This window comes from Nocardia amamiensis (genome assembly GCF_015477605.1).
Classification (GTDB): Bacteria; Actinomycetota; Actinomycetes; order Mycobacteriales; family Mycobacteriaceae; genus Nocardia; species Nocardia amamiensis_A.
Genome location: NZ_JADLQX010000005.1, coordinates 229695 through 287365, shown reverse-complemented (window position 1 = coordinate 287365; position 57671 = coordinate 229695). Strand labels below are relative to the sequence as shown.

General features: G+C 68.1%; 45 protein-coding genes and 1 pseudogene (2 of these 46 cut by a window edge). 32 read left to right on the top strand and 14 right to left on the bottom strand.

The genetic code is table 11. The features are described from left to right. Both IU459_RS09305 and IU459_RS09300 read left to right on the top strand, forming a co-directional pair. Positions 1-4639 carry the 3' portion of a non-ribosomal peptide synthase/polyketide synthase gene (locus IU459_RS09305; protein WP_440446474.1) on the top strand. It extends 12083 nt beyond the left edge of the window, so the window shows 4639 of its 16722 coding nt (coding positions 12084-16722); the start codon falls outside the window, past its left edge; its stop codon occupies positions 4637-4639. Between the two features lie 238 nt (positions 4640-4877). Further along, positions 4878-5867, top strand: a complete 990-nt coding sequence (locus IU459_RS09300; RefSeq protein WP_195129104.1) for an alpha/beta hydrolase — start codon at positions 4878-4880, stop codon at positions 5865-5867. 139 nt (positions 5868-6006) lie between these two features. Here IU459_RS09300 and IU459_RS09295 read toward each other — a convergent pair whose 3' ends face one another. Both IU459_RS09295 and IU459_RS09290 read right to left on the bottom strand, forming a co-directional pair. Beyond that, positions 6007-7032 (bottom strand): SDR family oxidoreductase, encoded by a 1026-nt coding sequence (locus IU459_RS09295; RefSeq protein ID WP_195129061.1) that lies wholly within the window; start codon positions 7030-7032, stop codon positions 6007-6009. Between the two features lie 48 nt (positions 7033-7080). Beyond that, positions 7081-7902, bottom strand: a complete 822-nt coding sequence (locus tag IU459_RS09290; RefSeq protein WP_195129060.1) for an enoyl-CoA hydratase-related protein — start codon at positions 7900-7902, stop codon at positions 7081-7083. Positions 7903-8030: 128 nt separating this feature from the next. Here IU459_RS09290 and IU459_RS09285 point away from each other — a divergent pair, with 128 nt between their 5' ends. Continuing rightward, positions 8031-9269, top strand: coding sequence for a TetR/AcrR family transcriptional regulator (locus tag IU459_RS09285; protein WP_195129059.1), 1239 nt, complete (start codon positions 8031-8033; stop codon positions 9267-9269). Between the two features lie 9 nt (positions 9270-9278). Here IU459_RS09285 and IU459_RS09280 read toward each other — a convergent pair whose 3' ends face one another. Then, positions 9279-10802 (bottom strand): aldehyde dehydrogenase family protein, encoded by a 1524-nt coding sequence (locus IU459_RS09280; RefSeq protein ID WP_195129103.1) that lies wholly within the window; start codon positions 10800-10802, stop codon positions 9279-9281. Positions 10803-11289: 487 nt separating this feature from the next. Between IU459_RS09280 and IU459_RS09275 the strand changes: the two genes are divergently transcribed. From IU459_RS09275 to IU459_RS09265, 3 genes are read left to right on the top strand one after another with little or no spacing between them, the layout of a single operon-like run. Beyond that, positions 11290-12273: an ATP-binding cassette domain-containing protein gene (locus tag IU459_RS09275; RefSeq protein ID WP_195129058.1), complete on the top strand. Its 984-nt coding sequence runs from the start codon at positions 11290-11292 to the stop codon at positions 12271-12273. Next, positions 12270-13094, top strand: a complete 825-nt coding sequence (locus tag IU459_RS09270) for an ABC transporter permease (RefSeq protein WP_195129057.1) — start codon at positions 12270-12272, stop codon at positions 13092-13094. Before IU459_RS09275 ends, IU459_RS09270 begins: the two co-directional genes overlap by 4 nt. Further along, complete coding sequence (locus tag IU459_RS09265; protein ID WP_195129056.1) at positions 13091-13957, top strand: ABC transporter permease; 867 nt, start codon at positions 13091-13093, stop codon at positions 13955-13957. The genes IU459_RS09270 and IU459_RS09265 overlap by 4 nt, the downstream gene beginning before the upstream one ends. Here IU459_RS09265 and IU459_RS09260 read toward each other — a convergent pair. Then, a complete protein-coding gene (locus IU459_RS09260; RefSeq protein WP_195129055.1) occupies positions 13927-15117 on the bottom strand; it encodes a lycopene cyclase family protein in 1191 nt (396 codons plus the stop codon). The genes IU459_RS09265 and IU459_RS09260 overlap by 31 nt on opposite strands. 234 nt (positions 15118-15351) lie before the next feature. On the opposite strand from IU459_RS09260, the gene IU459_RS09255 reads away from it, so the two are divergent. Both IU459_RS09255 and IU459_RS09250 read left to right on the top strand, forming a co-directional pair. Continuing rightward, a complete protein-coding gene (locus tag IU459_RS09255) occupies positions 15352-16356 on the top strand; it encodes an alpha/beta hydrolase (RefSeq protein ID WP_195129054.1) in 1005 nt (334 codons plus the stop codon). Between the two features lie 16 nt (positions 16357-16372). Further along, a complete protein-coding gene (locus tag IU459_RS09250) occupies positions 16373-17308 on the top strand; it encodes an esterase/lipase family protein (protein ID WP_195129053.1) in 936 nt (311 codons plus the stop codon). 9 nt (positions 17309-17317) lie between these two features. Here IU459_RS09250 and IU459_RS09245 read toward each other — a convergent pair whose 3' ends face one another. Next, on the bottom strand, positions 17318-17794 hold the full coding sequence (locus IU459_RS09245) for a hotdog fold domain-containing protein (RefSeq protein WP_195129052.1): 477 nt from the start codon (positions 17792-17794) through the stop codon (positions 17318-17320). Positions 17795-18246: 452 nt separating this feature from the next. Here IU459_RS09245 and rpsJ point away from each other — a divergent pair, with 452 nt between their 5' ends. The 12 genes and pseudogenes from rpsJ (at position 18247) to IU459_RS40035 (ending at position 23806) form a co-directional block, all read left to right on the top strand. After that, entirely contained in the window at positions 18247-18552 is a 306-nt protein-coding gene (gene rpsJ, locus IU459_RS09240; protein ID WP_003938093.1) for a 30S ribosomal protein S10, read from the top strand. A gap of 14 nt (positions 18553-18566) precedes the next feature. Continuing rightward, a complete protein-coding gene (rplC, locus tag IU459_RS09235) occupies positions 18567-19232 on the top strand; it encodes a 50S ribosomal protein L3 (RefSeq protein WP_195129051.1) in 666 nt (221 codons plus the stop codon). Continuing rightward, positions 19229-19903 carry a 50S ribosomal protein L4 gene (gene rplD, locus IU459_RS09230; RefSeq protein WP_195129050.1) on the top strand — a complete coding sequence of 225 codons (675 nt, stop codon included), beginning with the start codon at positions 19229-19231 and terminating at the stop codon, positions 19901-19903. The genes rplC and rplD overlap by 4 nt, the downstream gene beginning before the upstream one ends. Then, positions 19900-20205 carry a 50S ribosomal protein L23 gene (gene rplW, locus IU459_RS09225; protein WP_011207266.1) on the top strand — a complete coding sequence of 102 codons (306 nt, stop codon included), beginning with the start codon at positions 19900-19902 and terminating at the stop codon, positions 20203-20205. Before rplD ends, rplW begins: the two co-directional genes overlap by 4 nt. A 33-nt stretch (positions 20206-20238) precedes the next feature. Then, positions 20239-21075, top strand: coding sequence for a 50S ribosomal protein L2 (gene rplB, locus IU459_RS09220; RefSeq protein WP_040864840.1), 837 nt, complete (start codon positions 20239-20241; stop codon positions 21073-21075). Positions 21076-21090: 15 nt separating this feature from the next. Beyond that, the gene (gene rpsS, locus IU459_RS09215; RefSeq protein ID WP_195129049.1) at positions 21091-21372 is read left to right on the top strand and encodes a 30S ribosomal protein S19; all 282 of its coding nucleotides are present in this window, start codon (positions 21091-21093) and stop codon (positions 21370-21372) included. Then, positions 21369-21770, top strand: a complete 402-nt coding sequence (gene rplV, locus IU459_RS09210) for a 50S ribosomal protein L22 (protein ID WP_040774082.1) — start codon at positions 21369-21371, stop codon at positions 21768-21770. Before rpsS ends, rplV begins: the two co-directional genes overlap by 4 nt. Further along, the gene (gene rpsC / locus IU459_RS09205) at positions 21770-22567 is read left to right on the top strand and encodes a 30S ribosomal protein S3 (RefSeq protein WP_195129048.1); all 798 of its coding nucleotides are present in this window, start codon (positions 21770-21772) and stop codon (positions 22565-22567) included. Before rplV ends, rpsC begins: the two co-directional genes overlap by 1 nt. Positions 22568-22570: 3 nt before the next feature. Then, positions 22571-22987 carry a 50S ribosomal protein L16 gene (gene rplP, locus IU459_RS09200; protein WP_067464324.1) on the top strand — a complete coding sequence of 139 codons (417 nt, stop codon included), beginning with the start codon at positions 22571-22573 and terminating at the stop codon, positions 22985-22987. After that, complete coding sequence (rpmC, locus tag IU459_RS09195; RefSeq protein ID WP_067464321.1) at positions 22987-23226, top strand: 50S ribosomal protein L29; 240 nt, start codon at positions 22987-22989, stop codon at positions 23224-23226. The genes rplP and rpmC overlap by 1 nt, the downstream gene beginning before the upstream one ends. A gap of 20 nt (positions 23227-23246) precedes the next feature. Beyond that, positions 23247-23495, top strand: a pseudogene (gene rpsQ, locus IU459_RS09190) (30S ribosomal protein S17); the annotation flags it as partial. 77 nt (positions 23496-23572) lie between these two features. Then, complete coding sequence (locus tag IU459_RS40035) at positions 23573-23806, top strand: ribbon-helix-helix protein, CopG family (protein WP_369123092.1); 234 nt, start codon at positions 23573-23575, stop codon at positions 23804-23806. Between the two features lie 606 nt (positions 23807-24412). Here IU459_RS40035 and IU459_RS09180 read toward each other — a convergent pair. After that, complete coding sequence (locus IU459_RS09180) at positions 24413-25330, bottom strand: NAD-dependent epimerase/dehydratase family protein (RefSeq protein ID WP_195129046.1); 918 nt, start codon at positions 25328-25330, stop codon at positions 24413-24415. 274 nt (positions 25331-25604) lie between these two features. Here IU459_RS09180 and IU459_RS09175 point away from each other — a divergent pair, with 274 nt between their 5' ends. Both IU459_RS09175 and IU459_RS09170 read left to right on the top strand, forming a co-directional pair. Continuing rightward, positions 25605-26084, top strand: a complete 480-nt coding sequence (locus tag IU459_RS09175; protein WP_195129045.1) for an EXLDI protein — start codon at positions 25605-25607, stop codon at positions 26082-26084. A gap of 43 nt (positions 26085-26127) precedes the next feature. Further along, positions 26128-28341, top strand: coding sequence for an MMPL family transporter (locus tag IU459_RS09170; protein WP_195129044.1), 2214 nt, complete (start codon positions 26128-26130; stop codon positions 28339-28341). 606 nt (positions 28342-28947) lie between these two features. On the opposite strand, the gene IU459_RS09165 is transcribed toward IU459_RS09170, so the two are convergent. Then, a complete protein-coding gene (locus IU459_RS09165) occupies positions 28948-31749 on the bottom strand; it encodes a hypothetical protein (RefSeq protein WP_195129043.1) in 2802 nt (933 codons plus the stop codon). A 553-nt stretch (positions 31750-32302) separates the two neighbouring features. Between IU459_RS09165 and IU459_RS09160 the strand changes: the two genes are divergently transcribed. After that, positions 32303-32467 carry a hypothetical protein gene (locus IU459_RS09160; protein WP_195129042.1) on the top strand — a complete coding sequence of 55 codons (165 nt, stop codon included), beginning with the start codon at positions 32303-32305 and terminating at the stop codon, positions 32465-32467. Between the two features lie 81 nt (positions 32468-32548). On the opposite strand, the gene IU459_RS09155 is transcribed toward IU459_RS09160, so the two are convergent. The 5 genes from IU459_RS09155 to IU459_RS09135 form a co-directional block, all read right to left on the bottom strand. Then, a complete protein-coding gene (locus IU459_RS09155; RefSeq protein WP_195129041.1) occupies positions 32549-33292 on the bottom strand; it encodes a CPBP family intramembrane glutamic endopeptidase in 744 nt (247 codons plus the stop codon). A 225-nt stretch (positions 33293-33517) separates the two neighbouring features. Next, entirely contained in the window at positions 33518-34447 is a 930-nt protein-coding gene (locus tag IU459_RS09150) for an RluA family pseudouridine synthase (protein ID WP_195129040.1), read from the bottom strand. Positions 34448-34517: 70 nt separating this feature from the next. Continuing rightward, the gene (locus IU459_RS09145; protein WP_195129039.1) at positions 34518-35099 is read right to left on the bottom strand and encodes a putative glycolipid-binding domain-containing protein; all 582 of its coding nucleotides are present in this window, start codon (positions 35097-35099) and stop codon (positions 34518-34520) included. Positions 35100-35104: 5 nt separating this feature from the next. Then, positions 35105-35554: a TIGR03667 family PPOX class F420-dependent oxidoreductase gene (locus IU459_RS09140; protein ID WP_195129038.1), complete on the bottom strand. Its 450-nt coding sequence runs from the start codon at positions 35552-35554 to the stop codon at positions 35105-35107. Positions 35555-35685: 131 nt separating this feature from the next. Further along, positions 35686-35880 carry a hypothetical protein gene (locus IU459_RS09135; protein WP_195129108.1) on the bottom strand — a complete coding sequence of 65 codons (195 nt, stop codon included), beginning with the start codon at positions 35878-35880 and terminating at the stop codon, positions 35686-35688. Positions 35881-36216: 336 nt separating this feature from the next. Between IU459_RS09135 and IU459_RS09130 the strand changes: the two genes are divergently transcribed. Beyond that, positions 36217-38070, top strand: a complete 1854-nt coding sequence (locus IU459_RS09130) for an ABC transporter ATP-binding protein (RefSeq protein ID WP_195129037.1) — start codon at positions 36217-36219, stop codon at positions 38068-38070. Beyond that, positions 38067-39800: an ABC transporter ATP-binding protein gene (locus IU459_RS09125; protein ID WP_195129036.1), complete on the top strand. Its 1734-nt coding sequence runs from the start codon at positions 38067-38069 to the stop codon at positions 39798-39800. The genes IU459_RS09130 and IU459_RS09125 overlap by 4 nt, the downstream gene beginning before the upstream one ends. 292 nt (positions 39801-40092) lie before the next feature. Here the strand turns inward: IU459_RS09125 and IU459_RS09120 are convergent, their stop codons facing one another. Both IU459_RS09120 and IU459_RS09115 read right to left on the bottom strand, forming a co-directional pair. Beyond that, positions 40093-40800 carry a siderophore-interacting protein gene (locus IU459_RS09120; protein WP_195129035.1) on the bottom strand — a complete coding sequence of 236 codons (708 nt, stop codon included), beginning with the start codon at positions 40798-40800 and terminating at the stop codon, positions 40093-40095. Between the two features lie 99 nt (positions 40801-40899). Continuing rightward, positions 40900-41370: a hypothetical protein gene (locus tag IU459_RS09115; RefSeq protein WP_195129034.1), complete on the bottom strand. Its 471-nt coding sequence runs from the start codon at positions 41368-41370 to the stop codon at positions 40900-40902. Positions 41371-41524: 154 nt separating this feature from the next. On the opposite strand from IU459_RS09115, the gene IU459_RS09110 reads away from it, so the two are divergent. The 7 genes from IU459_RS09110 to IU459_RS09080 form a co-directional block, all read left to right on the top strand. Further along, positions 41525-42835, top strand: coding sequence for a SidA/IucD/PvdA family monooxygenase (locus tag IU459_RS09110; RefSeq protein WP_324198802.1), 1311 nt, complete (start codon positions 41525-41527; stop codon positions 42833-42835). Between the two features lie 40 nt (positions 42836-42875). Continuing rightward, entirely contained in the window at positions 42876-43811 is a 936-nt protein-coding gene (locus IU459_RS09105) for a methionyl-tRNA formyltransferase (protein ID WP_195129032.1), read from the top strand. Positions 43812-43983: 172 nt separating this feature from the next. After that, positions 43984-44736 carry a thioesterase II family protein gene (locus tag IU459_RS09100; RefSeq protein ID WP_195129031.1) on the top strand — a complete coding sequence of 251 codons (753 nt, stop codon included), beginning with the start codon at positions 43984-43986 and terminating at the stop codon, positions 44734-44736. A gap of 19 nt (positions 44737-44755) precedes the next feature. Then, the gene (locus IU459_RS09095) at positions 44756-46072 is read left to right on the top strand and encodes a polyketide synthase (protein ID WP_195129030.1); all 1317 of its coding nucleotides are present in this window, start codon (positions 44756-44758) and stop codon (positions 46070-46072) included. Further along, positions 46065-49157, top strand: a complete 3093-nt coding sequence (gene nbtC, locus IU459_RS09090) for a nocobactin polyketide synthase NbtC (protein WP_195129029.1) — start codon at positions 46065-46067, stop codon at positions 49155-49157. Before IU459_RS09095 ends, nbtC begins: the two co-directional genes overlap by 8 nt. 18 nt (positions 49158-49175) lie before the next feature. Continuing rightward, positions 49176-54257: a non-ribosomal peptide synthetase gene (locus tag IU459_RS09085; protein ID WP_195129028.1), complete on the top strand. Its 5082-nt coding sequence runs from the start codon at positions 49176-49178 to the stop codon at positions 54255-54257. Next, positions 54254-57671, top strand: partial view of a non-ribosomal peptide synthetase gene (locus tag IU459_RS09080; protein ID WP_195129027.1) — the 5' portion only. The gene runs 1121 nt beyond the window's last position; 3418 of the gene's 4539 nt are visible here — the first part of the coding sequence; it begins with the start codon at positions 54254-54256; its stop codon lies off the right edge, out of view. Before IU459_RS09085 ends, IU459_RS09080 begins: the two co-directional genes overlap by 4 nt.

The following is a 57671-nucleotide window of genomic DNA, read 5'->3' as shown; positions in this document are numbered from 1 at the left end:
CGCCGCGGCCGAGGCCTATCACACCGGGGTGGCGGACATCCTGCTCACCGCGCTGGCCCTGGCGCTGCGCACCTCCGCGGGCGAGACCGTGACGCGCGCGATCGGTTCGGTCGTGCGTCTGCCCGCCGACGGCCGCGCGGCCACCCACGCCGACGCGGAGAGCATGGTGGGCGGCTTCGTCACCGAGTATCCGCTGCCATTGCGGCTGACCAGGATCGACATCGAAGACGCCCTGATCGGCGGCCCCGCCGCGGGCACCGCGATCGCGCAGATCAAGGAGCTCCGCCGGTCGGTGCCCGCACGTGGCGTCGGCTACGGTCTGCTGCGCTACCTCAACGCCGACACGGCCGCCGAGCTGCGCGGACTCGGCCGCGGCCGGTTCGCGCTGCGCTACCGGGATCTGCGCCCGGCCCGGGTGCACACCGATCTCCCGTCCGACGACCTGCTGCTCGTGCTGACCGTCGACGCCACCGACGACGGCCTGCTGGCCCGGTTCGATTTCGCCGCCGCGGCGTTCCGCGGCGAGGACGCGAAGGTCTTCGCCGAGCATTGGATTCGCGCGCTCGGCGGCCTCGCCGAGCATGGATTGCGCCCCGACGCGGGCGGATTCACGCCATCGGACTTCCCGCTGGTGCGGCTGAAGCAGCCCGACATCGACCGGTTCACCCGCGCCTACCCGGACCTGTCGGACGCCTGGCCGGTCACGCCGCTGCAATCGGGCATGCTGTTCCACGCCCTGCTCGCGGAGTCCTCGGTGGACGTCTACACCACCCAGTTCGTGCTCGAACTCAGCGGCGCGGTGGACGCCCGCCGGATGCACGCCGCCGCGCAAGCCGTGCTGGATCGGCACGACAACCTGCGCGTCGCCTTCGCCGACGACAGCGAGGGCAATCCCGTGCAGATCGTGCAGGGTTCGCTGGAGGTGCCGTGGCGGCTCATCGATCTGCGGCAGCTGGAACCCGCCGCGGCCACAGCTGAGCTGGAGCGGATCAAGGCGGCCGATCTGGCCGACCATTTCGACATGCGGACCGCGCCGCTGCTGCGGTTCGCGCTGATCCGTTCCGCCGCGGGCGCCTACCACCTGCTGGTGACCAGCCACCACATCCTGATCGACGGCTGGTCCATGCCGCTGTTGATGAAGGACCTGCTGACGCTGTACGCGCTGGGCGGCAACTCGCGGCACCTGCCGACGGTGCCGTCCTACCGCGACTACCTGGCCTGGCTGGTGGCGCAGGACGCGGAGGCGGCGCGCGCGGCATGGCGCACCGCCTTGGCCGGTATCACCGAGCCGACACCACTGGCGCCGGTGGACCCGGGACGTGAGATCTCCGCGGGTGTCGGCGAGGTCGGTTTCGAACTGTCCCAGGCCGATACCACCGCGCTGACCCGGCTCGCTTCGGGTCTCGGCGTCACGGTCAACACCGTGGTGCAAGCGGCGTGGGGTCTGCTGATCGGCCGCAGCGTCGATCGGGACGACGTGGTCTTCGGCGCCACCGTGTCCGGGCGTCCGCCGCAGCTGGACGGCGTCGAGGCGATGGTCGGCCTGTTCCTCAACGCGATCCCGGTACGGGTGCGACTGGGAGCGACCCTGACCCTCGGCGGATTGCTGCGTCAGTTGCAGGCCGAGCAAGCCGCGCTGCTGGACCACCACTACTTGGGCCTCAGCGATATCCAGGACGCGATCGGCGTGGAAGGGTTGTTCGACTCGCTCGTGGTGTTCGAATCCTTCCCCGTGGACCGGGAGGGACTGGACCGAGCCAGCGACATCGACGGCATGAGCGTCAGCGGCGTCGGCGCGGTCAACGGCACCCATTACCCGCTCACCGTGATGGTGGTGCTCGACAGTCAGCTGCGCGTCTCGGTGAAGTACCTGCGCGACCTGTTCGACGAACCCGCGGCACTGACTCTGGCGCAGCGGCTGTCGGCGCTGATCGGCCGCTTCGTGACCACGCCGCAGGCGCGGGTCGGCGAGATCGACGTGCTGCTCGACGACGAGCGCGCGGAGCTTGCGGCGCGCAACGCCACCGACGTGCCGCAACTGCTCGACGACGCGACGCTGCTGTCGCTGTTCGACGCACAGGTGGCCCGCACGCCGGACGCGCCCGCGGTGCGCTACGGCGATGTCACCCTCAGCTACGCCGAACTCGACTCGCGCGCACGGTCGCTGGCGGTCGAGCTGATGCGCTGGGGCGTCGGTCCGGAGACGCTGGTCGCTGTGGCCATGCGGCGCGGCATCGACCTGGTCGTCGCGATCTACGCGGTGCTGCGGACCGGTGGCGGCTACCTGCCGATCGATCCGGACCATCCGGCCGAGCGCAGCGAGTACGTGCTCGACAGCGCCGCTCCGATCTGCGCGCTGACCACCACCGCCGACGGGTTCGACACCGCGACCGGCATTCCGGTGGTCGCCGTCGACACCCTGTATCTGGCTCCCTACCAGGGACCTTGGCCGCAGGAGTACGTCCACCCGGACACCGTCGCCTACGTCATCCACACCTCGGGCTCCACCGGTCGCCCGAAGGGCGTCATGATCACGCACCGGCAGATGGTCAACCAGTTCCGCTGGGCCCAGCTGGCCTATCCGCACGCCGGCGGCGACGTGGTGCTGCACAAGACGCCGATCACCTTCGACATCTCCACGTGGGAGTTGTTCTGGCCCTTGCAGACCGGTGCCGCGATCGTCATCGCCGAGCCCGACGGTCACCGCGACCCGGCCTACCTGGCCCGGGTCATCAATGAGAACGCCGTCACCACAGTGCATTTCGTTCCCTCGATGCTGGAGGCCTTCCTCGACCCGGTGGCCAACCCGGCCATGGAGTACCCGTCGCTGCGGCGGGTGTTCGCCGCGGGCGAGGCGCTGTCCGGCGAGACAGCGGCGTCCTTCGCCGCCGCCGCACCCGGTGTGGCCCTGATCAATTGGTACGGCCCCGCCGAAGCCACCGTGGTCACGGATCATCCGGTGCGCGACACCGCCGTGGTGGCGATCCCGATCGGCGTGCCGGTGGCGAACACCCGCGTGCACGTGCTCGACCGGCAGTTGCGGCCGGTACCGCCGGGGGCGGCGGGCGAGCTGTATGTCGGGGGTGTGCAGCTGGCTCGTGGCTATCTCGGCGCCGCGGCCCTCACTGCCGAGCGTTTCGTCGCCCATACCGGCGGGACCCGGCTCTACCGCACCGGTGACATCGTGCGCTGGCGTGGCGGAGCTCTGGAGTATCTGGGTCGCAGTGATTTCCAGGTCAAACTGCGGGGCCAGCGGGTGGAGCTGGGCGAGATCGAGACCGTGCTGGTCGCCCACCCGGGGGTGCGGCACGCGGCGGTATCGCTGGTGCGCGGCGCGACCGGGGACCGGCTGGTCGCGTACGTGGTCCCGGTGCCGGGTGAGACCATCGACGAGGCGGCACTGCTGCTGCACGCGCGCGGCGCGCTGCCGTCCTACATGGTGCCCTCGGCGGTGGTCGCGCTCCATGAGCTCCCGCTGAACGCCAGCGGCAAACTCGACCGCAAGGCGCTGCCCGTGCCGCCGCCGGCGGCGCGTCCCTATCGCGCGCCGAGCACGCCGCTGGAGCGCACCGTGCTCGACGTGTTCGGCGAGGTGCTCGACCTCCGCGACGGACGCCGCGTCGGCATGGACGACGACTTCTTCGAGCTGGGCGGCAACTCGCTGGTCGCGACGCGCGCGGCCAGCAGGCTGCGCGCGCTCAGCGGCGCCGAGGTGCGGGTGCAGTGGTTCTTTACCGATTCGACCCCGGCGTCACTGGCCGCCCGCATCCTCGCGGCGCTGGCCGACGACCACGACTACGACCTGGATTCGAACGCCGCGCTCGAGGTGCTGCTGCCGATCCGGACGATGGTGCCGCACGACGTGGCCGCGGCCCAGCCGCTGTTCTGCCTGCACCCGATGTACGGATTGTCCTGGTGTTACGCGGGTCTGGCCCGCTACGTGCCCGCGAGCACGCCGATCTTCGGCCTGCAATCGCCCGCGCTGACCGAAGACGGCTACCTGCCTGCGTCGCTGACCGAGATGGCGCGCCGCTACGTGGCCGAGATCCGCGCGGTGCAGCCGCACGGGCCCTACCGGCTGCTCGGCTGGTCGCTCGGGGGTGTGCTGGCGCACGCCGTGGCGACCCAGTTGCAGGCCGCCGGCGAGGAGATCGGGCTGCTTACCATGCTGGACAGCCACCCGGACATCGACGTCACCGACTTCCGGGCGGCGATCCGCGAGGCGCTGGCCGAGCTCGGCATCGGCGCGGACGCCCTGCTGCCCGGCCACGGCGACATCCACGAACTGAGCGAGGACGCGCTGGCCGCTTTGCACGCCACGATCCCCCCGGACATGGCGGTGCTCACACCCGAGCGGGTGCGCCGGATCTACCGCAGCGCGGTGCGCTCGGCCGAGCTGATCGCCGAACACCGGCCGCAGGTCTTCCGTGGTCGCCTGCACTACTTCAGCGCGGCCGGGCACGACACCGCGGCGGCCGGCTGGCAACCGTACGTCGACGGTCCGGTCGACGATCATCCAGTCGGCGTCGCGCACGACCAGATGACTGCTCCGGAAGCTTTGGCGCAGATCGGCCCCCGATTGTCCGAACTACTTCATCCCCCAGGGTGGGAAACCCCACCGAACCTGGGCCGGTCATGATCGAATCGAATCGGTTCGGGCATGATGGGGCAACGGTGCGGTAACAATGTCCCCTGTTGTCACGACTACATAGGCCGTATGGTCGGCGTGGTGTTCCAGGGCTCCACCCCGGCGCGTGGGGCATGCAGAGCGAATCTCGAGACGAAGCGAAGGTGCGAAATTGATACGTCGACAGACCCGGCGCGGCGGCCTGCGTGCCGCGGCAGCGATCGCGGCAACGGCAGTGCTCGCGGGAGTGATGACCGGTCTCGGCGCGTCCAGTGCGACAGCTGATCCGATCATCGATTCGAAAACCCTGCTGGGCAACCCGGTCGCCCCGGACGGTTCGCGTATCACCAAGGCCGAGTACAAGGACTCGCGCAGCATCCGGCTGTACGTCTACTCGGCGGCCATGGACGAGAAGATCATCATCGATGTCCAGCGCCCGGCCGACGCGTCCGTGCCGCGCCCGACGCTGTACCTGCTCAACGGCGCGGGCGGCGGCGAGGACGACGCCTCGTGGCAGGCCAGGACCGACGCGCTGCAGTTCCTGTCGGACAAGAACGTCAACGTGATCCAGCCGATCGGCGGCAAGTGGAGCTACTACACCGACTGGATCAAGGACGATCCGGTACTGGGCCGCAACAAGTGGAAGACCTTCTTCACCGAGGAGCTTCCGCCGCTGATCGATGGCGCGCTCGGCACCAATGGCGTGAACGCCATCGCGGGCCTGTCCACCTCGGGCACTACGGTGCTCGCGCTGCCGATCTACAAGCCGGGCTTGTACAAGGCCGCCGCGGCCTACAGCGGCTGCGCGCAGACCAGTGACCCGGTCGGCGCGCGGTTCGTGAAGCTGACCGTGGAGACCTGGGGCGGCGGCAACACCGAGAACATGTGGGGTCCTGAGGGCGGGCCGGAGTGGGTGGCCAACGACCCGTACGTGAACGCCGAGGGACTGCGCGGGCTCGGGCTCTACATCTCCACCGGCAACGGCCTGCCCGGCCAGCACGACACGCTGAACGGCCAGTACGCCCTGCCCGGCCCCTACGGTCTGGCCAACCAGATCATCATCGGCGGCGTGATCGAGGCGGGCACCAACTACTGCACGCACAACCTGAAGACCAAGCTGGACCAGCTGGGTATCCCGGCCACGTACAACTTCCGCAACTCCGGCACCCACTCGTGGGGTTACTGGCGCGACGAGTTCCAGCTCTCGTGGCCGGTGCTCGCGAGCGGCCTCGGCATCTGAGCCGCTGACCCGATCCGGATCACCCGGCGCAGCCCTTCCGACCGCCTGGTCGCCCACCTGGGGCGACCAGGCGGTCGGCTTTTCGGCGATTCCCTTGGCGCGCTTCACCAGTGGCCCTCATCCTGGCCGGAAGCGCGGATCAGACCCAGTTCTCGATCCAGTACTTCCAGATCCGCGGCGCGTAGGCGTCCAGCGGCGGAACCTTGATATCGCTGCCCGCGAGCGCCGCACTGGTGTGGCGGCAGTCGAACCAGCAGGTGAACTCGCTGTGCGCCAGGACATCCAGCGGGACGCCGACGCGGGGCAGCAGCCAGTTGGCGCCGGGGACGCGCAGCATCATGTCGAGGCTGCGTTTGGGCATCACCTCGACCAGGTGCGGCGCGCCCGCCTCATCGGCGAACAGGTTCAGCGCCTCGACCGCGCTCTGCCTGCGCGGGTCGACCAGGTGGTAGGTGGTCTTGTCCGAGCCGGGCTGGTGCGCGATGTGGTCCAGGGCACGCGCGACGAAATCGACCGGGACCATGTTGGTCTCGCCCAGCTTGGGCACCAGCACCGGCAGGAGCCTGGGCAGTTGCGCGCCCATCCGCAGCAGCCGGAAGAAGTAGTACGGCCCATCGATGCGATCGATTTCGCCGGTCCTGGAATGGCCGATCACGATCGACGGACGATAGATGCGCCAGCGCAGGGAGGACTCCCGCACGATCCGCTCGGCCTCGAATTCGGCACGCTGCATCGGCGTGGCCAGCGACTGACCGTGGTCGAACATGTCCTCGGTGAACAGGCCCTCGCTGGACCCGGCCACCTCCACGGTCGAGACATGGTGCAGCAGATCGGCGTTCAGCTCCTCGGCGACGTCGACCAGATGCCGGGTTTCGTCGCCGCGCTCGGTCAGGTCGTAGCCGGCCGCCAAGTGGAAGACGTGCTCGATGCCGCCGCGATGCCGCGCCAGCCAGGCGGGGTCGATGCCGAGCCCGGGTGCGCCGAGATCGCCGCACACCAAGCGGACGCGGTCGCCGCCCGCCCATTCCTGCGCACAGCAGGCGAACCGGTCGGCCGAGGCGTCACCCGGCCGGACCAGTACATGGATGTCACCCTCGCGTTTCAGGAGCTCGGGGATGAGGAACCGACCGATGAACCCAGTTGCCCCGGTAACCAGGTAAGTCATAGCCGATGAACATAGTCGCCTGTCGCCGCCTTCGTCGCGGCGGCCCGATCAGTCGGCGAAGACGGGTTTGCGCTTGGTGAGCATCGCCGTGGCGCCCTCGGCGAAATCCGGGGACCGCAACAACTCGGTCTGCCCGGCCTTTTCGGCGGCCAGCGCCGCGTCCAGCGCGGTCAGCGTGGCCTGGTTCAGCGCTTGCTTGGTCAATTCCAGCGCCCGGCGCGGCCCCGCGGCAATCTTCGCGACGGCCTCCGCGACCGCGTCGTCGAGTTCGTTGTCGGGAACGACCGCCGTGCACAATCCGGCGGCCCTGGCGGCAGGAGCGGGCAGGCGCTCACCGAGCAGCGCCATCCGCGCGGCAAGCGGGCGGCCTGCCGCCGCGGCGACCAGCGCGGCCGCGCCGCCGTCGGGCATCAAGCCGATGTTGATGAAAGCCAGCAGCAGGTAGGAATCCTCGCTGGCGTAGACCAGGTCGGCGGCCAGCGCGATGCCGACGCCCACGCCCGCCGCGGCGCCCCGGATGCGTGCGATCACCGGCACCGGCGCGTCGACGATGGCGCGCACCAGCCGGTTCGCCGCATCCATCACCATGTCCGAGGTGATGCCGCGGCGCGCCTCGTCCACGCTCGCCGACAGATCGGCGCCGGTGCAGAAGTCGCCGCCCTCGCCGGTCAGGACGATCACACGCACCGCGCGGTCCTCGGCAGCGGCGAGGAAGACGTCCCCGAGCGCCACCATCGTGTCGTAATCGATGGCGTTCTTGCGCTTCGGCTTGGTGATCGTGACGCGGAGCACCTTGCCGTCCGTGACCGCCGTGAACCCCGTGGCGGCCGCAGGCACATCGGCGGCATCCGCGGAATCGGTGTTGCTCATGTTCGCTCCTACGCTGGAATTCGGCAGTCCGTCGGCCATGAATAGTGGTTAACTTTGCGAATTGTGGTTAACTTAGGGTCGATTGTCGGGCGCTGTCAACCAGCGCCGCCGGAGAAACGGAGAGGTGCATGGTCGCGGATCGCAGCGAGATCGGTCTCGCTCCCGCGCGGCCCGACCCGGGAAGCAGGGCGGGCGCGCAGGGCGCACCGCAGGTCCGCCGCCGCCCCAAGGACCGCAAGGTCCAGATCATCCGGGCGGCCGCGCGAGCGTTCAGCGAACGCGGGTACTACCCGGTGGGTGTGGACGAGATCGCCGCGGAGGTCGGGATCTCCGGCCCCGCGCTGTATCGGCATTTCACGAACAAGTACGCGCTGCTGGTCGCGGCCGCCGAGGAGGGCGCACGGCATCTGCTCACCGTCGCCCAGACCGCCGACGACGCACGGTTGGACCCCGCGCAGCGCTTGGACGGGCTGATCCGCGCGATCAGCGAGCACACCATCGAGATCCGCCGCGAAGCCGGGCTCTACCGCTGGGAACGGCGCTATCTCGAACGCGACGACCGCGTCCGGATCAAGCGGATCTACGACGACCTGAACAACACGCTCGCCGCGCCGATCGCGCTGCTGCGGCCCGCCGCGCCGCCCGCGGACGTGGCGATGCTGGCCGCGGGCGTGCTCAGCGCGATCGCGAGTATCGCAGCGCACCGCACCGCGCTGTCGAGTGCCAGACTGCTTCCCCTGCTGCACGAGCTGGCCTGGGCGATCCTGCGGACCGAACTGCCCGCCGGACCAACCGAACCGGAGGATGGTCAGCCTGTCCGCGGCATCCCGGTGACCTCGAAGCGCGAACAGCTGCTCACCGAGGCGATCCGGATCTTCGGCCGCCAGGGCTACCACGAGGCGAGCATCGAGGAGATCGGCGCCGCCGTCGGGATCAACGCCTCCAGCGTGTACCGGTACTTCGCGAGCAAGTCCGACCTACTCGCCGCGGCTTTCTACCGCACCGGCGACCGGCTGGCCATCGCGATCACCGAGGCGCTGGCCGAGGCGACCAGCCGGGAAGACGCGGCTCGGCGCCTGGCCGACCGCTACGCCAAGCTCAGCTTCGCGATGCCGGAGATCATGCCGGTCTACTACGCCGAGTTCAGCAATCTGCCGCAGTCCGAACAGCACAAGCTGCGCGCCATCCAGCGGCAGAACGTGCTGGAGTGGGCCAACTTGCTCGACGGAGATCCGGTGGAGGCGCGTTTCCGCGTGCACGCCGCCATCGGTCAAGTGATCGATGTCGGCAGGCTGATCCGCTTCGATTCCCGCCCAGCCCAACTCGCGCGCGTGACGGCGCTGATGGACGCGGTGCTGCTCGGCTGAGCCCGCCGCTCAGGTGCGTGCGTGCCGGATCCGGAAGATCGTTCTGGCCAGACGCAGGTGGCGCGGGTGCCGGTCGAACGTGGACAGGTTCACCGGTGCCTGGTATCGCTTCCGCGCGATGGCCAGCGTCCTGCTGAACTCGCGCAGGCCCTGGTCGCCGTGGCTGTGGCCTTGCCCGTACTCGCCCACACCGCCGAACGGCAAGGCGGGGATGCCCGCGTAGGCGGTGGAGGAATTGATCGTCACCACGCCGACCCGCAGCCGCTCGGCGAACGCTTCGATCTCGTGCACGTCCCTGGTGAACACCGACACGGCGACGTCGGTGCCGACCGCGTTGATCCGTTCGGCGGCGTCCTCCATGCTCGCCACCTTGTTCACGATGAGCACCGGGCCGATGCCCTCGCCGGTGATGGCGCTGCTCTCCTCCGGCACCTCGGCCAGCACGATCGGCTCGATGTAGGGCTCGCGGATCGAGTCCAGCCCGCCGACCACGGCGCGTCCGCCGCGGGCCACCGCGTCGCGCACCTGCCTGCGTACCACGTCGACCTGTGACTCCATGATCATCGGGCCGTAGGACGCCTTCCGGTCCGCGCCCGGCCGCAGCCTGCGGGCCTGGTCCACGACCAGTTCCAGAAAGCGGTCGTAGACCGACTGGGCGACGTAGGCCCGCTGGATGCCGGTGGCGTTCTGCCCGGCGTTGGCCATCGCGCCGAACACCGCGGCCTCGGCGGCGTCGTCGAGTTTCGCGTCCACGTGCACGACCATGCTGCCCTTGCCGGTGCGCTCGACGACGACCGGCGTCATGGTCCGCGCGCACGCCGCGATCACCTCGCGGGCGCCCGCCTCCGGGCCGGCGTAGGCGATCTTGTCGACCTTGGCCCGGCACAGCGCCGTGCCGGTCGCGCTGTCGCCGGTAACCACCTGCAGCACCGGTTGATTCGGCGCCAGCCGTGCCCAGCTGTCCGCCAGCCACACTCCGACGCCGGTGGTGAGCTCGTGCGGCTTGAACACCACCGCGTTGCCCGCCGCCATCGCATAGGCGATCGAACCCATCGGGGTGAACACCGGGTTGTTCCACGGCCCGAGCACCCCGACCACGCCCAGCGGCAGGTAGCCGACCGAGGCCCGCTGATTGCGGCTGAGCCAGCTGGAACCGATGCGCCGCCGGTCCAGCGCCCGGGCGGCGTTGCGCGCGGCCCAATCCAGGTTCTCCACCGCGAGCATCACCTCGATCGCGGCGTCGACCTCTGGCTTCCCGGTCTCTTCGCACAGCAAGGCGACCAATTCGCCCGAGCGGCGGGCGATATCGCGTTTCCAATCCAGCAGCCAGCGCCTGCGAGTGTTGAAACCCAGATCGGCCCACCACTTTTCGGCGGCGCGGGCGTTGCGCACGGCGCGGTTCAGTTCGCCGGTGCCCATCACCGCGTAGTTGCCGACGACCTCGCCGGTGCGCGGATCGTAGGACGTGAGCACGTTCGTTCGGCCCGTTCCTCCCGGACGCGCCGCCACCCATGGCTGCGCGGACTCGGCCATGATCACCTCTCGCAGTGTCGAAACCAGCGTGCGGACCGCTCAGCGGGGCACAGCCGCGGACGAGTGAGTGTGGTCCCCCACAAAGCAGACTATGGGCAGGCGCGGCGGGCCGACAAGGCTCGGTCGTCACCGCCTGGACGCCCCGGATCGCCCTCACCAGCGTCGATCCCTTGCGCGACGAACCAGGAGCGGGAAATGTGAGTAAGGACACAATTAATCGGCGCCGGAAGGGTGGCTATGTCGCCTGACCTCGGCCCCGCGCAGGCTGAGGTCGGATTTCGTCCGCCCGCGTCTCTTTCCGCGGCCGGCTCTGCCTTTGCCCGGCCCGGCGCGGGCTACGGACCGGCTGCGCCCTTATGTATCCGCGCGACGCGAAAGCCGCGGCGAGCGGGCCGGTAACATCACGCCGAGCGCGACGTATGACCAATCCGAGCGCAGCATGCGCTCGGGCGACCTCGTCGCCGCACCGGCCGATAGTGGAGAGTTGATGCCGAGTTCCAACCAAGCAGATTCGCGTGCGGGTGAGCCAGCGGTCCGGGTAGCGGACGTCCGCAAGTCATTCGGCGACGTGCATGCGCTGCAGGGCATCAGCTTCGTCGCCGAGCGCGCCTCCGTCCTCGGCATCCTCGGCCCCAACGGCGCCGGCAAGACGACCACGGTGAAGGTTCTCGCCACCCTGTTGCGCCCCGACTCCGGCACCGCCGAGGTGGCCGGGCACGACGTGCTGAAGGACCCGGCGGGCGTGCGCCGATCGATCATGATGACCGGGCAGTACGCGGCGCTGGACGAGAATCTCTCCGGGCGGGAGAACCTGGAGCTGTTCGGCAGGCTTATGGGCCTGGGCAAGTCCGCGGCCCGCAAGCGCGCCGACACATTGCTCGAGGAATTCGATCTGGTGAGCGCGGGCCGCCGTGCGGTGCGCCACTACTCGGGTGGCATGCGCCGCCGTGTCGACATCGCCTGCGGCCTGGTCGTTCGTCCCGAGGTGGTGTTCCTCGACGAGCCGACCACCGGCCTCGACCCGCGCAGCCGCCAGGGCGTCTGGGATCTGGTGACCGCGCTCAAAGAGCAAGGCATCACCGTGCTGCTGACCACGCAGTACCTCGAGGAAGCCGACGTGCTCAGCGACAACATCATCGTGATCGACAAGGGCACGGTGATCGCCGAGGGCACCGCCGACGAACTCAAGGAGAAGACCGGCGGCAGCTACTGCGAAGTGGTCCCACTGGACCCGACCAAGCTGCGCACCGCCGCGTACGCGCTCGGCGACCTGGTGCCGCCCGCGGTCATGGCCGATCTGAACGGCGGCGATCGGCTGTCCATCCCGGCGCCCGAGGGCGCGGTGACGCTGACCGAGGCGCTGCGCAGGCTCGACAGCGCTGGCGTTGAGCTGGCCGACATCGCGTTGCGCCGCCCCTCGCTCGATGACGTGTTCCTGTCCATCACCGGCCACTCGGGCGGTCACGCGTGACCGCTGCGACCGCCCCGGAAAGTGCACCGGCCGCCGCGGCGCTGTTCGCCGGCCTACCCGTGGCGCGGCCGTCGGCCTTCGCGCAGTGGCGCGCGCTGACCGGCCGCATCGTCCGCACCATGGCCACCAAAGGCGAGCTGATCGCCGCGGTGGTCACGCCGCTGGTCTTCACCGTCGGCTTCTACCTGCCGCTGCGTTACGTGATGAAGTTCCAGGGCGTCGACTACGCGCAGTACGTCATGCCGATCATCGTGCTGCAGACCATGGCCTTCACGATGATGTCGAACGCGCAGGTGGCCGCGTTCGAGGCGATGACCGGGCTGAGCACCCGATTGCAGACCATGCCGATCGGCACGCTGGTGCCGTTCTCCGCGCGCATCAGCGCCGGGCTGGTCCGGTCGGTCACCTCGCTCGCCGCGGCGGTGCTCTTCGGGCACATCATCGGATTCCGCTTCGTCGCTGGTTTCGGCCAGGCGGTGCTGTTCTGCGTCTTCTCCCTGGCCATCGGCACGGTGCTGGCGATCGGCGCCGACGCGCTCGGCAGCCTGACCAAGAGCCCGGAGTCGCTGAGCCAGGCGCTGACCCTGCCGACGCTGATCTTCGGCATGCTCTCCTGCGGGTTCGTGCCCGAACGCAGCTTCCCGGAGTGGATCCGTCCGTTCGTGCGCAACCAGCCGATATCCCAGTTCTCCTTCGCCCTGCGCGATATGGCGGCGGACGGCGTGAGCTGGCAGGTGTTGTGGGTGCCGCTGGTCTGGGTGATCGGGCTGGCGTTGGCGTTCGTTCCGTTGGCGATCTGGGCGAGTGTGAGGCGGTCATGAGTTCTGTGCAGACGACCGTGGTGCCCGCGGGCGACGCCGAGCGGCTCGGTCCGTCGGCGCTGCCCGAGGTGGCGGCGCGCCCGGAGGGTTCGGTCCGCAACTGGGCCACGCAGAGCGTGATCCAGTGCGGGCGACTGCTGCGGGTGTGGGCGCGCGATCCGGCGACGACGATCCAGACGCTGCTCTATCCGGCACTCACCCTGCTGATGTTCCGCATCGTGCTCGGCGACTCGATCAGCCTGGCCACCGGCCAGCCGAGCGTCTACGGAACCGTTCCGATGATCACGCTGGTCGCGGCCATGTCCGGTGCGGTGGTCAGCGCGCTCGGCTTCAAGATGGAGAAGCTCACCGGACTGCTCGGCCGGTTCTGGACCATGCCGGTCCATCGCGCGGCGGGCTTGACCGGGCGGTTGCTCGCCGAGGCGATCCGGGTGCTGGTCACCACGCTGTTCGTGATCGCGGTGGGCTTCACCATCGGCTTCCGCTTCGATCAGGGGCCGCTGGCGGCGCTGGCGCTGATCGGCATTCCGGTGCTGTTCGGTGTGGCGTTCGCGGTGCTGGTCACCGCGGTGGCGACGATGTCGGAAGGGGTGATGCTGGTGAACGCCATCGGCCTGATCACCACCTTGCTGATGTTCTTCAACTCCGGATTCGTCCCGACGTTCGTCTACCCGGTGTGGCTGCAGGACGTCGTCGGCAACCAGCCGATGAGCTGCGCCATCGACGCGATGAAGGGTCTGTCCTACGGCGGCCCGGTGGCCGAACCGCTGCTGAAGACGCTCGCCTGGGTGATCGGGCTGACGGTGGTGTTCGCCTATCCCGCGATCCGCGGCTACCGGCGCGCGGCCGAGACCGGCGCCTGATCGAAGTCGTAATCCAGCCAGCGATTCCGGTTGGTCCAGCCGACCAGGTCGTAGCGCCAGCGGAACGGCCAGGTGCGCGCGACCGTGTTGAACAACACGGCGCCGAGGGCGGTGTAGTCGTCGTGCGCGGACAGCAGAGCGCGCTGGCGGCGCGGGGAGGCGCTGAAGAAGGCGTCGAACATGGCAATGGACTGTTCAGTGGTCAGTCTGCCCAGGCCGTACAAGCCACGCATCCGCATCCAGTACACGAGTCGTGCCCGCCGCGGCCACAGTGCGGCGATCGGGTCGCGGCCCTGGCGCAGTGCGGCGATCGCGGTGTCGGCCAGCGCGAGCGAGTCGGCCACGCTGTAGCCGGTGCACGGGTGCATCATGCCGCCGCGCGAACCGAACGGAATCGCCCCCGCCTCGCCTTTCCGCGGCGGCGGCTGGTCGAGCGGATAGTGCGCCGCCTCGCTCGGTTCGACGCCGGTGAGCCGGATGCCGTGCGCGGCGAGGCGGTTGAGCGTGCGTTTGCGCAGTTCGTGCTGCGGCATGCCGCCGCGCAGGCCGAGGCTGGTCTCTTCGAAGATCACCGTGCCGTCGCCGAGCGGCACCGCGTAGAGGAACGACGGCGGCTCGTCGGGACCCGCGCCGTTCTCCGGCCGCCAGTCCAGCAGTAGACCCTCGCCGTCGGAGACCATCGGCGCGGCTGTCTCGGCGGCGACGAAGATCCCGTGCGCGCTCGCGGCCCTGCGGCGTCCGAGGGTGGGCAGCCCACGGGTGTCGAATACCGCTGCCGCCGTGTGCACGGCACCGTCGGTGAGCTCCACCTCATGGGCGTCTACCCGGGTGGCGCGGCCCGCGATGACGGTGGCGTCGTCGAGCGGGAGCGCTGCGCGCAGACCGGGTTTGGACAGCACGCAGTACGGCCGGTCGATGCGATGCTCGGTTTTCGTCCAGACCGTCGGCGCCGGGATCGTGGTCGCGATGGCGCCCGACGGCAGCCAATCCGGCAACTCGTCCACCCAGCAGGAGAAGGTGGGCGGCCACAAGCGGTCGGGACGCGGATCGATCGCGGTCACCGACAGTCCGGCCCGCAGTGCGCGGTGGGCCAGGGCCCGCCCGGCCGGGCCGAGTCCGACCACGCACACATCGACTTCCCGGACCGCGCTGACACCCATAGGGGCATTCAATCCGCTGGGCGGACGACAGCGCAACTATTCCGATCGCGCGAGCCCAAGGAATTCGGGTCTCGCGATATCCGTCACAAAACGGTGCTCGTCTCGACGCGAATTCCATTTCGCGTGTGCCCCCAGAATCAGTGGCCCAGCAACTTCAGTCATGAAATGCCTTGCGGCGCACCATAGCCTGAGCTCGGAATGCGAGGCATTCCGGGATTGTGGATAAGGGGCATCATGAGAGGAAGCCACCTCCGCTGGCTCGTGCTGTTCGCCGCCACCGTCGGCGCGGCAGCGTCGGCGGTCGTACCGGCGCAGGCAGACGCGGCACCCGCGGAGTCTTCTATCGTTTCCGTGCAGGAGCACAGCGATCGCGCTCTGACCTTGACGGTGCGTTCCGCCGCCATGGATCTCGACATTCCGGTCGAGGTGCAGCGCGCCGCGGATACCAGTGTGCCGCGCCCGGTGCTGTACCTGCTGCTCGGTGCGGGGGGCGGCAGCGATGGCTCCACCTGGGCCACCAAAACCGATGCGATGCAATTCCTCTCGGACAAGAACGTGCACGCGGTCACGCCGATCGGCGGGATGTTCAGCTACTACGCGGACTGGCAGAAGGACGACCCGAGGCTGGGGCGCCAGAAATGGAAGACGTTCCTGAGCAGCGAGCTGCCGCCGCTGATCAACGCGTATCTCGGGACCAGCGGACGCAACGCGGTGGCGGGCTTCTCGATGTCGGGCACCACGACGCTGGCGCTCGCCGCGACCACCGGTGACCTGTTCTCCAGCGTCGCGGCCTACAGCGGTTGCGCGCAGACGAGCGACCCGGTGGGTCGTGAGTTCATCCGGCTCACCGTCGAGGAGTGGGGATGGGCCGAGATGGACAACATGTGGGGTCCCGCAGACGACCCGCAGTGGCGAGCCAACGATCCCTACGTGCAAGCGGAGGGGCTGCGCGGGAAATCGATCTACATCTCCAGCGGAAATGGGCTTCCCGGTGTCTACGACGTATACGGCGGAAAATACTCGCTGCCCGGCGCGTGGGGTTTCTCGAATCAGATCGTGCTCGGCGGGGTCATCGAGGCAGCGACCAATTATTGCTCGCAGAATATGAAGTCCCGGCTGGACAGCCTGGGAATTCCCGCGCGATACAACTTCCGGCCGGAAGGCACCCATACCTGGGGCTATTGGGAAGACGCGCTGAAGGACTCGTGGCCCACGCTGGCCGCCCCACTGGGAATCTGATCCGCGGGACTTCGGGATGACTATTCGCTCATACGCCGCGCGGATCGCCGGCCTGCTGCTCGCCGCCGCCTGCACGGTAGTGCTGCACATGCCGAACGCGGTCGCCGCGCCGCAGCTGCCACCGCTGGACGGCGCCAACGATTGGTCCTGCCGTCCCACGCATGCGCGGCCCGAGCCGGTGGTGCTGTTGCACGGGTCGGGAACCGATGCCGTCCGCAGCTTCCTGTTGCTCGCACCCGCGCTGCGGGCTGAGGGGCACTGCGTGTTCGCCGCGAATCTCGGTGCGGCGCCTGCGGTTGTCGACGCGGTGAGCGGCCAGACCGGTTCCAGCTCGACCGGCATGGGGCCGATCGGCGCCGCGTTGCTGGGGCGGGTGGTCTACGGCGTGGCCGACATCGATCGGATGGCCGCGGAACTCGCCGACGTGGTGGAAGCGGTGCGGAGCGCGACCGGGGCGAGCCGGGTGGCGCTGGTGGGGCATTCCACCGGGGGCACCGTGATCCGGCAATACCTGCGAGCGCGCGGCGCGGATGCGGTGTCGCAGGTGGTGACCATGGGAACGCCCTATCGCGGTTCGACGTGGGCCGGGTTGCGCGGCACCTATCCGGACCTGGCGTCGCTCGGCTTGGGCAACGCGCAGATCGCCGCCCAGGTCTACGGAACTCCGGGACAGCAGCAGGTGGTCGGGTCACCGCTGCTGAACCGGCTGAACGCGGGAGGCGAGACCGTGCCCGGTCTCAGGTACACGGCCCTCGCCTCCCGCGCCGACGAAGTGATCACCCCGCAGGACACCGCCCTGCTCGCCGCCCCCGCCGAGGGCGACCGCAACATCTGGCTCCAGGACGGCTGCCCCGGCAACACCGCCAACCACAGCGGATTGCTGTCGGACCCGCGCACCGCCGCCGCCGTTCTCTCGGCACTCGCCGACGACACGCGGCCGCTGCCGTGCTGAGTGGTCGCCCTACTTGGGCGTGACCCAGGTGGTGATGTCGGCGTGTACGACCTCCAGGCCGTGCTTGTCGTAGATAGACACCGGCACCACCAGCTCGCGGCCTTCGGTGAAGGTCGCGAAGTCGGGCACCTCGGCCAGCTTCGCGACGGCGCGCAGACCGGTCTCCGCCTTGGCCAGGTACTGCACGTTCATCGCCTTCGGAATCCACCGGTGTGTCGCCGGCACGGTCGCCTCGCTCAGCATGCCCATCGCGACCTCGGCCAAGTTGCACGCCGCGATGGCATGAAACGTGCCCAGATGGTTGTGGATGCCGAACCATTTCGGCGAGGTCACCTCGCACAGTCCCGGTTCGAGCCGGACCACGTTCGGCAGCACCGTGCCGAAGTACGGCACCCGGGCCACCATCCCCAGCGAGAACAGGGCGTGCCCCAGCCGGTTGTCCGGCAGCTTCTTCCAGCCGCGAAAGGTCGCGGTCTCGTTCGTCATGGGCGGTATCTTACTCGCAAGTAAGTTCTCGTTGCGCACCTGATTTGAAGTGTCGAGGGGGCGTCGGGCATACTGTTCGGGTTGCCCTGCACCGGGCCGTGTCCGTATCCCCTGGGAAACGGGTGGCTGGGCGGGGCGAGCAGTACCCCATCGTGTACCTCGCCGGGTTTCTGGCGTGGGTACGTCCGGGACAGTGTTCCAGGCCTGAGATGCTTTGCGATCCGGAGCCGAGGAATGAGCGGACGGGCGACACGCCCGACCGCGTGGACCGGAGAACCATGACAGATGAACAGCGGCGAGGATCGGGCATGCCCGGTCGTGGTCTCGAGGGGCTCGGACTTACTCGGGCTGGGACGTCTTCGTGTGTTCGGGCTGTGCAAATGAGGGTGGTCCAGATGGCTGGCTAGCCGGCTTACGGACCACGAAGGAAAGCGGAGAAAAGGACACTTAGCGTGGCGGGACAAAAGATCCGCATCAGGCTCAAGGCCTATGACCACGAGGCGATCGACGCATCGGCGCGCAAGATCGTGGAGACGGTGACCCGCACCGGGGCACGCGTCGTCGGCCCGGTGCCGTTGCCGACCGAGAAGAACGTGTACTGCGTCATCCGTTCGCCGCACAAGTACAAGGACTCGCGCGAGCACTTCGAGATGCGGACGCACAAGCGCCTTATCGACATCCTCGACCCGACGCCGAAGACGGTGGACGCGCTCATGCGCATCGACCTGCCGGCCAGCGTCGACGTCAACATTCAGTGACGGGGACTCGAGAAATGACTGACAACAAGAGCAGGCCGGCCGCCGGCATCCTGGGCACCAAGCTCGGCATGACCCAGGTCTTCGACGACAACAACCGCGTCGTTCCCGTGACCGTCATCAAGGCCGGGCCGAACGTCGTCACCCAGATCCGCACCGTGGAGCGCGACGGCTACAGCGCCGTCCAGGTCGCTTTCGGCGCCATCGACCCGCGCAAGGTGAACAAGCCGGTCTCCGGCCAGTTCGCCAAGGCCGGTGTCACTCCCCGCCGCCACGTCGCCGAGATCCGGGTCGCGGATGCCTCCACCTTCGAGGTCGGCCAGGAGATCAGCGCCGACGTGTTCGAAGAGGGCAGCTACGTCGACGTCACCGGCACCAGCAAGGGCAAGGGCTTCGCGGGCACCATGAAGCGCCACGGTTTCCGTGGTCAGGGCGCCTCGCACGGTGCGCAGGCCGTGCACCGCCGCCCGGGTTCGATCGGTGGCTGCGCCACCCCCGGCCGCGTGTTCAAGGGCATGCGCATGTCGGGCCGGATGGGTAACGACCGGGTCACCACGCAGAACCTGTCGGTGCACAAGGTGGACGCCGAGAACGGCCTGCTGCTGATCAAGGGAGCGATCCCGGGTCGCAAGGGCGGCGTCGTGATCGTCAAGAGCGCCGTGAAGGGTGGTGCGCACGCATGACCAGCCTCGAGAAGAAGGCCAACCTGACGCTGCCGGTCAAGGAGATCGGCGGCAAGACCAACGGCACCGTCGACCTCCCCGCGGAGATCTTCGACGTGACCGCCAACATCGCGCTGATGCACCAGGTCGTCGTGGCCCAGCAGGCCGCGGCCCGCCAGGGCACCCACGCGACCAAGACCCGTGGCCAGGTTCGTGGTGGCGGCAAGAAGCCGTACCGGCAGAAGGGCACCGGCCGCGCCCGCCAGGGTTCGACCCGCGCGCCCCAGTTCAACGGCGGTGGCACCGTGCACGGTCCGCAGCCGCGCGACTACAGCCAGCGCCTGCCCAAGAAGATGAAGGCGGCCGCCCTGCGTGGCGCCCTGTCCGACCGGGCCCGCAACGAGCGCATCCACGTGATCACCGAACTGGTGGCGGGCCAGACCCCGTCCACCAAGACCGCCAAGACCTTCCTGGCCGAGCTGTCGGACCGCAAGAAGTTCCTGGTCGTGGTCGGCCGCGAGGACGTCGCCGCGTGGAAGAGCCTGGCGAACCTGCAGAACGTGCACCCGATCGCCCCGGACCAGCTCAACACCTACGACGTGCTCAACAGCGACGACGTGGTGTTCAGCGTCGAGGCGCTCAACGCGTTCGTGCACGGCCCGGCCGAGGCTGCACAGGAGGAGAGCAAGTGACCACCATCGCCGACCCCCGCGACATTCTGCTGGCGCCGGTCATCTCCGAGAAGTCCTACGGACTGATCGAGGAAGGCACCTACACCTTCCTGGTGCACCCGGACTCCAACAAGACGCAGATCAAGATCGCCGTGGAGAAGGTCTTCGGTGTGAAGGTGACCAGCGTCAACACCGCCAACCGTCAGGGCAAGCGCAAGCGGACCCGCTTCGGTTACGGCAAGCGCAAGAACACCAAGCGCGCGCTCGTGACCATCTCGGCCGACAGCAAGCCCATCGAGATCTTCGGAGGCCCGGTCGCGTAAGCGCCTGGGGCTCCAGAAAGCAGAGAAGAACTCATGGCAATCCGTAAGTACAAGCCGACAACGCCGGGCCGTCGTGGCGCCAGCGTCTCGGACTTCGCCGAGATCACCCGGTCGACCCCGGAGAAGTCGCTGCTGCGCCCGCTGAGCAAGTCCGGCGGCCGCAACGCCCACGGCCGGATCACCACCCGCCACCGGGGTGGCGGTCACAAGCGTGCCTACCGTCTGATCGACTTCCGTCGCCTGGACAAGGACGGCATCCCGGCCAAGGTCGCGCACATCGAGTACGACCCGAACCGGACCGCGAACATCGCGCTGCTGCACTTCGTGGACGGCGAGAAGCGCTACATCATCGCCCCCAAGGGCGTGACGCAGGGCACCCGCATCGAGTCCGGCCCGACGGCCGACATCAAGCCGGGCAACAACCTGCCGCTGCGCAACATCCCGACCGGTACCACGATCCACGCGGTGGAGCTGCGTCCGGGCGGCGGGGCCAAGCTGGCCCGTTCCGCCGGGATGAGCATCCAGCTGCTGGGCAAGGAAGGGCCGTACGCCACGCTGCGTATGCCCTCCGGTGAGATCCGCCGCGTCGACGTGCGCTGCCGCGCCACCGTCGGCGAGGTCGGCAACGCCGAGCAGTCGAACATCAACTGGGGCAAGGCCGGCCGCATGCGCTGGAAGGGCCGCCGCCCCACGGTCCGTGGTGTCGTCATGAACCCGGTCGACCACCCGCATGGTGGTGGTGAGGGCAAGACCTCCGGTGGTCGCCACCCGGTCTCGCCGTGGGGTCAGCCGGAAGGCCGCACCCGCAAGCCCAACCGTCCGAGCGACAAGCTCATCGTCCGCCGTCGCAAGACCGGCAAGAAGCGCTGAAGGAGGAGGTAAGAAATGCCACGCAGCCTCAAGAAAGGCCCGTTTGTCGACGACCACCTCCTGAAGAAGGTGGACGTGCAGAACGAGAAGAACACCAAGCAGGTCATCAAGACCTGGTCGCGTCGTTCGACCATCATCCCCGATTTCATCGGGCACACCTTCGCCGTCCACGACGGCCGCAAGCACGTGCCGGTGTTCGTCTCGGAGTCCATGGTCGGGCACAAGCTCGGTGAGTTCGCGCCGACCAGGACGTTCAAGAGCCACGTCAAGGAAGACCGGAAGAGCAAGCGGCGATGACGACTGAGACTCAGAACCCGACTGCGCGCGCGACCGCCAAGTACGTTCGCGTCACCCCGATGAAGGCACGCCGTGTCGTGGACCTGGTCCGCGGCAAGCGCGTCGAGGACGCCCTCGCCCTGCTGAAGTTCGCGCCCCAGGCCGCGAGCGAGCCGGTCGCCAAGGTCGTCGCCAGCGCCGCGGCCAACGCCGAGAACAACCTCGGCCTGAACCCGGCCACGCTGGTCATCTCGACGGCTTACGTCGACGAGGGCGCCACCATGAAGCGGTTCCAGCCGCGTGCCCAGGGCCGCGCGTTCCGCATTCGCAAGCGCACCAGCCACATCACCATCGAGGTCGAGAGCATCCCCACCGCCGGTGGATCCACTCGTAACCGCCGGAAGGGAGGGGCAAAGTAATGGGACAGAAGATCAACCCCCATGGCTTCCGCCTCGGTATCACCACCGACTGGAAGTCGCGTTGGTACGCGGACAAGCAGTACGCGGACTACGTGAAGGAAGACGTCGCGATCCGCAAGCTGCTGGCCACCGGCATGGAGCGGGCGGGCATCTCGAAGGTCGAGATCGAGCGCACCCGTGACCGCGTTCGGGTGGACATCCACACCGCGCGTCCCGGCATCGTGATCGGCCGCCGCGGCGCCGAGGCCGACCGCATCCGCGCCGAGCTGGAGAAGCTCACCGGCAAGCAGGTGCAGCTGAACATCCTCGAGGTCAAGAACCCCGAGTCGGATGCGCAGCTGGTCGCCCAGGCCGTCGCGGAGCAGCTGTCCAACCGTGTGGCGTTCCGTCGCGCGATGCGCAAGGCCATCCAGTCGGCCATGCGTTCGCCGAACGTCAAGGGCATCCGTGTGCAGTGCTCGGGCCGCCTCGGTGGCGCGGAAATGTCGCGCTCGGAGTTCTACCGCGAGGGTCGGGTGCCGCTGCACACGCTGCGCGCCGACATCGACTACGGCCTCTACGAGGCCAAGACCACCTTCGGTCGCATCGGCGTGAAGGTCTGGATCTACAAGGGCGACATCGTCGGTGGCAAGCGTGAGCTGGCCGCCGCTGCCGCCGCGCCCGAGCGTCCGCGCCGGGAGCGGCCGAGCCGTCCGCGTCGGTCCGGTTCCGCCGGCACCACGGCGACCAGCACCGAGGCCGGGCGTGCCGCCACCGCGGTGGCCGACGCTCCGGCAGAGAAGACACAGGAGGGCTGACGCATGCTGATGCCTCGTAAGGTGAAGCACCGCAAGCAGCATCACCCGGGCCGTTCCGGCATGGCCAAGGGCGGCACCTCGGTGGCGTTCGGCGAGTACGGCATCCAGGCGCTGGAGCCGGCCTACGTCACCAACCGGCAGATCGAGTCGGCGCGTATCGCGATGACTCGCCACATCCGCCGTGGCGGCAAGATCTGGATCAACATCTACCCGGATCGTCCGCTGACCAAGAAGCCCGCCGAGACCCGTATGGGTTCGGGTAAGGGTTCGCCGGAGTGGTGGGTCGCGAACGTGAAGCCGGGTCGGGTCATGTTCGAGATGAGCTACCCGAACGAGGAGACCGCTCGTGAGGCGCTGCGCCGCGCGATGCACAAGCTCCCGATGAAGTGCAGGATCGTGACCAGGGAGGAGCAGTTCTGATGGCTACCGGAACACCGGCCGCAGAGCTCCGCGAGCTCACCGAAGACGAGTTGGTGGCCAAGCTGCGCGAATCCAAGGAAGAGCTGTTCAACCTGCGCTTCCAGATGGCGACGGGTCAGCTGGACAACAACCGTCGTCTGCGCGTCGTCCGTCACGAGATCGCGCGCATCTACACGGTCATGCGTGAGCGTGAGCTCGGTCTGGCCACCGGACCCGCTGGCAAGGGAGATGCCGCATGAGCGACAAAGTAGAAGGGCAGCGCGGCACCCGCAAGGTGCGTGTCGGTTACGTTGTCTCGGACAAGATGAACAAGACGATCGTCGTCGAGCTGGAAGACCGTAACCGGCACCCGCTCTACGGCAAGATCATCCGCACCACCTCCAAGGTGAAGGCGCACGACGAGAACGAGATCGCCGGCATCGGCGACCGCGTCCAGCTGATGGAGACCCGTCCGCTGTCGGCCACCAAGCGCTGGAGGCTGGTCGAGGTCCTGGAGAAGGCGAAGTAAGCCTGCTCCACGGCTGACAAGTCGAACAACGAAGGCCCGCTTCCCGTTTCGGGAGGCGGGCCTTTGTCATTCCGGTAATGCACCCGAACGGGATGTGGTGCCGGAGCGCGGGTCTCGATTGTTCAGCACTGTGGCATCGCTTCCGGCACCATTGCGGTATGGCTTGGACCATGCGATTGCCGAAAGATGAAGAGGCGGCGCTCGACGCGCAAGCTGATTCCGAGGGCCGCTCAAAGCACGAAATCACTCGTGACGCAATCCGGGCATACCTCGAGCGGCGCCGTGGAAGAACTGCTCGGGGTGTCGACTGATCCGGGAGGCCCGAGCGGGTCGATCACTCGGCTCCCACGGGCGGTGTTGGCGTCCCGAATCCGGCGTTGCGCGTCCAGCGGCGACGAGTGTGGCGAACGCGGCTTGCTTTCGGGCACAGGTATGTTCGCGGTGAAGCTGCATTGCGTGATGAGCTTCGGTGAGGGTGAGCGGGCGTGTGGGCGGGGCGCATGTCCACGCTTGCGGCCACTGGACTGGCTGCAGGGCGCGGCGGGTTCGGGCGTGGCGTCGCGCGGTAGTGGGCTTGCACCTCTTGCTATTGGGCCATATGCACCCGATCGCGGTGATTGCCACAGCGCTCGTGGCGAGGATTGCGCCAACGCTCCAGACCACATTCCACGCGCTCACGACTGCTCACCTCGAACCGGCTCGCTTAGTCCCCGGAGGACCTGTTGGAACGTTTGAGCTGTGGGCGTTACGGCGGCACGCCCGCATCGGACCTGGTCGGCGCTGACCTGATACTCGAGGACCTAACTGATGCAGAGGCGGTTGTGAAGGCAATTCACGCACTGGTGGGGCGTGAATGACGGCGAACATTTCGGACTATTTCGAGTCGGTCTCGGTGTAAGGGGATCCGGTTCTTCAGATCACAGGTCTCCCGCTTCCTGTCGTTTCAGGTTATGCCAGGTATCGCGAACGATGCTGTCGATATCGGAATGAGTCGGAGACCAAGATAATTCGGCTATTGCCTTGGAAGGGTTGCTGATCAGGGCGGCGGGCTCGGATGCTGGTGGTCGATGCGCAATGCGGATGTGGTGACCGGTCACCCGCTCGACGGCTGTGACGACGTCGAGAATGCTCGTGCCGTGGCCGCTACCGATGTTGTACCGCGTGGCCCTGCCCAAGGGCGGCATGTTCTCGACGCAAGCGACGAAAGCCGCGGCAGCGTCGATGATGTGCAGGTAGTCCCGGATCGTGCGGCCATCGCCGTTGATTTCCAACGTGGATCGATCCCTTGCGGCAGCCAGTGCCCGAGGAATCAGTCGCGTGGGGTCGGGGTCGCTGCCGCCCGCCACGTTCAGCAGGCGTAGCACGACAGCTGACAGGCCCCCGGTTTGTGCCTGCGCCTGGATCGCCAGTTCGGCCGCGAGCTTGCTCGCCGCGTACGGATGCGGGGGCGTGTCGGGTAAATCCTCCGTCATCGGCTGGCGCTCTGGAGTTCCATATATCGACCCGGTCGACGCGAAGACGATGCGCGGCACATCGGCGGCGGCCATCGCTGCGAGCAGTGTGATTGTCCCACTGGCGTTTACGCGAAAATAGCGGAGCGGATCGGCTTGCGACTCCCGGGCACGAGTGAGTCCTGCGAGATGGCATACCGCCTCGACCCCGGCGAGCGCTTCTCTGAGGTCGGCCTCATCGAGCACATCGGCGACTCGCGTTGCCGTGCGGATCGATGAATCGGCTGTGCGCACCATCGCGATCGGTTCGTGTCCGGCTCTGTCGAGCGCCACGGCGACCGCCCGGCCGAGGTAGCCATTCGCACCAGTCACGAGTACCCGCACCCCGCCATCTTCGCATCAGGGCAGCAAGTCTCTGTGCCTGGCGAGCAAGGGCATGCAGGTGTCGTCATCGTCCAACCTCCATGACCTCGTCGCGGACTGAGCGGACAGATCTTGCGTTATACGTATACATCTACTTATAGTGAGTCGGCCGGCGTTGCGAGATAGGCAGCGCGGACAACGTCAAATCGACACCGGCGCAGCGGGATCCGAGAAGGGGCCGTTGGCGGTAGACGCATGCTTGTATGCGTATTGATCTATGAAACGGGGAAATGTCATGACCAGCGATTCGAACAAGCTGACCAGTGCGGATGCTATCGACGAGCTGACCGGGCGCGTCACCTTTGCGAAGAAGGACACCGAGGCGGGTGGAGTGGAGAACTTCCGTGAGATCGTGCTGCAGGTCGGGCCGGGCGGTGCGCGTAGGCAGCGCTTCTTCGGCAGGCTGCTCGGGGAATCGCGGGAGTACACCGAGGTCGGGGTGGACGTGGTGCGGGTTTACGTGAGCCGCAAGGGGAAGTTCGTGGTGCATCGGCAGGAATCGAACTGGCGCGAGATGGCGGCGGCGACCGACTGGACCGACTGGAAGAGCTGGCGTGTCCTGCTCGGGTTCACCGGCCAGGAGCGCGAGTGGGGTGATTACACGGTGGAGATCGTAAATACGCCCGCCGAGCTGGAGGGCCGGATTCCGGAGCACATCTACCGGACGGTCGTCGACGTGGCGGAGAACCCGGCTTCCCAAGACCTCGAAATCTGAATTACCCCCCGTAGTTACGAATCCGGAAAGGATTTCTTCGCAGATGTTCGCACGACTGGGGGCCGTGGTGGTCCACAATCCGTGGAAGGTGATCGGCCTGTGGGTGCTGCTCGCCATCGCGGTAGTGGCCTCGGCGCCGGAACTCAAATCGACGACCGATCAATCCGCTTTCCTGCCTTCGCATTACGAGTCCATCCAGGCGTTGGAGATGCAGCAGGAGGCGTTTCCGCAGAGCTCGGCGCCCGCGGCGATCATCGTGTTCGCACGGCAGGACGGGGCGCCGCTGACCGAGGGTGATTCGGCCTCGGTCGGATCGATCGGCACGCAACTGCTGGGCGCGCGGATCAAGGATGTCACCGCGCTCCAGCCGGTGCCGCCATCGGAGAACCGGCTGATCCAGATCATCGCGGTGCAGATGACCAAGGTGACCAATCCGAACGACACCACGCAGAGCGACGCGGTCAAGGCGCTGCGCACGGAGCTGAAGGAACGCGTGGCGGGTACCGACCTGAAGGCGGGCATCACCGGTCAGGCGGCTCAGGTGCTGGACCAGCAGGAATCCAGCGAAAAGGGCATGGCGATCATCGGTGTCGCCACCATTGTGCTGATTCTGGTGCTCCTGCTGGTCATCTTCCGCAGCCCGGTGATCGCGCTGCTGCCGATCGTGGTGATCGGCGCGATCTCCAGCATGGTCGGTGGGTTGATCGCCATGGTGGCCAAGGCCTTCGACCTGCAGATCGATGCATCGATCAACGCCATCCTGGTGGTCGTGCTGTTCGGTGTCGGCACCGACTACATCCTGTTTCTGATGTTCCGCTACCGGGAGCGGCTGCGGGCGGGCGAAGATCCGAAGACGGCCATGGTCAGTGCCGTCACCCGCGTCGGTGAGGCCATCACCTCCGCGGCGGGCGCGGTGATCATCGCGTTCATGGCGCTGGTGTTGTCCACGCTCGGCATGTTCCGTGCCATGGGTCCGGCACTGGCGATCGCGGTGGCGGTGGCGCTGGTGGCCGGCCTGACGCTGGTGCCTGCGGTGGTTTCGCTGTTGGGCACCAAGGTGTTCTGGCCGTCCAAGGCGTGGCGGACCGAGCCGAAGGGTGCGCGGTTCACCGCGGTCGGCAACGCGCTCGGCAGGCGGCCCGGCGCTTTCGCTGTGGTGTCCGGTGGTGTGCTGGTCGCGCTGGGCGTGTTCGCGTTCGGTTTCCACCCGACCTTCGACCTCAGCTCCGGCTCGACCTCGGAGGCGTCCGAATCGGTGGTCTACAGCAAGGAATTGGTGAAGGGCATGCCCGCGGGAACCACACAGCCCTCGGATGTCCTGCTGCGTTCCGGCGGTGGCGAGCTGACCGAAGAGCAGCTCAGCACCTACCGAAGCGCGCTGGCCGCGGTGCCCGGCGTGGGAGACGTGGCCGAGCCGAAGCTGTCCGCAGACAAGACGATCGCCGATTTCGTAGTGACACTCAGCGACGTACCGGAGTCGGATGCCGCCCTGGACACCGTCAAGGGGCCGCTGCGGGACGTCGCGCACACGGCCGCACCTGCTGGGGCTACGGCGGCGGTCGGCGGGTTGACCTCGGTCTTCGTCGACTTCCAGGACGCGATGGCGCGCGACTACGCGATCGTGTTCCCGGTGGCGGCGATCCTGATCATGATCGTGCTCGGGTTGCTGCTGCGCAGCCTGGTCGCGCCGTGGTACCTGATGGCGTCGGTGTTCCTCGGGTTCGCGGCCACGCTCGGCGCCGCGGTGCTGGTGTTCCAGAACATCCAAGGCGAGTCCGGCCTGATCTTCACCCTCCCGGTGATCATGTATCTGTTCGTGGTCGCGCTCGGCACCGACTACAACATCCTCATGGTCGCCCGGCTGCGGGAAGAAGCGCGCGAGGGCAACGAGCCGAAACAGGCCGCCGCCCTGGCAGTTCGACACACCGGGCCAACCATCGCGGCGGCCGGAGTGATCCTGGCGGGCACGTTCGCGTCGATGATGCTGGCGGGCAACAACGTGCTCGCACAGATGGGCTTCGCCATCTCGGTGGGTATCGCGATCGCCGCGTTCGTCATGGCGATGTTCTTCACGCCCGCGCTCACGGCCATGATCGGGCACAAAGCGTGGTGGCCAGGGCACGGTGATCGAACCTCGGATGGTGCGGGGCCAGGTGAGCCGCGGTCGGTGAAGTACCACGATCCCGTTTTCCACCAGGGCACGGCCACAGCCGCGAAGAGCGGGATTCGCGGCGGCGGGTCCAACACCGACATCTGACGCGGGCAAGTAGATCAAGGGCTGTGCATTCGGCATCCGCCGAGCGCACAGCCCTTTTCGGACCGGAAGCGGTGCGCGTCGACGGCCGGGCGGATAACGTTCGGTCATGGAAGTCTTGCTCAATGCCGCTTTTGTGGTGATCGTGATCGGCGCGATTGCCGGCATTGCCAACAGGCCCAGCGGCGAGCAGCGACGCCGGCGCGGTGGCTGGGACGTCGGGGACGGTGGCGGCGATTCCGGGAGTGATTCCGGAGGCGACGGCGGTAGCAGTGGCGGAGGCGGCAGTAGCTGTGGTGGAGGTAGCGGTTGCGGAGGAGGCAGCTGAGTCCGCGGCACCGAGTCAGCGGAAGCGCGACAGGTAGACGTCGCACTGCCGGCCGGCACTGATACTCCCTGACCGCTCCTTCCAATTCGACGGCTCGACGTCGGCGGCGGCTTCTGCTCGCCCGGCTCGCGGCTTACCTTCCGACGGGCGGTCCGGGCTGGTGGTCCACCTTTTCGGTGGTCGGATGCACTCTGTGCGCGTGGTGTACGCACCAAGTACCGAGGTGGTTGCAGCTGGGTACGGCGTCGGCGCGGCCACCTGGGCGACCTGGAGCCGTCGGCTCAGCCGATGACGAGGTAAGGGCGGTGGACTCGGATCGCCGAATCCAGGACGCGGGTGACCGCGGCGCGGGAGACTCCGAGTTCGTTGGCAATGGCCGGCGTCGTGCCGCCTTGGTCGGCGAGTGTAAGGATCTCCCTGACTTCCTCGATCGGCAGGCTCGACAGGCGGCGGCCTGTGATGGCACGGGCGATCGCCGAGATTTCGTCGTCGTCGGTGTCGGCTTCGTCGGTCTCGGCGGGAAGTTCGTCGTCCTCGTCGTCTTCGTCGAGGATCGGCTTCTGTTCGGCGCGCAGGTGGGGGCGCATTGGTTCGGGGGATTCGTTGAGCGTGAGTTGTTCGCTCTCCGCGTCGGCGGTGCGGTCGCCCTGTTCGGCGGAAACGGACTTTCCACGTTTCGCCGTGCGCGGTGCGGTGGCATTCGGATTCGCCTGAGTGGCAGTGGTGGTCGCCGCGTTGGGCGTGCGAGTGGGTTCGGTGGTCGGGTGCGCCGTACCGGCGAATCCCAGATGCGGTTCCTCCGCCCGATGGCCGCCGAGTTCCGAACTCGGGATCGCCTGTGTCGCACGGCCGTTCACGGACCCGCTGCCCGGCGTAGCCGACCGTTTCCGGAGCGTGAATTCTCCATCCAGATCTTCGATCGAGATTTGCTGTGACGCAGAGCTGTTCGTAACTACGCGGTGTGCGAGCGAGCGCGCGGCCGGTGCTTCCGGACGTTCCATACTGTCACCCATGCTGGCGGACGGAGTCTCGGCCGCGTGGCCGAAATCTTCGGAGTCAGCGGAGAACGGCTGTGCCGCAGGGGCATCGGCCGATTGGATGTTGCGCGCGTCGACCGGGAGATCGAAGGCGTGATCGGCGACCGAGGAGGCCGGACGATTCCCAGGCTGGGGCGTCGCGGTCTGACCAGCAGTGACCGAGGGGGTAGGGCTTGCGCTGTGAGCGGGTACGCCCATGAGCCGATCGGTGGTGGTGCGGGCGTACCCGTCGGCCGGAAGGTTGTGAGCGTAGCCGTTGGTGGAAGATGTCTCGGCGGTGGAGCCGTTGCGGGTTGCCGGAACAGCGGCAGTGTGGGCCGGGAGGTTGTGTGCGTGACCGGTTGTGGTCTCGGTGGCGTCACCATCGGTGGCCGGGAGGATCGCGCGGCCGTTTGCCGCGCCGTTGTGCCCGTTGCCGGTGGTGGGTGACAGAGCGGAGTGCCCATTGGTGTACGGCGGAATGGGGTGCCCGTTGACCGGGATGTCGCGAGCGTAGGCGTGGCCGGATGTCTCCACACTGTGTCCGTTGGTGGCCTGTGGGAATGTGTGTTCAGCTGCGACCGGGTCTTCGTTGGTCGACGGTCCGTCGGCTCGGCCTGAGATGGCGGAGATGTCGCGGACTTCACTGTCCGGGTGGGTGTCTGTGTTGCCGGTGTCGGCGGTGCGACCGGCGGTTGTGGCAGCGGTGTGCCCGTTCACCAGGTTGTGAGCACGGCCGTTGGCCGAGGTCTCAACCGGGTGGCCGTTGGTGGCCTGCGGGAATGTGTGTCCGTTGGCATGAGGTGCGACCGTGCGGCCATTCGGCAACGGTCGGTCGATTGGCGCGGATGTGGCGGACGTTTCGCTGACGTCGCCGTCCGGATGGCTTATCGGGAGCAGGTAGCCACTTGCCGCGTGGTGGTTGTCGACCGAATGGCCATTGGTCCGCCCGTTGATGACGTGACCGTTGGTCGGCGACGTCATCGCATGGTCGGTCGGTGTCGGGACGGGTGGCCTCGCGGCTGTCGAGGTGGCGGACTCGTCGTGCTCGGCGTCTCTGAAAGGTGCTGCGCGGAGCGAGGGCGACGGGTGGGCAACGGTGTCGAAGCTCGCGTGTTGGTCGCTGCCCGGCCGCGCAGCCCATCTAGAGCCGGAGTCCGCACCGGCACCGCTCAGGCGCGGCGCGTCCGAATCCGCTTCCCCGCGAAATCGACCGCCGTCCGCTGGACCGTCCCGATTGTCGAGCGGACGATAGCCGGACCTGCCCGAGACGTGCTCCGCGTCGATCCGGACCATCGGCGCGTCCCGGTCGACCACCGGCGCACCGTCGATCAGCACCGCGTACCGTGCGGAAACCCAGGCGTGCAGCCAGATCACCACGCCGACCATCACCGGCGCGATCGCGTACTCGGCCGCGCGGCCCAGGTCGCCCGCGGCGAGATGCGGTCCGGTGTTGAGCGCGACCGTCGTGCCGAGCAGCGCCGCCTCGAAGAAGATCACCTTGCCGCGCGCCAGTTCGCGGCCCCAGCGCGCCGCGGTCGTCGCCGCCACCATGATGGTGATGATCGGGATCGAGATCATCGCCTCGATGCCGTAGCTCAACCAGTACAGCGGATCCGACATGTCACCGCTGGGTACCAGATTGTGCTGCACATTGACTCCGGCCCATACCATGCCGAGCACGACCACCGCGATCAAGGCCCGCGACGACCACTCGGCCCGCCGGTAGAGCTGCGCCAGCCGTGCGTCCTGGCTGGACACCCGCCGCCGCGCCGCCAGTGCGCGCCGATGCCAGCGCGCGTCGTCCTCGTCGGCGCGGCGCAGGGCGGCGGCCGACTTGCGGTCGCGCTGCTCGGCGGCCAGCTCCGCTTCGATCTCCCTGCGCCGCTGTTTGCGACGCTGGGCGCGAATCCACTCCGCGAGTTCGCGTTCCGCGGCGATCTCCCGCTCGGACAGCACTTCCAGCAGTGCCGGGTCGTACTGCAGGGGCAATTTGCCGCGCGCGGTCTCGACTTGCTGTGCCAGCGCGGCAATCTCGGAACTACCGTTCGGCAGTGCGTCGGACATCGCGAGCCTTCCCGAGAGCAGGTGTCATGTCGAGTGGTGGAGACATGAGTGCTCGAACATATGTGTGATCGGAGTGAGATTAAACCGACCGCTGCGCGTGGTCAACGCCGTCGGAAGGCGCCCAGCGGCGACACGCCGGGACGTCGAAATTCCGGTAACTCCCGAATATCCGGGTGAGCAGCCCTTTTGTCGAAGCAACCGCGTGTCGAAAACGAGTTCGAATACGCACATCCCTAGTGCGTCGAGATTCGTGGCATGGAGGCTCGGTTCAGGCTCCGGGTCCACGCGTCACGACGAAGACGCTGGATGAGGACAAAGCCACCTGCTTCGACCTTCACAAGGGTGTGTTAACGATTTTCCAAGTCGAGCCCGCGATATTACTTCCGGCACAGCGGAATCAGCGAGACGGGACTCCATGGTGACAGATGACTTCGAACACCTCGATACAGTGAATCGAGACATCGGCGCAGACATGGACGCCGACCCAACAGACGCAGCCCTGGCCGCCGTGCCAATGCGGCAGGTAGGCGCCATCGTCTGCATAGTGGTTGCGGTGCTGTCGCTCATCGCCCTGATCTTCGATGCGGGCCACGAGAACGACCTGGATCGGCGGCTGCGGTATCAGGAGTGCGTCACCCAGGAGCGGGCTCGCATCGCCCGCCAGGGCGGCAGCTTCCTCCAACCCGAAGACTTCTGCGACCTCTACCCTGGCCGTTAGCCCGGAACGACATTACCGAGCGGTCACGGGCGACCCCATAGCGTCCGTGGCGTCCGCCGCGTTTCGGTCAGGGTGCATCGATCAGGTCAACGTGGTGTGCCACACGAGCGCGGCGGCCAATGCCCCCGCACCGTTCACCGACCAGTGCAAGGCGATCGGGGCGAGGAGGCTGCCGCTGCGGTGGCGCAGCCAGGTGAACACCACGCCTGCCGCGGCCGTCGCGGCGACGGCTAGCAGGATCCCGATGACCTGTCCTGCGAGGCCGCCGCCGATGAATCCGGTCAGGCCGCGGTTGCTGGAGGTGAGCCCGAGCGAAGACGCGATGTGCCAGAGTCCGAACAGCAGCGAGCCCGCGGCGAAGACGCCGCGCGCACCGTATGCGCGATGGAGTGTGCCGTGCAGCACACCGCGGAAGGCGAGTTCCTCCGGGATCACCGTCTGCAACGGGATGACGATCATCGACGCGATCAACGCGCCGGAGATGGTCGCATACCGATCGGCCAGGAAGAACGGACGAGTGATCGGCAGCGCCGCGCCGATCGCGACGACCGCGAGGACCAGCCCCACCGCGGCGAGACCATAGAGCGAACCGCGCCGCCAGTGCCGCGGGGAAAGGCCCAGTTCGGACCAGCCGAGGCCGCGTCTGCGCACCAGCGCGAGCAGCACCACGGCGGCGACCGGCACCGTCACGATATTCGCCCACGCGGTGGTGAAGTGCGCGATCAGATTGGTGCCTGCCAGGACGACCACCACGACGGCGAGGTCGATGTAGGCGTGCATCTTATGGCGTGAGTGGGGTTCTGCTGCTCGGTCCTGATCAGACATCCGGACCAGTGTACGAATCGGTAATCGGGTCGCTACGGGTCATGGTTCCCACTGCCAGACAGGTCACATTTTCCGCCGTCCCGGAGATCGCGGACTTCCGCGTAACTCATGCCGGATACAGACCGCGTGGTGCGACCTCAGGGCCACGCAGATCTCGTTTCCGGGACTGCCGGGGTCCGCGCTGTTACTTGACTCGGCACATTGCGCGGCGCGGCGCCGGATCGGTCACCCGGCCCACCCATGCGGATCGGTCCAGGCCTGCAACGTGCGGGTGGTCTCGAAGCGACGTGGTTCCCGGGTGACCGGATCGGTGAACTCGAGCGAGGCGGCCAGCAGTTGCAGCGGCCTGCGGAAGTCGTCGACCGGCTTGTCGGTGAGTACGGGATAGAAGTCGTCGCCGAGGATTGGGATGCCGAGGCTGTTCATGTGCAGCCGCAACTGGTGGGTGCGGCCGGTATGCGGGCGCAGCCGATAGCGGCCGAGCCCGTCGCGGTGCTCGAGCAGTTCGATCTCGGTTTCCGCGTTGGGTTCGCCCGGCACCTCCTGAGCCGCGAGCACGTGCTTCTCTTTGATAATCCGGCTGCGCACCACGCGCGGCAGCGCCAGGCCGGGATCGAACGGCGCGATCGCCTCGTACTCCTTGCGGACGGTGCGCCTATGGAACATGGTCTGATACGCGCCGCGCCGGGCGGGATTGATCACGAACAGGACCAGCCCCGCCGTGACGCGATCCAGCCGATGAGCCGGGACCAGGTCGGGGAGGTCGAGTTCCCGGCGCAGCCGCACCAGAGCGGTCTGCAGGATGTGCTTGCCGCGCGGGATGGTGGCCAGGAAGTGCGGTTTGTCCACGACGAGCAGGTCGTCGTCGCGGTGCACGATCGGAATGTCGAACGGCACCTCGGTCTCCTCGGGCAGATCCCGGTGGAACCAGACCGCGCCGCCCGGCACGTATGGTGCGTCGTGGGTGATCGGCCCATCCAGGTCGACGATGCCGCCGGTGTGCAGCAGTTCGTCGATCCGCGCGGCGGGCACCCGGGGCAGGCGCTCCACCAAATGGTCCCGAATGGTCGCCCAGTGGCCCTGCTCCGGTAGTCGCAGCCGGGCCGGGTCCAAGCCGTGCCGCTTCGGCAACGGCGGTTGTTGCCGCCTTCTCATCGGTAACGACCCTAGTCGGCGGGTGAACAGGGAATATCCGAGGCCGCCGGTAGTCCGATCGGCCACCGGCTCAACGTGCGCGGACCGCGATCCCGGGGTAGTCGAGTACCAGTCCGGACTTGTCGTATTCGAGGATGCAGCGGAAATCGAACTCGGGCGCCGAGTAGTCGAACCGCGGTCCGTGCTCGCCGTCGGCGATGCGGACATAGCGCTGTTCCAGCCGGGCCACCGCGGCCCCGGACGCGAGCACATAGGCCGCGGGTGCGTCCGCGCCGTCGCCGATCTCCTGCGCCAACCGATGCACCGGCAGTGCGTTGGTCAGCGCGGAGGACTCCAGATCCACGTCCAGGCAACCGTCGAGCAGTGACGCGGGCATGCCGTCCAGCAACCACGAGCCCGCGCCGTCCGACTCCAGCACCAGCGTGTTCCAGCCCCCTGGTTTACGGATGGCCACCTGGGCCCGGCGCGTCCGCCATTCGGTGTCCAGGGCGATCCGGTAGTCCACCACCCACGCCGCGCCGTCCTCGACGGCCGTCGTGCAGCCGTCGATGAGCACGCCGAGTTCGGTGACCCGGAAATAGGCCACCTCGAACCCTTCGCGTGCGGTCCGATGCCGCCAGGCGGCGGTGGACGGCGGCGGCGCGAACGTCATCGGGATCAGAACCCGCGCAGCCGATCCGGGGTGACGCGCAGGACAACCGAGTACTCGGCGTAGAACTGCTCGTCGGTCAGGTTGATCGAGCGCAGGCCGTCGGTGTATTTCGCGGTGAACGCCGCGATTTCGTCCGCGCCGGGCCGCTGTTCGTCGACGCGCGCCGCGCCGGTGAGCACGACGACGTCGCCGCCGGTGACGGTGCTGTTGAGGTTCAGCGCGACCCGGGGATTGCGCAGGATGTTGCGGATCTTCGGCTGGCCGGGCTTGCTGAAGATCAGGAATTCACCGTCGTGCCACCGGAACCAGACCGGGTTCGGCTGTGGTGTTCCGGTGGGGCCGACGGTGGTCAGCCAGAGGACGGATTCGCGGTTCAGGCGTTCGGCTACCTTCGCGCCGAACTCGGTCTCGGTGTCGACGACTGGGGCGGATCGGTCGGATGCCGTTGTGGTCATGGCAGAGACAACACCACGGCACCTGGGACGATTCCGCGCGACACGAAAAAGCCAATTCGGTGTCCGTGAACGCGCCGTGGCCCGCAGAGGTACCCGAGCGCACGACCGCGGGACCCGCATCGCGGAAGCCATTACGGCGTTGCCCGCTCGTCCAGCACCATCAAGCGGGCCTCGACCAGCGTCCTGCGCGCGCGCCGCCGGACCCGGCACAATTCGACGCTGCAATCCAGGTGCACCTGCATGGCCCGGTGCGCTTGGCCCGCGGTGAGTTCGCCGGGGTCGCGCGCGCAATTCGCCAGAGCGGAAAAAACCTCTGTGCCATACATATTCGGTACTCCAATGTGGTCAATTGGTTCGCTTTCCGTCGAAGTTAGCGATGTACACGAGCTATCGGACCACGATGCTTCGCCGTTCATGGAGGTTTCCCCGACCCGTCGGTAGCTCGAAAACCCTGGGTCTGGAGCAGTTTTCGCACATTGACGGAATAAGACAGACAGGACAACTCCGGGTTGGCGGGTTGTCTCCCGTGCGGCGGCGCGGATCGGCGTCGATCGACTGCGTCCAGATCACGCCATCCTGATAAGTTAGCCTAACCTTTCTTGGTGGAGGCGATGAGTGGATTCCCGGCGAGCTGCGCCAGGAACGTCGAGAGGCGAGGTCAGATGACGGTGGAGGTCGCGCCGCAGGCTGCGGCGGAGACGGGGAACCGGCCGCCGAAGGCAGTGGCGAAGACGCGGAAACAACAGGAAGCCGCGGCGCGCAGGCAGATCCTCGCCCCGGTGCGCGGGCCGCTGAACGCGGCGAGCATCGTCATGGTGGTCGCGTCGGTGTGCACGGTCGCGCCGTTCGTGCTGATCGTCGCGGCCTGCCGGGAATTGCTGGCGGACCGGGTGGACACCGAGCGGGTGTGGCGACTGCTGGCCATCGCGGTGCTGGTGCTGCTCGTGCGGGCACTGCTGCAAGCGGTGGCGCTGAGCTGGACGCACCTGGTCGACAGCGGCTATCAGCTGGCGGTGCGCCGAGCGCTGGCGGCCAAGCTGACCCGAGTGCCGCTGGGCTGGTTCGGTGAGCGCACGTCCGGCGAGGTGAAGCAATATCTCCAGGACGATGTAGAGGCGCTGCACTATCTGGTCGCGCACGCACGCCTGGAATTCGTCGGCGCGCTCACCGTTCCGCTGGTCACCCTCGGCTACCTGGTCACCGTCGATTGGCGGCTCACGCTGGTGCTGCTGCTCCCGCTGATCGCCTATGCCGTGCTCTACGGCCGGATGATGGATCGCGACGGGCGCGACCGATTCCTCGTCTACAACCGCTCCGAGCAACGCACCAAGGACGCGCTCATCGAATTCGTGGACGGCATCCAGGTGGTGCGCGCGTTCGGTCAGGCGGGCAAGGCGCACAGTGCGTTCCAGGACGCGGTCGAGTACCAGGCGCGCAGCGTGGATCGCATGAAGACGCCGATCATCACAGTGCAATCGGCCTCCGACATCGTGGTCACCCCGGTGTTCGTGATGCTGGTCGTAGTCTTCGCCGGATTGGCCGCCGTCGGCATGGACTGGGTAGCGCCGCTGGACGTGCTGCCCTTCCTGCTGGTCGGCCTCGGGTTGGGCAGCTCGCTGCTCGGCCTCGGCTACGGTGCGCAGGCGTTGCGCGCCGCCGCCGTCGCCGCGTTGCGGCTGCACGACATGCAGCAGACACCCGAACTGAGCGCGGAGGCATCGGCACCCACCGGCCCGGCGCTCGCGCCGGCGGGCCTGGTCCGGTTCGAGGGCGTCGGTTTCGGTTACCGCGCAGGCCATGATGTGCTGCGGGACGTCGACCTGGAGCTGACGCCGGGCACCATCACGGCGCTGGTGGGCCCGAGCGGGTCGGGCAAGTCCACCCTGGCCAAATTGCTGCCGCGCTTCTACGACGTCGGATCAGGGCGGATCACCATCGGGGGACGCGATATCCGCGACTATCCGAGCGAAGAGCTGTATCGCACCGTCGGGTTCGTCTTCCAGGACGTGCGGCTGATCCGTGGCAGTATCCGGCAGAATCTGATCCTGGCGAGGCCGGACGCCGACGACGCCACCGTGCAGCGGGCCACCCGCGCCGCGCGGATCCACGACCGCATCGTGGCGCTGCCCCGCGGCTACGATTCCGAGATCGGCGTCGACGCCACCCTGTCCGGCGGCGAGGCGCAGCGCTTGTCGATCGCCCGCGCGTTGATCGCCGACACCCCGGTGCTGGTGCTGGACGAGGCGACCGCCTTCGCCGATCCGGAATCGGAAGCGGCGGTGCAGGATGCGCTGGCCGAACTGGTCGCAGGTCGTACCGTGCTGGTCATCGCGCACCGGTTGCACACCATCACCGGCGTCGACCGAATCCTGGTGCTGGACAATGGTGTCTTGGTCGAGCAGGGGGATCATGCGAGCCTGTCTGCCGCGGGCGGCACCTATCAGCGGCTCTGGGAGATCAACGAGGCGGCGCTGGGCGAGATCGCCCTGGTCGACACTGTGGAGGGCGTCCGATGATTCGCAAAGTACTCGAACTGATCCCGGCCGAATTCCGGCACCTGGTACCGAAACTGTTCGCCGCGATCATCGCGCAGGCGCTCTGCCAGGCACTGGCGTATCTCCTGCTGGTGCCTGCGCTCGAGGCGATGTTCGACGATGAACTCGGTCGCGCCTGGTTCTGGGCACTGTGGATGACGGTCGCGGTCGCGGGCGTTGTGATCTCCGGCTACCTGCAGGCCGCCATTGGCCTCCGCATCGGGATCGGGATGCAGCGTGGGCTGCAGACCCGGCTCGGTGATCACCTGAACGCGCTGCCGCTCGGCTGGTTCGAGACGCGTGACGCCGGCGCACTGGCCCGGCTCACGGTCGAGAATGTACGCGAAATCCAGGGTCTGGTGGCCTATCTGCTGGCCAAGGTCCTCACCGGCGTCATCGTCCCGCTCGGCGTCGCGATCGGGATGCTGTTCATCGACTGGCGGATCGCGTTGGCCATGCTGCTCGCGGCACCGGTGCTCTACGCGGTGAACGGTCTGGCCGCACGCTCGTATGCGCGCGCCGACCGCGGGATGCATGCCGCCGCGGTCGAAGCCGATTCGCGGGTGATCGAATTCGCGCAGGCGCAGCCGGTGTTACGCGCCTTCGGCGCGGTCGGGCCGGGTAATCGGGCACTGGACGCCGCCCTGGCCGGGCAACGGTCGGCTGCCTCGAAGCTGGTGTTCGCCAGTGTGCCGGGGCTCATCCTCTTCGCCCTGTGCGTACAGGCCGTCTTCCTGGTGCTGGTCTACGTGGCCGTCGGACGGGTAACCGACGGCGCCGTCTCGGCGGCCGCGGCCATCGCGCTGATCGCGGTGAGTTCGCGTTTCATCGAGCCGTTGAATCAGGCCGCGCAGCTGGGCAACGCGCTGCGCTCGGCGGCGGCCGCCGCCGACCGGATCACCGAGTTGCTCGCGGAGCCGGTGCTGCCCGAGGCGCAGACGCCGGTCACGCCGGGCGCGCCTTCGGTGGTCTTCGACGACGTCACCTTCGGTTATCGCACCGGCGAACCGGTGCTGTCCGGGGTGACGTTCAGTGTGCCCGCGGGCACCACCACCGCGATCGTCGGGCCGAGTGGCGCGGGCAAGACCACTCTCCTGCGGCTCGCGGCCCGGTTCTACGACGTCGAGTCGGGCAGTGTCGTGGTCGGCGAACACGATGTGCGCGACCAGCCTTCGGCGGTGCTGCTGGATCAGCTGTCGCTGGTCTTCCAGAACGTCTATCTGTTCGATCGGTCGGTGGCGGAGAACATCCGGATCGGCAAGCCAGGCGCGACCGACGCCGACGTGCGCCGCGCGGCGGAAGCGGCCCGGGTGGACGAGATCGTGCGTCGGCTGCCGGACGGTTTCGACAGCCGGGTCGGCGAGGGCGGCGCCGTGCTGTCCGGCGGTGAGCGGCAACGTGTGTCGATCGCCAGGGCGCTGCTGAAGGATGCGCCGATCGTGCTGCTGGACGAGGCGACCAGTGCGCTGGACCCGCACAGCGAGGCGGTGGTGATCCGCGGCGTGCACGAATTGACCAAAGACAAGACGGTGATCGTCGTCGCGCACCGGCTGGCCACCATCGCACACGCGGATCAGATCCTGTTCCTGGACGGTGGCCGGATCGTCGAGCGCGGCACACACCAGGAGCTGCTCGCGCTGGGTGGCCGTTACGCCGACTTCTGGAACGAGCGGTCGCGCGCCGCCGGGTGGCGTCTGGCGGCGGCGGTCTGACCGCAGTGAGGGGACCGGGCCGCCGCGAACGTCACGGTGGCGGCCGGTACGTCCCTGGGCGGGCCGCCCACAACCAGCGTGAGGATTGCCACCGGTCCGAACCGCCGTGCGACTACAGCGGTCACAGCAAAAGCGGTGGCTGCGAGCACCAGCAATCCGTCGATGATCGACATGCCAGGCCTCCACGCCGGCGATCCCTGACTCCGGGATCAGCCTGCCGGCGAGTGGGCTGCCCACGCGTCGGCGGCAGGTCGCGCACGAGGTCGTTCTCGGGAATGACCCAGGGTGTGACCTATTTCCAGTAGGCCTGGTACTTGATCGAGGTCTTGGGCAGGCCGTGGGTGGTCTTGAAGGTCTTCACGATCGACCGGGTGGTCTGGCCGCAGCAGGCGACCCATGCGAAGGCGTCGTCGGCGCAGGTGATCTCCTGCGCCCGCTCGCGCATCAGGCGACCGTCATCGATCCGCTGCAGCCAGGTCACCTCGTGGTGCGGCTTGTTGCGTACCGGCAGCGTGACATCCGATTCGTGCTGCCACTCCAGCCAGACCTGGGCCGGGACGTCGCCGATCGCGTCGAGCAGTGAGTTGATCGCGGGCAGGGAAGCCGTGTCGCCGAATACGAGATACTCGCTCGGCGTCCGTTCGGGCAGTTGGAAATCGGAACCGAGCACCGTGACGTCGAGGTGGTCGCCTACCACGGCGCGCTGCGCCCACCGTGTGGCCGGGCCGTCGTGCAGCGCGAATTCGATAGCGAATCGGTCGTTTGCCGGATCGGGATCGACGAGGGTGTAGCCGCGGTGGTGCAGCTTGTCGCTCTCGCCGTCCGGAATCCAGCAGCGGATCCACTGCGTGGGATGCACCGGGTGCTGCTCCAGCAGCCCGCCCGCGGTGAAACCGATGCGCAGATAGTTGTCGGTGATCTTCTCGGTGGAGGTGACGGTGATCCGGTAGTCGTCCCCACCCCATGCCTTGACCAGCAGACCGTTGAATCCCTTACCCATGGCAGTAAGGTTAGCCTAACGGAAGTCGATTGTCGTGTGTGGTGCCCGTCACGGGAACGGCCCGGCGCCGCTGGGCCGTTCCCGTTGCGGCGCGGCTGATTACAGGTTGCAGGGCAGGAAGGCGACGCTGGCGACGGTGCATTCGGCCTCCCGGGTGAGCTTCCAGGTGCCGCCGATCTGCTTCCAGGTCAGGGTGAAGTAGAACGGGTCGAAGCCGTCCACCGCGGTTTGCAGTTGCGCGCTGAGAACGTTGCCGTTCACGCTGACCGGGCCGAGGATGGTCCAGCGGAAGCTCGGCGGAGCGCTGGCCATGGCGGCGCCGACCTGGTCGAGCAGCGGCAGGCCCGCCTCGCCCGCTTCGAGTTCGGCCGCGCGGACCGAGCGCGCCGCACCGGTGTTGATGGCCGTCTGCAGCTTGGCCTTCAGCTCGCCCGGGCCGGGAGTGGCGGCGTGCAGCGGCGCGGTCAGCGGTGCGGCGGTCGCCGGGACGGTGGCCGCGACGGTGCCGAAAGCGCCGAAAAGTGCGACGGCCGCGAGCATTGCGGCCTTGGTGCGGGTGGTCCTGAACATGCGTGTCCATCCAATCGTTGCGAAGCGGGTTCGGGGATGCCGATACCCCTCGAGCAATATAAGGTAAGCCTATGCAAACATGGGGGCCAGGGTTGCTGCTGTACCGGCACACAGATGGGCGGGTGCAGCGCTCGCGAGAGAGTGGGAGAGCGAAGTGGAGACCCTACTGGTAGTCGGCGCCGGACCGAAAGCGCTTGCGGTAGCGGCGAAATCACACGTGCTGCGGCAGCTGGGGCTGCCCGCGCCGCGGGTCGTCGTGGTCGAAGCGCACGCGGTCGGCGGCAACTGGCTGCCCAGCGGCGGCTGGACCGACGGTCAGCACCGGCTCGGCACCAGCCCGGAGAAGGACATCGGCTTTCCGTACCACTCCACTTGGGCGCGGGGGCACAACCGCGCCATCAACGAGGCCATGATGGCCTACAGCTGGACGTCCTTCCTGGTCGAGCACGGCACGTACGCCGAGTGGGTCGACCGCGGCAGACCCAGCCCGCAACATCATGTCTGGGCCAAGTATCTGCAGTGGGTGGCTCGGCAGATCGAGCTCGAGCTGGTGCTCGGCACCGTGCGCTCGATCCGGCAGCGCCACGACGTCGCGGGCGACGGCTGGACGGTCGAGGTACTCGGCGCCGACGGTGCCCACACCGAAATCGACGCGGACGCCTTGATGCTCACCGGTCCTGGGCGCAGCGGCAAGGCGCTGGCCGAGCATCCTCGGGTGCTCAGCATCGCCGAGTTCTGGGACCTCGCGGGTAGGCGCAGTCTTCCGGTCTGCTCGCGTGCCGCGGTAATCGGCGGCGGCGAGACCGCGGGCTCGGCGCTGGACGAGCTGGTCCGGCACGAAATGCTCACCATCTCGGTGATCTCGCCGATGGCCACTATTTATACCCGTGGGGAGAGCTACTTCGAGAACTCCCTGTACAGCGATCCGACCAAGTGGAACGCGCTGAGCATCCAGGAACGCCGTGACGTCATCCGGCGCACCGACCGCGGCGTGTTCTCCGTTCGGGTACAGGAAAGCTTGCTGGGGGACAACCGAGTCCATCACTTGCAAGGCCGGGTGACCCGCATTGCCGAGTGCGGCGAGGGTGTCGCCGTGACGTTGCGCAACGAGCTGCGCGCCGACCAAGTGCACAACTTCGACCTGGTGGTGGACGCGACCGGCGGCCAGCCGCTGTGGTTCCTGGAGCTTTTCGACGCCGAAGCGGCGGATCGGCTGGAGCTGGCGGTAGGCGGGCCTCTGACCCAGGCGCGGATCGAGGCCTCGATCGGTTATGACCTGGCGGTGGCCGGTTTGGCGGCGAAGCTGTACCTGCCGAATCTGGCGGCGTTGGCCCAGGGGCCCGGCTTTCCGAATCTCAGTTGCCTCGGCGAACTTTCCGATCGCGTACTGCGCACTACACCGTCGCGTACCGCGGCCGTGCGGCGGAGCGCGGCGACGGGCCGTGCCGGAAGCCTGATTGGATAGGCTAGGCTAGCCTTAGTTTATCTGAGATGAGGTTCGTTTCATGCGTATCGTGTCGTTCGGCTTCCAGACCTGGGGGCGCAAAACCCTGCAGGCTCTGATCGATTCGGAGCACGAGGTGGTGCTTGCCGTCACCCATCCGGCCAGCGCGCAGTCCTACAAGGCGATCTGGTCGGATTCGGTCGAGGAGCTGGCCCGCGAACACGGCATTCCGGTGCATCTGACCGAACGGGCCGACTCCGGGACCATCGACCTGGTGAAGCGGGCCGAGCCCGATGTCATCGTGGTCAACAGTTGGTACACCTGGATGCCCGCCGAGCTGTACAACCTACCGCCGCACGGCACGCTGAACCTGCACGATTCACTGCTGCCCAAGTTCACCGGTTTCTCCCCGGTGCTGTGGGCGCTGATCAGCGGCGAATCCGAATTCGGACTCACCGTGCACCGCATGGACGACGGCCTGGACACCGGCGACATCCTGGTTCAGCATTCGCTGCCCATCGGTCCCGCCGACACCGGCACCGATCTGGTGCTGCGCGGCATGGAGCTGATTCCCGGCGCGCTGAACGAGGCGCTGGCCGCGTTGGAGTCCGGCACGGCGGTCTGGCGGCCGCAGAACAAGGCTGAACGAACCTACTTCCACAAGCGTTCCGACCGCGACAGCCGCATCGACTGGAACTGGACCGCCGAGGATCTGGAGCGTTTCGTGCGCGCGCTGTCCGAGCCGTATCCGCGCCCGTTCACCTTCTATCGGGGTGAACGGATCGAGGTGCTCGAGGCGCGGGTTTCGGAGGCGCGCTACGGCGGGACCCCCGGCCGGGTGATCGTGCAGGAGGGCGGCGGCGCGGTGGTGACCGGTCCCGACGCCCATCGCGGCGGCAATCGCGGCCTGGTGATCACTCGCGTTCGTACCGCGGCGGGGGTCGCGCAGTCCGGGGCCGAGTTCTTCTCACGTGGCGGCTATCTCGCGGACCGGTGACCCGGGGCGACCTATCGCTATTTAGGATAGCCTAGGCTAACATTGGCGTCCGACCAAAGACCAACATCAGTCAGTGCAGCGAGCGGGGGGTGTTGTACGCCGCCGACCAACAGTGGCGGCTCGCGGTGCGTAGTCGCGCCGCGGGACGTCCGGCGGGAGCAGGAGTCAAGAAATGCCAGCAAGTCTCGGATGGATCCGACAGTTCCACAAACCGCACTCGGTGGACTGCCCACCGCTACTGATCTTTCCGCACGCGGGCGCGGGCGCTTCCGCGTATCGCACGGTCTCCAAGACGCTGAGCGCACACTTCGACACGAAACTGCTGCAGTACCCCGGTCGTCAGGACCGCGCCGCGGAACCGGCCGCGGCGACGCTACCCGAGATCGCGGCCGGTGCGTTCGAAGCCTTCCGGTCCGAGCCCGCTGCGAACGTTCCGCTGACCGTCTTCGGCCACAGCATGGGCGCGATCATCGCATTCGAATTCGTCCGCTTGGCCGAAGCCGCCGGCGTGCCGGTCCGGCTGCTCGCGGTGTCGTCCGCCGCGGCCCCCGGCCTGATCGCCGATCTGCCTGGGCATCCGACCGACGACGAGGAACTGCTCGACCATATGACGGCGCTCAACGGGACGGGCGCCGACGTGCTGTCCAGCCGCGACGTCTTGCGGATGGCGCTGCCGGTGATGAAGTCGGACTACCGCGCCTTCGACGCCTACGCCTGTGCCGCCGACGTACGGATCGAGACGCCGATCCAGGTGCTCGGCGGTGACGAGGACCAGTTCGTCGCCCCGCGCGATCTGTACGCGTGGTCGGCGCACACCCGGTCCGGCGCCGAGGTGACGCTGTTCGCCGGCGGCCACTTCTACCTGCACGACCATCTCGACGGCATCGCGGAATTACTTGTGCCGCAGGCCAGTCCGGTCGCCTAGCGACCGCGCGGAGGACATGATGAGCACAACTGCAAGCGACGATCCGATTGTCATCGTCGGCATCGCCGTCGAGGCGCCCGGCGGCATCGATACGCTTCCCGCTTTCTGGGCGATGCTCGCCGAATCGCGCGAGATGATCGCGCCGTTCCCACGTGACCGGGAGTGGCCGATCGCCGAACTGCTCGCGCTCGGTCGCCTCGACGGCTGGTCGGCGGTGCCCGACGCCGGTGGCTTCCTGGACGGCGCGGCCGATTTCGATCCGCAGTACTTCGGCATCACGCCGCGCGAGGCGGTGGCGATGGATCCGCAGCAGCGGGTCGGCATGCGAGTGGCGTGGCGGGCGCTGGAACACGCGGGCATCAACCCGGGCACGCTCGACGGGCACGCCGCTGGATGCTGGATGGGCGTCTCGATCACCGAGTACGGTCCGCGTGTCACCGGCGTCAACGAGTACAGCGGCTACCGGGCGACCGGTACCGCGCTCGGCGCCGTCGCGGGCCGGATTTCGCACGGACTCGGCCTGGTCGGTCCGTCGGTGAGCGTGGATACCGCATGCGCCTCCTCGCTGACCGCGGTGCATCAGGCCGCGGCCGCCATCCGCGCGGACGAATGTGAGTGGGCGCTGGCAGGGGGTGTGTGCGTGATGGGCACCCCCGGTGCCTTCTTCGAGTTCTCCAAGAACAACGCATTGGCCGCCGACGGGCACCTCCGTGCCTACTCCGCCGACGCCACGGGCACTCTGTGGGGTGAGGGCGCGGGCGTGGTTGTCCTGGAGCGAGAGTCACGAGCCCGCGCGCAGGGGCATCGCGTGTATGGACGGCTGCTGGGGTCCCGGGTCAATCACAATGGCAAAGGCGCGCCGCTTGCCGTGCCGAGTTCCGCAGCCCAGGAAAGACTGGTCCGCGACACTTTGGCGGTCAGCGGTGTCGCGCCGGAACTGGTCGGGCTGGTCGAGGGCCACGGCACCGGGACCCCCGTCGGCGATCCGCTGGAGCTCGCGGCGCTGAGCGCGACCTATGGATCCGCGGGCGGCCGGGCGCTGCTCGGTTCGGTGAAGTCGAATGTCGGTCACGCTCAAGCCGCCTCGGGCATGCTCGGCCTGATCAAGGTGCTGCTGTGCGGCGCGCACGGACAGATCGCCCCGACGTTGTGGGCGGACAACCCGACGACCGACATCGATTGGAGTGCGTCCGGCCTGAGCCTGGCCGCGAAGTTCGAACCATGGGAGCCCATCGACGGCGTGCGTTATGGCGCCGTGTCCTCGTTCGGTGTCGCAGGCACCAACGCGCACGCGATCGTAGGCATGCCAGTCCTGGAGGAGGACACCGATGTCTAGCTACCGAATGCCGGACGGCACCATCCCGGTTCTGCTCTCCTCCGACAGCGCCGAGGGTTTGCGCGCGGAAGCCGGAGCGATCCTGGCCTACCTGGACTGCCACTCGCGGATCGATCCCGCTCGGGTGGCGGACATGCTGTTCCGAACACGCACGCCGCGCCGCTACCGAGCGCTCGCGCTGGTGACCACACACGACGAATTGCTGGACGCGCTGCGGGCGGTCGTCGCGGACGCCGCGCACCCCGCCGTGGTGTCGAGCGAGGGACCAGCGGTCGCGCGGCGTATCGGCTTCGTTTTCCCCGGTCAAGGCAGCCAGCGTCCCGGTATGGGCACGCTCTACTACCAGAGCTCGCCGGAGTACCGGAGGACGGTCGACGAGTGCGCCGCCATCCACCTTGATCGGTTCGGTCACTCGAAGCCGCTGCATTACCTGCTCGGGCACACGGGGGAATTCGATGACGCCGTTTGGGAAGTCCAACCCGCGCTGATGTTTCATATGACCGGTCTGGCCGCCATGTGGCAAGCCGCTGGTGTCGACCCGGACGCCACCATCGGGCACAGTCAGGGCGAGCTGGCGGCGGGCGCCGTCTCGGGTGTCATGACGCTGCGCGACGCGGTCCTCGCGGTGACGCACCGCTCTCGATGCGTCGCCAGCCTCTCGCCGCGCGGCTACTCGATGGCCGTGCTCGGCATGGATCGGGACGCCTGCGAGGCTCTGCTGGCGAGGCACTCCGGCTGGGCCGAGCTGTCGGTGGTCAATTCGCCGCACATCCTCGCGATCTCCGGCGATCGCGACACCATCGTCGAGATGGTGGAGCTGGCGAACGCCCGCGGCCAGTTCGCCAAGGAGATTCGCGTCGCCTACCCGGCGCACACCTCCATCGTCAGCGAGTTCCGCACCGGCTTGGAGGCCGCGCTCAACGACGAGATGAGCAGCAGTAACTTCACCGCCACCGACATCCCCAGCTACGGTGCGACGCTCGGTGCGCCCATCACTCCGGACCTGCGCCACGATCAGTATTGGTACTGGAATCTGCGCAACCGTGTGCGGTTCGATCGCGCGGTGGTCGCCGCCGCCACCGACGGGATCGACACGCTGATCGAGATCGCCGAGCACCCGACGTTGCAGCTGGCGCTCCAGGAGAACCTGACCCTGGTGCCGAAGACGCTGCCTGCGAAGGACTTCCGCGTAATCGGCACCTCGCTGCGGACGGCGGAGTCGTTGGCCGAGTTCTCCCGCAACGTGGCGTCGGTCGCGGTGCACGACGCCGAATACCGCTGGAATGCGCTGCGCGTCGAGTCCAGTGGGCCGCCCGCACTGCCGCTGCGCGATTTCCCGCACACCGTGCTGAGGGCCAAGAAGCTGTGGGCCGCCCCCGAGATCGGCGCGCTCGGTCCGCTGGAAACAGTGCCGGAAGCGCCGAAGCCGCAGCGCTTGGTGGAGCAGTGGCGTCCACTCGAGCGCCGCGCACTGCTGCCGCCACGCCGACTGGCCATCGTCGACCACACCGGCCGCTGCGCGGACCTGGCAAACGCCTTGGTCGCAGCGGCGGACCGGCACGGAGCGACTGCTTTCCGCTTCAGCCCGGCGAACACCGCCGACTTCGACACCGCGGTCGTGCTGCTGCCACCAGGGGCGGACACCGACAGTGCCGGAACAATTCCCGACTACGTCGAATTCTTCGCCGAGCGCGCCTGGCAGCCCGCATTGGATCGGTTGCGGCCCGGAGCCGACTCGGAATGCTGGCTGGTGACCGTCGGCGGGGAGGCGGTGCGCCCGGCCGATCCGGTGCCGCACCTTTTCCACAGCGGTGTCGCGGCCGGATTCCGCAGCATCGGCATCGAGCGAACCGGCGTCCGCCTGCGCCATCTGGACCTGCCCGCGGACGCGGCCGGCCCGGACCAGGCGGCCCGGATCATCGCGGCGCTGCACACCGCGGGGGAGCCGGAGCTGGCGCTGCGCGACGGCAAGGTCTTCGTGAAGCGCTTGATCTCCGCTACCGCGCCCGGATCGGACGCGGCGGATCTCGCGCATGTGCTGATCGTCGGCGGCACGGGTCAGCTCGGCCTGCGCTTCTGCGAGCACTACGCCAAGACAGGCGCTGGTCGCGTCACGCTGCTGAGCCGCTCGGGTGAAACCGACGCGAACGCCGCCGAACTGCGCCGGCTGCGCGCGCTCAGCGACACCGAGATCGTCGTGGCGAGCTGCGATGTCAGCGATCCCGGCGCGGTGGGCCGATTCGCGGCCGAGCAGGCCGACCGGCCGGTGAGCCTGCTCATCCATGCCGCGGTCAACTACGTCGACGCCGAATCGGCCGATGTCACCGCCGACTTGGTGGTCCAAGCCGCCGCCTCGAAGATCCTCGGCCTCGACGCCGTGCTGGCGCAGGTACCCCGCACTGCCGGGTGCCGGGTCATGCTGTGCTCTTCGACGGCGGCCACATTCAGCGGTCGCGGCCAGATCCTCTACGCCACGACCAACCGCATGCTCGACGTGACAGCACGCAGACTGCGGTCCGAGGGGATCGACTGCGTCTCGATCGAATGGGGTCTCTGGAATGCGGCGGGGCCGCTCGACGCTGCTGGTTTCGACCGAGTCGCGAGCGCGGGCGCGATTCCGATGAACCCGGAAGACGCCATCGCGGCCGGACTCTCCGGGCCGTGGAGTGACGCGCTCGTCATCGCGGCCGATTGGCCGTTGCTGTCCGAGGTGCTCGAGGTCTACGGCCAGGCGGCGGTGCTGTCGTCGCTGCTCGTGCCGTCCGACCAGCCGCCGGTCGCGGCTTCGCCGCCGGTCACCATCACTCCGGTACCGCACGCGGTGCTGCCGGCCGCGTCGCCGGCCGACCAGCCTGCTTTGGCCGACCGCATGCTCACCGAATTGCGCAAGGTCATGGGGGCCGACGGCGCCGAGTCCATCGACGGCTCCGTCCCGCTGGTGGCGCTCGGCCTGGATTCGCTGCAGGCATTGGACTTCCGCAAGCGAGTCAAGGCGGAGCTGGACCGGGACCTGCCGGTCGCGGCGATTCTCGGCGGCGCGTCGCTGGACGACGTCGTGCTGCTGATGGCAGAGAACACCAACTAGGGCTGAGGGGCCAGATTCATGTCAGACACCGATGCCACGAACCTATCCTTGCTCGAGCGCCGCAAGCTGCTTCTGCAGCAACGCTTACGCGAAAGCGGTCTGGCCGTGACGGAAGCAGCCGCTGAACCGCGACCGACGGTGCGGGCTGGGGACCGGTACCCTCTGTCGGCAGGACAGCGCAGGATGTGGTTCCTGCAGACCCGGGACGCTGCGGACACGACGCTCAACATCTGTCTCGCCTACCGGCTGACCGGCCCGGTGGACGAGGCGCGGTTGCGCGCCGCGGTCGGCGCGGTCGTCGCCAGGCACGGCATCCTGCGCACCACCTACGGGGTGGATGCGCAGGGCGAGCCATACCAGGTCGTCCAGGACGGTGCCGAGATCACCTGGCACTCGGTGGATCTGACGGATCTGCCCGAGTCGGGGCGCGGACATCGGGTCGAGGTGCTCACTCGCCGGGAGTTCGGCAGGCCCTTCGATCTGGCCGCCGACCTGCCGTTGCGCATCACTCTCATCAGAACCGGGGCGGCGGAGTTCGTGCTGGTGCTCGTCGTGCATCACATCTGCTGGGACGACGATGCCTGGGGCGTGTTCTTCGCCGAGTTGAACGCCGCGTACAACGACGACGGCGAGCGCACCGACAGTCCGGCCCAGTTCGTCGCGGTCGAGGTGCTCGATCCGCCTGCCGAACCGACTGCCGCCGACATCGAATACTGGCGAACCGCGCTGCGCCCGCTGCCCGAGCCGCTCGAACTGCCGGGATCCGCTGCCGCGAACCCCTCCAAGCAGGTCGAACGGCGCACCAGACGGTTGTCGCGCGACTTGGCCGACCGGCTCGACTCCTTCGGTCGCGAGCATGCGGCCACGCCGTTCATGGTCCTGCTCGCCGCATACGGCGCGCTCGTGCATCGCTACACGGCGGCAGCCGATTTCGTGGTGTCCATTCCGGTGACCAACCGAAGGGCCGGAACCGAGAGGGGGATCGGCTACTTCGGCAACACCCTGCTGTTGCGCATCGGCGTGAGCAAGAACGACAGCTTCGCCGGCCTGATCGACGCGGTGCGGGAAACCTGTGTCTCCGCCTTCGCGCATCAGAATGTCGGCATCGATCGCGTCGTCCGCGAGGTGAATCCGGAGCGTATCGCCGGTCGTGACGGCATGGACCAGCTGGTGCGGCTAGGGTTCAGCCTGCGCAAGAGCGCCGACGGTTTCGCGCTGGCCGGAATCGAGGCCCGGCAGCTGGAGCTGGGCGCCCCCACCGGCCAGGTGCCGCTGGCCTTCGCCGTGGTCATGGAAGAATCAGGTGCGCTGGTCGAGGCCGAGTATCAGGTCGACGTGCTCGCCGAAGCGCTCGTCGAACAGATGCTCACGCACTTCGTTCAGTTGCTCGACAGCGCGCTCGCCGAACCCGATCGCCGCATCGGCGACTTGGACCTGCTGGGCGCGGCCGACCGCACCGCGATCCTGGAGCAGTCGCACGGCGAACTGGTCGCGAACGAACCGACGACCCTGGTAGCGATGTTCGAGCACCGTGCGGCAGTGGTACCGGACACCATGGCGCTCGTCGCGGACACCGCCGAGCTGACCTACGACGAGCTGAATTGCCGGTCGAACCGCCTGGCGCGCTGGCTGATCGGCCAGGGCATCGGCCCCGAAGACATCGTCGGCCTGCGAATGACCACGTCGGTCGAGTTCATCGTCGCGATGCTCGGGGTGCTCAAGTCCGGTGCGGCGTACCTGCCGATCGATCCCGCGTACCCCGACGACCGGATCGAGTATCTGGTCGAGGACGCACGCCCCAGGCTGGTGCTCGGCCGGGTAGAGCTGGATGCCGCGGAATCGGTGGCTGCCGGCGAGCCGGACACCGACCCCGTCGATGCCGACCGCGTGCGTCCGCTACGGCCGGAGCATCTCGCTTACGTCATCTACACCTCGGGCTCTACCGGCAAGCCGAAGGGTGTTCCGGTGCCGCACGCGGCCATCGCCGATCACATCCAGGGATTCATCGCCGAATGGGGGATGACCGCGGAAGACCGGCTGCTGCAGTCGTCTTCGGTAAGCTTCGACGCCTCGCTCCTGGACATCTTCGTCACCCTGGTTCTCGGCGCTCGGTTGATCGTGCCCAAGCCGGACGCGTTCCGAGACATCCGCTATGTCGCCGACCTGATCACCCGTCGCGGGGTCACGGTGCTGCACATGGTGCCGTCGATGCTCAGCACCTTCCTGCTACTGCCCGAGGTGAGCGAGTGGCGGGCACTGCGCCATGTTCCAGTCGGCGGCGAGGCGCTGCCCGGCGAAGTGGCCGACAAGTTCGCCGGTGTCTTCGATGCCGAACTGCGCAATCACTACGGCCCGACCGAGGCGGTGGTCTGCTCGACGCACATGACCGTAGAAGGGCCGCAGGGGACCGGAGTCGTGCCGATCGGTGTGCCGAATCGCAACGTCTACACCTATGTGCTGGACGAGGCGCTGCAACTGGTGCCATCGGGTGTAGTCGGTGAGCTCTACTTGGGTGGCGACCAGCTGGCGCGGGGTTATCTGGGCCGGGCGGCGCTGACCGCCCAGCGCTTCGTTGCGGATCCGTTCACACCGGGCGCTCGGCTGTATCGGTCTGGAGACCTGGTGCGGCGCAACGTCTTCGGCGAACTGGAGTTCGTCGGACGGGCCGACGAGCAGGTCAAGGTCCGTGGTTTCCGGATCGAGCTGGGTGAGGTCGAGGCCGCGATCTCCGCGCACCCATCCGTCGGTCACTGCGTCGTGGTGGTCGCGGAGGACCCGGCCGTCGGCCCGTTGCTGGCCGCGTACCTGGTGCCCGCCGACGGCGAAAGCCGCCCCGCGCAGATGGATCCGGAGCAGATCCGCGCGCACGCCGCAGCGGCGCTGCCGGAGTACATGGTTCCCAGCGCCTTCACGGTGATCCCGGAAATTCCGTTGACGGTCAACGGCAAGCTCGACAAGCGGGCGCTGCCCGCGCCGACACCGGCGGTCGCCCGCAGCTACCGGGAGCCCGCCACCGCCACCGAACGCCGGATGTGCGCCGGCTTCGCCCAGCTGTTCGCCGTCGAGCGGGTCGGCGCCGAGGACTCCTTCTTCGAACTGGGTGGTCATTCCTTGCTCGCCGCTCGGCTGGTCGCGCTGATTCGCGCCGATTTCGGTGTCGAACTCGACGTCCGCGTCGTCTTCGACACCCCGACTCCGGCCGGTCTCGCGGCGCGCCTGGTCACGCAGTTCCGCGACGAGTTCGGCATCGATCTCGATGCGATGGACTCCGACGAGGCGGGCGCTGCCGACGCGGTCGCCGCTTCGGCATCGGTACGCCCAGTGCTGACCGAAAGGGTTCGGCCCGAACGCATTCCGCTGTCCTACTCGCAGCTGGCCATGTGGTTCCAGTATCGGATGGACGGCGCGAGCGAGGTCGGCAACCTGCCGTTCGCGCTGCGCTTCGACGGGCCGCTGGACCGTGTCGCGCTCACCGCCGCGGTGAACGACGTGGTGGCCAGGCATGAGGCGCTGCGGACCAATTTCCCGGAACACGAGGGTGTTCCCTATCAGCTGGTGCATCCGGTGCTGGAGGTGCCGGTGCCGGTAGCCGAGATCGCGCCGGATCAGCTCGACGCGACGTTGGCCGAGCTGCGCCGCTATCCGTTCGCGGTCGAGTCCGAACCGCTGGTCCGGCCAGCACTGCTCGCGCTCGGCCCGCAGACTCATGTGCTGTCGCTGCTGGTCCACCACATCGCCGCTGACCACGCTTCGCTCGGCATCCTCCTCGACGATCTGATCATCGCCTACCGCGCCAGGACCGACGGCCGGGCGCCGGACTGGGCGCCGCTGCCCATCCAGTTCGCCGATTACGCGCTGTGGCAGCGCGACGCGTTCGACCAGGACGGCTCAGGCGATCGGCATCCATTCGGGCAGTCGGAGATCGAGCACTGGCGCCGGACACTGGCCGGTCTGCCCGACGAGATCTCGGTGGCGCCCGACCGTCCGAGACCGCCGGTGCTCGGCAAACGGGGTGAGGTAGTGACCTTCCGGGTGCCGGAATCGCTCCGCGAGGGCATCACGTCCCTCGCGGAGGAATGCGGAGCCAGCGAGTTCATGGTCTATCAGGCCGTCGTCGCGACCCTGCTGCACAAGCTCGGCGGCGGCGCCGACATCGCACTGGGCACGCCGGTGGCCTGCCGGGTCGACAAGGCGGCCGAGCCGCTCGTCGGTCTGTTCGCGAATATGGTCGTGCTGCGCAACGATCTGTCCGGTGATCCGACCCTGCGCGAAACGGTCAGCCGCGCCCGGAACGTGGTGCTGGACGCGTACGGTCATCAGGAGCTGCCCATCGAACGCCTGGTGGAGGCGCTCAATCCGCCCCGAACGCGATCGCGGAACCCACTGTTCCAGAGCATGATCCACTTCCGGGGCGCGGATTGGGCGCCGCAGGAGCACGATTTGACCGGTACGGGTGCTGCGACGGTCTCGGTGCTGCCGGTGGACTTCGACGTCTCGTTCCTCGACCTGAACCTGAGCCTGAACGTGACCGCGGACGGCGGGATGGACGTGCGCGTCGTGCTCAACGCCGATCTGTACGAACCGGAGACGGCACGGCTGATCGCCGACGCACTCGCGGCCACCCTGGACGCGTACGCGGTGGCACCGAACAGCCCTGTATCGGATTTGACGGTGCTACCCGCCGCCGAACTGGAGCGACTGCTCGCACCGCCCGTCGCCGTGCCGGTCGACGGTCGGCGGTCGGCGGTAGCCGTGGGCTCCGCGACCACCGAACGGGCGCTGATCGCCCTCTTGGAGGAACTGCTGGAGATCACCGATGTCGAGGCCGAGGACAACTTCTTCGCACTCGGCGGCGACAGTGTGATCTCGATCCAGTGGTCGGCCCGCGCCACCGCGCTCGGTCTACCGCTGACACCGCAGCTGGTCTTCGAGCACATGACCATCGCGGAACTGGCCGCGGCGGTCGACGCGGCCGCGGATCAACCTGCGCCGGACTCGGATTCGATGTCCGCGCCGCCGGAGAGCACGCCGATGAGTGCTTCCGGCCTGGACGCCGATGCCCTGGCCGCGCTCACCGCATCCTGGCAGGCGCAGTCGTGACCAGCGCGCCGCCGCAGATCGAGGACGTCCTGGCACTGAGTCCGCTGCAGGAGGGGTTGTTCTCGCTGTCCCGGCTCAGCGGAGACGGCATCGACCTGTACACCATGCAGTTCGTGGCCGACATCGACGGCCCGCTCGACGTCGGGCTGCTGCGTCGCAGCGCCGAGGCCATGCTGGTGCGGCACCCGAATCTGCGCGCCGCCTTCTGGGACCGCGATGTGCCGAGGCCCGTGCAGATCGTGCCGACCCACGTCGAGCTGCCCTGGACCGAACGTATCGCGGTGCCGGGGGAATTCGACGCCATCGCGGAGTCGGAGCGCCGCCGCCCGTTCGACCTCAGCCGGGGTCCTGCGCTGCGCATCGTGCTGCTCACCGTGCCCGGCGCCGAAACCCGCCGGATGATCCTGACCGCCCACCACATTCTGATGGACGGCTGGGCGGTTGCGGTGTTCTTCACCGAGCTTCTGGCGGTGTACCGGGCGGGCGGATCGCTGGACTGCTTGCCGAAGCCGCGGCCCTACCGGGACTACATCGGCTGGCTCGTGGCGCAGGACGCCGCCGCGGCCACCGCCAAGTGGGCGGAATACCTTGGCGGACTGAGCGGACCGCTGATGCTCGCCGACGGCGCGGCCGCCGGCCGGACCACCGTGCCGGAGAAGACGAAGCTCCGACTGCCCGCGACGGAAACCACGCAGCTGCAGCAGTGGGCTCGACGCAACGGGCTGACCCTCAACACCGCCGTGCAGTTCGCATGGACGGTAGTGCTCGCCAGGCTCACCGATCGCCGCGACGTCGTGTTCGGCACCACGATTTCCGGGCGGCCCGACCAGCTGTCCGGGGTGGAGGGCATGGTCGGCCTGTTCATCAACACCGTGCCGGTGGTGCATCATCTCGACCACACGGCCTCGGTGCTCGAGCAGTGTGCGCGGTTGCAGCGGGAGTCCGCGGCCATGCGCGACATCGGCTACCTGAGCCTGTCGCACCTGCAGCGCGTCGCGGGACACGGCCCACTTTTCGACACCCTCTTCGTTTTCGAGAACGCACCCATCAACGAGGCGATTCAGGAGTTCACCGCGCCGGACGGCACATGCTTCCGCCCGATCGAGATGGAGAGCCTGGCGCACTACCCGCTGACGGTGGTCGCCCATCTCGACGACAGCGATCTGGTGGTGCTGATCGAGGCGATCCCCGAAGCGCTGCCGCATTTTCCGGCCGCGGAGATCGGCGAGCGACTACTCACGGTGCTACGGCAGCTGCCGAGCGTCGCGGACGATACGGCGGACGCGCTGAATATCCTCAATCCGGCTGAACACGCCGAATACCGGGCCGTCGCGGCGCAAGCCGATGCCGCGGCCGAGCCGACGGTGTGGGAGCTGTTCGAATGCCAGGCGCGTGCTACCCCGGACGCGCTCGCGCTGACCACCGGCGCGGGACAGCGGTACACCTATGCCGAGCTGCACGACGCCGCGAGCCGTCTGGCATGGGAACTCGGCGAGCACGGCGTCGGCCCGGAAGCGGTCGCGGCGCTGGTACTGCCGCGCTCCGCGCAATCGATCGTCGCCATCCTGGCGGTGCTCGCCGCGGGCGGCGCCTATGTGCCGGTGGACATCTCATTGCCTTCCGCGCGCATCGAATCCATTCTGCGTCAAGCGCAACCGGTGGTCGCCGTCACCGTAGGTGCGTGCCGGGAAATGGCCGGGCCGGGGTTGTCCACCTTGGTCCTCGACGACCCCGTGGTGGCCGAGCGCGTTTCGAGCCGTCCCGCGGTCGCACCGCAGATCCCGCGTCATCAGGAACACCGCGCGTACCTGATCTTCACCTCCGGCTCCACAGGAGAACCGAAGGGAGTCATCGGCACCAATGCCGCGATGGCAGCGTATTTCGCCGACCACCGCGACCGGGTCTACCGTCCTGCGATGGCACGCCTGGGCCGCCCGCTGCGCATTGCGCACGCGTGGTCGCTGAGCTTCGACGCGTCCTGGCAGCCCATGGTCGGCCTGTTGGCCGGACAAGCGCTGCACTTGTTCGACGCCGAGGAGATGCGCGACGCGCACCGCTTGGTTGAGGGCATGCTCGCGCACGGGATCGACATGATCGACACCACCCCATCGATGTTCGCACAGTTGGCCGCGGCCGGGCTGCTCGAGCGCGGGCTTCCGGTGCTCGCGCTCGGCGGCGAGGCTATCGACACCGCGCTGTGGTCCCGGCTGCGCGCACTGCCGGGCACCGTCGTCTACAACTGCTACGGCCCCACCGAGACCACCGTCGAGGCGGTGGTCGCGCCGGTCGAGGCGTACGCCACTCCGACTATCGGCACTCCGAACCGCGGAACATCCGCGTACGTACTCGATTCCAGGCTGCGTCCGGTACCGAACGGCGCGGTGGGTGAGCTGTACCTATCCGGCGCCCAGTTGGCTCGTGGCTATGCCGGCAAGGCCGCTGTCACCGCTGATCGCTTTGTGGCGGATCCGCTGCGGCCCGGTCTGCGCATGTACCGCACCGGAGACCTGGTACGTCGTCTGCCGCACGGCGGCTTCGCCTACCTCGGCCGGGCCGACGCGCAGGTCAAGATTCGCGGATATCGCATCGAGATCGGCGAGATCGAGACCGCGCTGCGCAGGCTGCCCGGCGTGACCACCGCCGCGGTAACCGTGGTGCGCCGTGCCGGCGGCGCGAGCCTGGTGGGTTTCGTTGTGCGCCAGCAGAATCGAGACGGTGACGTGGTCCGGCTGCGCGCCCAGCTCGCGGAACGGCTTCCGGCGTACATGGTTCCGGCCCGCATCGTGGCGCTGGCGAAGCTACCGGTGAACGCCAACGGCAAGCTGGACGGTCGAGCGCTGGCCCAGCTGGCCGAGCAGGCGCTGTCCGGCGGTGCGCCCGGGGCGGTGCGCGCCGCGGCGTCGACCGACACCGAGCGTGCGGTCGCCGAGGTGTTCGCGGAGCTGTTCGACGGCAAGGTCCCCGGCATCGACGACGACTTCTTCGCACTCGGTGTGGACAGCATCGTGGCCATTTCGCTGGTCAACAAGGCCCGCAGGCGGGGCATCGCGGTGAGCCCGCGCATGGTGCTGTCCACCCCGACCATCCGCGACCTCGCGGCGGCGATCGATGCGGCTGCCGGGGCCGGACCGTCCCTGCCCGGTGCGGATTACGGCGAGGTGCTACCGCTACCGGTGGTGTCCTGGATGTACGAGTACGGCAACTACCGCCGATTCACGCAGACCGCGCTACTTCGACTGCCCGCCGGAGTGGACCGTGCCGCAATCGAATCGGTGTTGCAGGCGCTCCTCGACGGCCACGACACACTGCGCGCCCTGCTGCGCGACACCCCCGAGGGGCCGCGCCTGGTCACCCGCGAACCCGGCGTGGTCCACGCTACCGACCTGCTCACCGCCGTCCGGCTGGCGGAGGACA

What these genes read in the sequence shown, in the direction of transcription:
- IU459_RS09300 (WP_195129104.1), top strand. Translation starts at nt 4,878, where the DNA reads ATGACCGGTCTCGGCGCGTCCAGTGCGACAGCTGATCCGATCATCGAT.
- IU459_RS09295 (WP_195129061.1), bottom strand. Translation starts at nt 7,032, where the DNA reads ATGACTTACCTGGTTACCGGGGCAACTGGGTTCATCGGTCGGTTCCTC.
- IU459_RS09290 (WP_195129060.1), bottom strand. Translation starts at nt 7,902, where the DNA reads ATGAGCAACACCGATTCCGCGGATGCCGCCGATGTGCCTGCGGCCGCC.
- IU459_RS09285 (WP_195129059.1), top strand. Translation starts at nt 8,031, where the DNA reads ATGGTCGCGGATCGCAGCGAGATCGGTCTCGCTCCCGCGCGGCCCGAC.
- IU459_RS09280 (WP_195129103.1), bottom strand. Translation starts at nt 10,802, where the DNA reads ATGGCCGAGTCCGCGCAGCCATGGGTGGCGGCGCGTCCGGGAGGAACG.
- IU459_RS09275 (WP_195129058.1), top strand. Translation starts at nt 11,290, where the DNA reads ATGCCGAGTTCCAACCAAGCAGATTCGCGTGCGGGTGAGCCAGCGGTC.
- IU459_RS09265 (WP_195129056.1), top strand. Translation starts at nt 13,091, where the DNA reads ATGAGTTCTGTGCAGACGACCGTGGTGCCCGCGGGCGACGCCGAGCGG.
- IU459_RS09260 (WP_195129055.1), bottom strand. Translation starts at nt 15,117, where the DNA reads ATGGGTGTCAGCGCGGTCCGGGAAGTCGATGTGTGCGTGGTCGGACTC.
- IU459_RS09255 (WP_195129054.1), top strand. Translation starts at nt 15,352, where the DNA reads ATGAGAGGAAGCCACCTCCGCTGGCTCGTGCTGTTCGCCGCCACCGTC.
- IU459_RS09250 (WP_195129053.1), top strand. Translation starts at nt 16,373, where the DNA reads ATGACTATTCGCTCATACGCCGCGCGGATCGCCGGCCTGCTGCTCGCC.
- IU459_RS09245 (WP_195129052.1), bottom strand. Translation starts at nt 17,794, where the DNA reads ATGACGAACGAGACCGCGACCTTTCGCGGCTGGAAGAAGCTGCCGGAC.
- rplC (WP_195129051.1), top strand. Translation starts at nt 18,567, where the DNA reads ATGACTGACAACAAGAGCAGGCCGGCCGCCGGCATCCTGGGCACCAAG.
- rplD (WP_195129050.1), top strand. Translation starts at nt 19,229, where the DNA reads ATGACCAGCCTCGAGAAGAAGGCCAACCTGACGCTGCCGGTCAAGGAG.
- rplB (WP_040864840.1), top strand. Translation starts at nt 20,239, where the DNA reads ATGGCAATCCGTAAGTACAAGCCGACAACGCCGGGCCGTCGTGGCGCC.
- rpsS (WP_195129049.1), top strand. Translation starts at nt 21,091, where the DNA reads ATGCCACGCAGCCTCAAGAAAGGCCCGTTTGTCGACGACCACCTCCTG.
- rplV (WP_040774082.1), top strand. Translation starts at nt 21,369, where the DNA reads ATGACGACTGAGACTCAGAACCCGACTGCGCGCGCGACCGCCAAGTAC.
- rpsC (WP_195129048.1), top strand. Translation starts at nt 21,770, where the DNA reads ATGGGACAGAAGATCAACCCCCATGGCTTCCGCCTCGGTATCACCACC.
- rplP (WP_067464324.1), top strand. Translation starts at nt 22,571, where the DNA reads ATGCTGATGCCTCGTAAGGTGAAGCACCGCAAGCAGCATCACCCGGGC.
- rpmC (WP_067464321.1), top strand. Translation starts at nt 22,987, where the DNA reads ATGGCTACCGGAACACCGGCCGCAGAGCTCCGCGAGCTCACCGAAGAC.
- IU459_RS40035 (WP_369123092.1), top strand. Translation starts at nt 23,573, where the DNA reads ATGCACCCGAACGGGATGTGGTGCCGGAGCGCGGGTCTCGATTGTTCA.
- IU459_RS09175 (WP_195129045.1), top strand. Translation starts at nt 25,605, where the DNA reads ATGACCAGCGATTCGAACAAGCTGACCAGTGCGGATGCTATCGACGAG.
- IU459_RS09170 (WP_195129044.1), top strand. Translation starts at nt 26,128, where the DNA reads ATGTTCGCACGACTGGGGGCCGTGGTGGTCCACAATCCGTGGAAGGTG.
- IU459_RS09165 (WP_195129043.1), bottom strand. Translation starts at nt 31,749, where the DNA reads ATGTCCGACGCACTGCCGAACGGTAGTTCCGAGATTGCCGCGCTGGCA.
- IU459_RS09155 (WP_195129041.1), bottom strand. Translation starts at nt 33,292, where the DNA reads ATGTCTGATCAGGACCGAGCAGCAGAACCCCACTCACGCCATAAGATG.
- IU459_RS09150 (WP_195129040.1), bottom strand. Translation starts at nt 34,447, where the DNA reads ATGAGAAGGCGGCAACAACCGCCGTTGCCGAAGCGGCACGGCTTGGAC.
- IU459_RS09145 (WP_195129039.1), bottom strand. Translation starts at nt 35,099, where the DNA reads ATGACGTTCGCGCCGCCGCCGTCCACCGCCGCCTGGCGGCATCGGACC.
- IU459_RS09140 (WP_195129038.1), bottom strand. Translation starts at nt 35,554, where the DNA reads ATGACCACAACGGCATCCGACCGATCCGCCCCAGTCGTCGACACCGAG.
- IU459_RS09135 (WP_195129108.1), bottom strand. Translation starts at nt 35,880, where the DNA reads ATGTATGGCACAGAGGTTTTTTCCGCTCTGGCGAATTGCGCGCGCGAC.
- IU459_RS09130 (WP_195129037.1), top strand. Translation starts at nt 36,217, where the DNA reads ATGACGGTGGAGGTCGCGCCGCAGGCTGCGGCGGAGACGGGGAACCGG.
- IU459_RS09125 (WP_195129036.1), top strand. Translation starts at nt 38,067, where the DNA reads ATGATTCGCAAAGTACTCGAACTGATCCCGGCCGAATTCCGGCACCTG.
- IU459_RS09120 (WP_195129035.1), bottom strand. Translation starts at nt 40,800, where the DNA reads ATGGGTAAGGGATTCAACGGTCTGCTGGTCAAGGCATGGGGTGGGGAC.
- IU459_RS09115 (WP_195129034.1), bottom strand. Translation starts at nt 41,370, where the DNA reads ATGTTCAGGACCACCCGCACCAAGGCCGCAATGCTCGCGGCCGTCGCA.
- IU459_RS09105 (WP_195129032.1), top strand. Translation starts at nt 42,876, where the DNA reads ATGCGTATCGTGTCGTTCGGCTTCCAGACCTGGGGGCGCAAAACCCTG.
- IU459_RS09100 (WP_195129031.1), top strand. Translation starts at nt 43,984, where the DNA reads ATGCCAGCAAGTCTCGGATGGATCCGACAGTTCCACAAACCGCACTCG.
- IU459_RS09095 (WP_195129030.1), top strand. Translation starts at nt 44,756, where the DNA reads ATGAGCACAACTGCAAGCGACGATCCGATTGTCATCGTCGGCATCGCC.
- nbtC (WP_195129029.1), top strand. Translation starts at nt 46,065, where the DNA reads ATGTCTAGCTACCGAATGCCGGACGGCACCATCCCGGTTCTGCTCTCC.
- IU459_RS09085 (WP_195129028.1), top strand. Translation starts at nt 49,176, where the DNA reads ATGTCAGACACCGATGCCACGAACCTATCCTTGCTCGAGCGCCGCAAG.